A 55,504-nucleotide genomic window follows, 5' to 3' on the forward strand; every position below is an offset into this window, starting at 1 on the left:
CATCCGGCGGCACAGGTCCAGTCCTTCGTGGTGCAGGCGCAGCGTGCGCGCCACCGCGTCGTGCCTGAGTTCAGTCAGCGGGATCTGCGAGGCCAGCATGGCCTGCTGCGTGGCCGCGTGCCACCAGAGCGTGAGGCTGGCTTCGGGCGCCAGGTCCCGCGTCGAGATGGACCAGCCCGGGTCGCGCCAGTGGGGCATGGTGTCGAGCTCGGCCGGTGAGGGCGACACCAGGGTCAGGGTCTCGACGGCCTCCAGATCGTTCAGGCGGCGCCAGGCCATGGGGTGCTCGTGCCCGAGCGCGCCGCTGACCACCTGGCCCTCGATTTCGAGCTGGCCGAACAGCTCGGGCTCGGCCTGCAGCAGGCGGGCGAGCTCGATCGCGAAGGTGCCAGGGTTGTGGTTCATGGTGTGAGGCCGGTGGAGCGGAACACGCCCGAGGGGAGGCCGGTGCCCGATGGGCACCGCGTCAGAGCTTCAGGGCGTCGAAACGCCTGCGCGTTTCGCTCGGGTCGGTGGGCTGGCGGTAGCGCTGGCCCACGGCCTTGAACACGTCGTAGAGCCCCGGGGGGAGCGGGCGCTGGGTGTGGGCGGACAGGTGCATGGTCGAGTGGGTCCGGCGGGCCAGCGTCGCGGCCTTGGCCGCATCGCCGGCGTGATAGGCCAGCGCCGCCGAGGCGCAGCGGCGGAACAGCTCGATCAGGCGCGGGTTGTCGTCGCGGGACGGGGTGGTGAACACCCCATCCAGGGGCGGGGGGGCCGGGTCGCTGTGTGCGTCGATGAGTGCGCGCACGGCGCCGCACAGCGCCGCCAGCGCCACGGGGAAGGCTGTCTCCGCGGGCCATTGCGCGTTGAGCATCCGCGTGGCCTGCGCGTCCAGCGCCTGCAGCCAGTTCAGGCGCCGCTCGGGTGGCAGGTGCTCCACGGTGTCGCTCAGCAGCTCGGCCAGTCGCGGGACCCAGTCGTGTGGCCGGGAGGGGTCGGGCTGGGCGAGTGTCTGGATGAGGGGGACGAGCCGGTTCTCATCGGCAGGGCCCTGCAGGTTCGCGATGTCGCGCAGCCAGGCGCTGGCCACGGCACGCCAGACCGTCCAGTCGGCGTTGGTGGCGGGCGCCTGGGTCCGCTCCACGCACCAATCGAACAGGGCCGCCCGGAGCGGGGACGCGTCGCCGGCGCGGGCGGTGGCCTGGTGGCAGCGGTTCTGGTCGTCGTGCAGCTGCCGGGTTCTGGGCTCATCGATGCCCGCCGGTTCGCGTGTGCGGTGGCGCTCGTCGATCAGCGTGTAGCGCAGGTCCTCTGGGAGTTCGGTCGATCGGGACAGCACCGTGCTCAGCCAGGCCTTGTGCTGCAGCGGCGCCGTGGCGAGGGGCGGCAGCCACGACAGCAGGTGGCTCAGGAGCGCGTACCGGGCCAGGGGGGCCACGCCAGGGTGTTGGATGGTGGCCAGGGTCCGGGCCAGTTGGGGGGCGTCGAGGCGGAATCCGGCGGGATCGGCTTCAAGGAAGTGCAAGAGGTGGTGGGTGGCGTCGACGCCGCGCGCCAGGTCCCTGTGCACCAGGGTCAGCGTCAGCTGCAGCTCGAAGCCCAGTGGGACCCAGTCGCGCGATGGGGGGGCGCCGGCCACGGCGCGCACCACCATGTTCAGTTGTTCGCAAGGCAGTCCTTGGGGGCTTTGGGCCTGTCGCATCAGCCAGTCGCGAAACGTGTGCCGCGCGCTGTCCAATGCGGACGGCTCCAGCTGGGCCAGGGTTTCGGGGTTGACGTTCACCGCGGTCAAGCCACGGGGCGTGACGAGGTCGGTGGGGACCGCGATGTCCAGCTGCAGCCAGTCGGCCATGCGCTGGGTGAGTTGGCGCAACCGCTGGGCTTCGTGGTCGGCCTGGAGTTGGCGGGCCCTGTCGCGCAGGCTCGGGCAGAGCGCGGCCAGGCCCAGGGCACAGTCGACGGCCGCGTCGTGCCATTCCGCCTCCAGGTCTGGCCGCTGGAGCAGGTCTTCCATGCGCTGGAGGTGCTTGCGGGCCTGGCGTTCGCCCAAGGGCTGGCCGGCTTGCACGCGCTGCCTGGCCGTGATGAGGCACAGGCGCATCCACTGGGTGGGGTCGGCGCGTTGCACCAGCTTGTCGAGCGCGTCGCGCGACGCGGCGTTCAGGTGCACCGACGGGTCCGCGCGGTTCGTCCAGCCGCGCTCGGCCAGGCACAGGATGGCCGGCACCAGATGCTGCGTCGCATCGGGCTCGAAGCCGGTCATGAGGATCTGGGGGGCCTTGGGTGCACGGCACAGCAGTTGGTGCAGCAGCGCGGCGTCCTGGGGCCGGTCCTTGAACACGGCACAGACCAGCCGGGAGGCGGCCATGGGGTTGCCGGCTTCGAGCCAGGCATGGCACACGGCAAGCAGCGCCTGGGTGTCGCTTTCGTTCAGGGTGGGCGTGCGCGGGGCGAAGGGCGGCGGGCCGATCAGGGTGCCGAACACCAGCGCGTGCAGGCGGGGGTAGTCGGCCGTCTTGGCGATGGCCGTGGCCTCCCGCGCGTCGTGCCCCCATGCCATGAGTTGGCGGTGGGCCTGTTCGTACTGGCCGCCTTTGTTGAAGGTGGTGTTGAGTTCGATGCCCAGCCGCTGGAAGTGCGTGGAAATGCTGGATCGCAACCCGGTTCGCTGAGGGGGGGCGGGGCGGCGCTCGGGTGAGGCGGTTTCGGTCTCGGCGCGGGTCCGGGACGGCGGCGTGGTCCTGGGCGTGGTAGGGGGTGAGTAGCGTTCCATGGTCGGGCGGTGAGGCAGCGGCCGCGGGCCGCGATCGCTGAACGCCGGTTGAGTGGTCGGGCCGGACAGGCCCGTTCCTGATGGAGCGCTTAAGGCGCAGAGCCGGCCCAGGCCTGGGACCAGTCCTTCAGCGCCGAGGCGACGCTCCCCGTGCGCGGGCCCAAGCCCAGCGCGCGCGCCGCCGCGTTCAGGGCCGCGAGTGGGTCGCTCAGGTCCAGCGCCTGAGCGCCGTTCTGCTTGCTCAGCTTCTCGCCGTTGTCGCCCCGCACCAGCGGGGTGTGCAGGTACCGCGGCGTGGGCAGGCCCAGCGCGCGTTGCAGCAGGATCTGGCGCGGCGTGTTGTCGGCCAGGTCCTCGCCGCGCACCACGTGGGTGATGCCTTGCGCGGCGTCGTCCACCACCACGGCGAGCTGGTAGGCCCACAGGCCGTCGGCGCGGCGCAGGATGAAGTCGCCCACCGTGGCGGCCACGTCCTGCGACTGCGGGCCGAGGCGGCGGTCGTGCCAGTGCACCACCGCGCCGTCCGGCACCCGAAAGCGCCAGGCGCGCGGCGCGCGGCCCCGCAGGCCGCCGCTCTCGGGCCGACAGGTGCCGGGGTACACGGCGGCCTGGTGGCGCTCGCGCGGCGTGCCGCTGGCCAGCAGGGCGCGCTCGATGTCCTGGCGCGAGCAGGCGCAGGGAAACACATCGCCCTGCGCGATGAGCCGGTCCAGCGCGGCCTGGTAGCGTGCGCCGCGCGCCGATTGCCACACCACGGCTTCGTCGCTCTCCAGGCCGCAGGCGGCGAGCTGTTGCAGGATGAGCCGGTCGGCCCCGGGGATGCAGCGCGGCGTGTCCACGTCCTCGATGCGAACGAGCCAGGCACCGCCGTGGGCGCGCGCGTCCAGCCAGCTGGCCAGCGCGGCCACCAGTGAGCCCGCGTGTAGCGGGCCGGTGGGCGAGGGCGCGAAGCGTCCGCGGTAGCTCACCGGGTCATGGGGCTTTCAGGCCACGGCCAACGCGAGCTCCAGGCCAGACACGAAGGCGTCTTCCACCCGGTGGCCCAGGCACCAGTCGCCGCACAGGCCAATGCCCAGCGCGGTGTCGAGCAGGTGGCTGCGGCCCAGCGGGGTCTGGGTTTGCGCGTAGCGCCAGCGCTGCACCTCGGCGAAGGGCGGCGTGGCGCGGATACCGGTGATTTCGGCGAAGCCCTTGAGCAGCTTGGCCTTCACGCGCTCGCCGTCGTCTTCCAGGTGCTTGGTCGACCACGCGGGGCTGGCCTGCACCGTCCAGCGCTCGATGGGGTCGCGCGCCGGCTTGCTCGACTCGCGCGCCAGCCAGCTGATGCGGTGGTGCGTGCTGCGCGCCGCGCTCCACTGCGGGCCCAGGTGGTACAGGCCCGGTTGCATGGCCTGGGGGAAGGCGACCATCAGCGTCCAGCAGGGCGCCACGTGCACCGGCGCCAGCGCGGCGCGCAACTCGGGCGCCAGGCCCGAGGCCAGGAGCAGCGCGTGCGCCTGCGGGTGGGGAATGGCCAGCAGCACGCGATCAAAGCCGCCCAGCACGCGCTGGCCGCCGTCGCCGTCGTCGGTGCGCAGTTGCCATTGCCGGGGGTGCAGGGCGTCGGCTTCGATCCGCGCGACCCGCGTGTCCAGCAGCGCCAGGGCCGAGGCCTGGCCGTGGGCCTCGGGTTGGAGCAGCGGCTGCGCCCAGAGCGCGACCAGGGCGTTCATGCCCGGCGCGGCCACGAAGTGCGGCTCGGTGGGCGGCGGGGCGCTGGCCAGCACGTGGCCGACGGCGTCGAGCACGCGCACGGTGCTGGCGCTCCAGGCGCGCACGGCGCGGGTGGCGGTGGCGCGCAGCGCGAGCTCGAAGCGCGCATCGCGCACGGTGAAGTACTGCACGCCGGGGTCGAAGCCGCCGAACTCGGTGCGCCGGGTGGCCATGCGCCCGCCGACGGCGGACGCGGCCTCGATCAGCGTGACGCGGTGGCCGGCCTGCAGCAGGGTGCGCGCGGCGGTGACGCCCGCCATGCCCGCGCCCACCACGGCGACGTGCAAGGGGGCGCGCGGAATCGAGGTAGGGCGTGAAGTCATTGGGCGAATGTAGCAGCGGCGGTGCTCAACTCTGGTGGTGGTTGTTCAGCAAGGCCTCGCGCGTGCCGGCGTGCTTGAGGTGGTCCAGCCACCAGCGCAGCGCGCGGGCTCCGTCGGCGGCGTGGCGCGTCTGTCGCCAGGCGTAGGCCACGCGGAAGCTGCGCTCGCCCTGCTGCACCGGCTTGACCACCAGCCGCCCGGCGTTGATGAAAGGCTGGGCCAGCGCCGTGGGCAGGAAGCCCGCGCCCAGGCCGCGCAGCTGCGCCTCCAGCTTGTGCTGCATGGTGGGCACGGTGAGCACGTCCTGGCCGGGCAGCAGGTTGTGGCTGACGCCGCGGCCGCGCTGGGTGCTGTCGGCCACGGCCACGGCGCGGTGCTGGCGCATGTGCTCCTCGGTCAGCGTGGCCTCCAGGCGCGCCAGCGGGTGGTGTGGCGCCACGGCATAGACGAAGCCTGCCGTGCCCAGCGGCGCGGCCTGCAGGCCCGGGCCCACGGAATCGGCCGCCACGCCCAGGGCGATGTCGGCCAGCCCGTTCTGCAGGGCCTCCAGCGTGCCCGAGAGGGTTTCGGCGCGCAGCCGCAGCCGCGTGGGCGCGCCGGTGGCGTAGAAGGACTCGCACAGCTCGAACAGGGTGGCGCGCGAGATCAGCGCGTCGGCCGCGATGGTGAACTGCGGCTCCCAGCCCGTGGCCACGCGCTTGACGCGGCGCGCCACGGCGTCGAACTCGTTGAGCAGGAATTCGCCCGCGCGCAGCAGTTCCTCGCCGGCCGGGGTGAGCATGGCGCGGCGCGCGCTGCGGTCGAACAGCAGCACGTCCAGCGCGTCTTCGATCTGGCGGATGCGGTAGGTGAGGGCGCTGGGCACCATGCCCAGGTCGCGCGCGGCGGCGGCCATGCTGCCGAGCCGGGAGACGGCCTCCACCAGGGCCAGGTTCTCGGCGGACAGGGCGCTGCGGGCGCTGATGGGAGCGGGCATCTGGGGGTGTTTCTGTTCAAAGATTTTGAATGATGCCATCAAAAGCCTGCGGCCCCGGTCGGGGGGCCGGCGCCCAGAATTCAGCCCATGCCAGCCCGCTGGCCCCCCCGAAAGAAAGGACCCCACCATGATGCAGATCCGCCGCTCCGACGCCCGTGGCTATGCCGATCACGGCTGGCTCAAGAGCTACCACTCCTTCTCCTTCGCCGACTACTTCGACCCCGCCTGGATGGGCTGGGGCAACCTGCGCGTCATCAACGAGGACCGCATCGCCCCGGGTACTGGCTTCGGCACGCACGGCCACCGCGACATGGAGATCATCAGCTACGTGTTGCAGGGCAACCTGGCGCACAAGGACAGCATGGGCAACGTCAAGGGCATCCCGCCCGGCGACGTGCAGCGCATGAGCGCCGGCAGCGGCGTGCGCCACAGCGAGTTCAACCATGCGCCGAACGACACCACGCACTTCCTGCAGATCTGGATCGAGCCGAACCAGCGCGGCATCGAGCCGAGCTACGAGCAGAAGGGCTTTGCCGAGGCCGACAAGCGCGGCCAACTGCGCCTGGTGGCCTCGCCCGACGGCCGGGACGGCTCGGTGACCATTCACGCCGACGCCGCCATGTACGCGGGCCTGTTCGACGGCGCGGAGGCCGCGCAGATCGCGCTGGACCCGAAGCGCAAGGCCTATGTGCACCTGGTGCGCGGCGAACTCGAGGTCAATGGCCAGCGCCTGGCCGGCGGCGACGCGGCCGTGCTGGACGGCGAGACTTCGCTTACCCTGGGCAAGGGCAAAGACGCCGAGGTGCTGGTGTTCGACCTCGCCCACTGATTCCCCCAACCGCTTTTCAACCCTGGAGAACCTCCCATGAACGCCCTGCAAAATCCCTTCGCCCTGCTGGCCCGCCTGCTGATGGCGGTGTTGTTCTTGCCCGCCGGCATTTCCAAGATCTCGGGCTTCGCGGGCACGGCCGGCTACATCGGCTCGGTCGGCCTGCCCATGCCTGAAGTGGGAGCGGCGCTCGCGATCCTGGTCGAGGTCGGCGCGTCCATCCTGCTGGTCATCGGCCTGTGCACCCGCCCCGCCGCACTGGTGCTGGGGGTGTTCACGTTGGTTGCCTCGTTCTTCTTCCACAATTTCTGGGCGATGCCGGCCGATGCGCAGATGATGCAATCGCTGATGTTCTTCAAGAACATCGCCATCGTGGGCGGCCTGCTCGCCATCGCCGCCTTCGGCGCCGGCGGCTGGAGCCTGGACGCCAAGCGCGGCGCCTGAGCGGACCCGGAGCGCACACGCATGACCAAAGTGGTTGTCGTCTACCACTCCGGCTATGGCCACACGCAGCGCATGGCGCAGTCGGTGGCCGATGGCGCGGGGGCCGAGCTCATCGCCATCGACGCCGATGGCAACCTGCCCACGGGCGGCTGGGAGGCGCTGGACGCGGCGGACGCCATCGTCTTCGGCTCGCCCACCTACATGGGCAGCGTGAGCTGGCAGTTCAAGAAGTTCGCCGACGCCTCCAGCAAGCCCTGGTTCGCGCAGAAGTGGAAGGACAAGATCGCCGCCGGCTTCACCAACAGCGCGGGCATGAACGGCGACAAGCTGGCCACGCTGAACACCCTGTTCACCCTGGCCATGCAGCACGGCATGATCTGGGTGAGCCAGGGACTGATGCCCGCCAACACCAAGGCGGCCCAGCGCGACGACGTGAACTACCTCGTGTCGTACAGCGGCGCCATCGCGCAGTCGCCGTCCGACGCGGGCGCCCAAGACATGCTGGCGGGCGACCTGGAAACGGCGCGCCTGTTCGGCGAGCGGGTGGCGGCGATCGCGGCACGGTTCAAACCCTGATCTGAGCCGCTCCGTGGAGGCGTAGCATGCTGTCTCCATGAAGATCTTCAGCATCCTCCCCTGGGCAGACTGGCTTGCGCTGGTCTGCTTTTTTTCGCTCTGGATCGGCTACGCGACCGTTGCCAAGCCCTGGGCCCGGCGCAGGCCCTCGCTGCTGGCCACCACCAACCGCTACCGGCGCTACTGGATGGAACAGGCCATCGATCGCGACCCGCGCATGCTCGACGGCCTGATCACGCAGAACCTGTCGAGCACGCCGTCCTTCTTCTCGTCCACGTCCATCCTGATCATCGGCGGCCTGTTCGCGCTGCTGGGCACCACGGACAAGGCCACCGAGCTGATGAGCGAGATCCCCTTCGCGCAGGCGACCACGCTGATCGTCTTCGAGTTCAAGATCCTGGTGCTGATCGCGATCTTCGTGTACTCGTTCTTCCGCTTCTCCTGGTCCATGCGGCAGTACACCTTCGTGGCGCTGGTGATCGGCTCCATGCCCCCGCCCGAAGATTTCGCCGCGGGCAAGTTCGACCGGCGGGCCTACGCCGACCGCGCGGGTGCCCTGGTGGCCTCGGCCGCCGAAACCATGAACGACGGCCTGCGCGCGTACTACTTTTCGTTCGCGCTGCTGGGCTGGTTCGTCTCGCCCCTGGCCATGGTGATGGCCACGGCCGTGGTGACGGCCATCCTGTACAGCCGGGAATTCCGCTCCGAGGTGCTGCACATCCTGCGCGACTGAATCGGGGACAGAGGGGCGCCTTCTAAAATCGGGTGATGTTTGTTCACCTGCGCCTGCACACCGAGTTTTCCGTCGTCGACGGCACCAACCGCATCGATGAGGTGATGGCCGCCGCCGCGGCCGACGGCCAGCCCGCGCTGGCCATCACCGACCTCAGCAACCTCTTCGGCGCCGTCAAGTTCTACCGCGCCGGGCGCGACGCCGGCGTCAAGCCCGTCATCGGCGCCGAGGTGCTGCTGCAAGGCTTCACCGAGGAAACCCCGAACGCCATGCCCGGCGCCCACCAGCCGCCGCTGCCGCGCGTGCTGCTGCTGGTGCAGGACAAGCAGGGCTACCTGAACCTGAGCGAGCTGCTGGCGCGCGCCTGGACGCGCAACGTGGTGCGCGACCAGGCCGTGATCAAGCGCGAATGGCTCGAAGAGCTCAACGCGGGCCTGATCCTGCTGTCGGGCGCGCAGGCCGGCCCGGTGGGGCAGGCGCTGATGGCCGGCGATCCGCAGCGCGCGAGCGACGCCGCCCTGAACCTGGCCACCCTGTTCCCGCACCGCTTCTACATCGAGGTGCAGCGCGCCGGGCGCGCCGACGACGAACGCCACGTGGTCGCGGCCGCGCAGCTGGCCGCGCGGCTGCGCCTGCCAGTGGTGGCCACGCACCCGGTGCAGTTCCTGCGGCCCGACGACTACGAGTCGCACGAGGCGCGCGTGTGCATCGCCGAGGGCGAGATCCTGGCCAACAACCGGCGCGTGCGCCGTTTCACGCGCGAGCAGTGGTTCAAGCCCGCCGCCGACATGAGCGCGCTGTTCGCCGACCTGCCATCGGCCGTGGCCAACACGGCCGAGATCGCCAAGCGCTGCAACCTCACGCTGGTGCTGGGCAAGCCGCAGCTGCCCAACTTCCCCACGCCGCTGATCGATGGCGTGCCCATGCCCATGGAGGACTTCTTCCGCCAGTCCTCCTTCGAGGGCCTGGAGGAGCGCCTGGCGCACCTGTACCCCGACGAAGCCGAGCGCGAGAAGCAGCGCCCGCGCTACGTGGAGCGCCTGGAGTTCGAGATCGGCACCATCCTCAAGATGGGCTTCCCGGGCTACTTCCTCATCGTGGGCGACTTCATCAACTGGGCCAAGAACAACGGCTGCCCGGTGGGGCCGGGCCGCGGCTCGGGCGCGGGCTCGCTGGTGGCCTACGCGCTCAAGATCACCGACCTCGACCCGCTGCAATACAACCTGCTGTTCGAGCGCTTCCTCAACCCGGAGCGGGTGTCCATGCCCGACTTCGACATCGACTTCTGCCAGGGCAACCGCGACCGCGTCATCGAGTACGTGAAGCAGAAATACGGCAAGGACGCGGTGAGCCAGATCGCCACCTTCGGCACCATGGCCGCGCGCGCGGCCATCCGCGACGTGGGCCGCGTGCTCGACCTGTCCTACGGTTTCTGCGACGGCATCTCCAAGCTGGTGCCCAACAAGCCCGGCATGAGCGTGACCCTGCAGTACCCGCCCGTGCCCAAGAAAGAGGGCGACAAGAACAACTACGCGCTCGAGATGGAGCCGCTGCTGGCCGAGCGCGTGCGCCAGGAAGAAGACGTCAAGACCCTGATCGAGCTGGCACAGAAGCTCGAGGGCATGACCCGCAACGTGGGCATGCACGCGGGCGGCGTGCTGATCGCGCCCGGCAAGCTCACCGACTTCTGCCCGCTGTACGCGCAGCCCGGCAGCGACTCGGCCGTGAGCCAGTACGACAAGGACGACGTCGAGGCGATCGGTCTGGTGAAGTTCGACTTCCTGGGCCTGGCCACGCTCACCATCCTGGAAATCGCGCGCGAGTTCATCATGAAGCGCCACAAGGGGCAGGAGAACTTCCGCTTCGAGGACGTGCGGCTTGACGATCCCAAGGTCTATGCCCTGTTCTCGCGTGGCCAGACCGAAGCCGTGTTCCAGTTTGAAAGCCGCGGCATGCAGGGCATGCTGCGCGACGCCAAGCCCACGCGCCTGGAGGACCTGATCGCGCTCAACGCGCTGTACCGGCCGGGCCCGATGGACCTGATCCCCAGCTTCGTGGCGCGCAAGCACGGGCGCGAGGCGGTGGAGTACCCGCACCCGGCCGTGGCCGACATGCTCAGCGAGACCTACGGGATCATGGTCTACCAGGAGCAGGTGATGCAGACGGCGCAGATCCTGGGCGGCTACTCGCTCGGCGGCGCCGACCTGCTGCGCCGCGCCATGGGCAAGAAGAAGGCCGAGGAGATGGCCGAGCACCGCGAGAAATTCCGCGCCGGTGCGCTCAAGACCCACGGCATCCCGCAGGACAAGGCCGACGAGGTCTTCGACCTGATGGAGAAGTTCGCGGGCTACGGCTTCAACAAGTCGCACGCGGCCGCGTACTCGCTGCTGGCCTACCACACGGGCTGGCTCAAGGTGCACTACACGGCGGAGTTCTACTGCGCCAACATGACCGTGGAAATGGACGACACCGACAAGCTCAAGGTGTTGTTCGAGGACGCGCAGAAGATGGGCATGGCCTTCGAGCCGCCCGACGTGAACCGCGGCGTCTACCGCTTCGAGCCGGTGACCGACAAGCTCATCCGCTACGGTCTGGGCGCCATCAAGGGCACGGGCCAGCAGGCCATCGAGGCCATCGTGGCCGCGCGCGAGGGCCGTGGCGAAGGCCCCAACGGCGGCGAGAGCGGTCCGTTCAAGAGCCTGTTCGACTTCTGCCTGCGCGTGGACCGCACGCGCCTGAACAAGCGCACGGTGGAAGCCCTCATCAAGGCCGGCGCCTTCGACGCCCTGCACCTGAACCGCGCCGAGCTGCTGGCCACGCTGGACATCGCCTTCGAGTACGCGGCCACCACGCAGGCCAACGCGCACCAGGGCGGGCTGTTCGACATGCTGGGCGGCGACGACCATGGCTCCAGCACGCAGGAGCCCGACCTGGTCGCGGCCATGCCCTGGGGCGTGAAGGAAAAGCTCACGCACGAGAAGAGCGCCATCGGCTTCTACTTCTCGGGCCACCTGTTCGACGAGGTGGAGCGCGAGGTGCGCCGCTTCGCGCGCACGCGCCTGGTGGACGTGGTGGACAGCCGCGACCCGGTGATCCTCGCGGGCATCGTGACGGACTTCCGCGTCATCAATGGCCAGCGCGGCAAGCTCGCGCTGTTCAAGATCGACGACAAGACCGGCGTGCTGGAAACCAGCGCCGACGAGAACCTCATCAACACGCACCGCGCGCTGCTCAAAGACGACGAGCTGATCGTGGTGCAGGCGGTGGCGCAGCCGGACCGCTTCTCGGGCGGCCTGCGCCTGAAGATCCAGCAGGTCTGGGACCTGGCCAGCGCGCGCTGCCGCTTCGGCAAGTACCTGCGCGTGGCGGTGAACGGGCACGCGCCGTCCGTGGCGCAGCTGGTGCGCGACTTCCCGCCCAAGCGCGAGATGAGCGACCAGGGCGAGTTCGTGCGCGGCCTGCCGGTGCGCCTGGCCTTGCAGCGTGACGGCGCGCGCTGCGAGCTGCAGCTGGACGATCGCGCGCTGTTTTTCCCGACGGACGCGGCGCTGGCGAGCTGGATGGCCCAGGCGCACGAGCAGCGCGCGGAGATCGTGTTCGATTGACCGGGCGCCGCGGACACCGCGCGGTCGGCTGAGGCGCCGGGCCATGCGCGATGGGCCGGCGCCCCAGGTGCCGGCTTCAGGTGCCGGTTTCAGGGACCGGCCTTGGGCTTCGGCTTGAAGGCGTGCACGGTTTCGCCGCGGGCGAGCATGTCCACCAGCTGCGCGATGCGCTTCGCGCGCGTCGCTGGCCTGACGGCCGTCTGGATGCGCCAGAGCACGGCGTAGCGGTTGCTCGCGTTGAGGGTGGCGAAGAAGGCCTTGGCCGGCGGGTTGGCGTCCAGCGCGGCGACCAGGTCCTCGGGCGCGGTGGACGTCCTCGCACCGTCGTAGGCCTGGGCCCAGCGGCCGTCGGCCCGGGCCGCCTCCACCTGCGCCAGGCCCGGCGGCTGCAGGCGGCCCGCCCCGATCAGCCTGGCCACCTTGTCGACGTTGGTCTTCGACCAGAGGCTGCGCGCGCGCCGCGGCGTGAAGCGCTGCAGGAAGTGCCGATCGTCCAGGCCCTTCTTCTGGCCGTCGATCCAGCCCCAGCACAGCGCAATCTCCACCGCCTCGGGGTAGGTGACGCTGGGCTCGGTGGCACCGCGCTTGGCGATCTTGAGCCACAGCCCGTCGGACGTCGCGTGGTGCTTCTTCAGCCAGGCCTCGAAGGCCTTGGCGTTCTTGAACAGCGTCGGGGCGGCGGGTGGGTCGGCGGGCATGTCCGCAGTGTGCCGCGGACCTTAGTCCTGCGGCCGCAGGCCGATCAGCATGGGTGAGTACACGCGACCGTCGGTGTCGCGGGGCAGGTTGCCGGTGCGGTCGATGGCGCGCAGTGCGGCCTCGTCCCAGGCGGGGTGTCCGCTGCTCTTGACCAGCCGGCGGCCGGTGATGGTGCCGTCGGGCGCCACGCGCACCTCGACCTCGGCCCGCGGGTTGCCCGGCGCGATGTCGGTGAACACGATGTTGGGCCGGATGGCTGCGATCACCTTGCCCAGGTAGCTGCCTGACGGCCCGCTGGACTGCTGGGCCGTGCCCGTGCTCTGCGGCGGGCCGCTGGCGCCGGCCTGGCCCATCATGCGGGCCATCTGTTCCTTGCGCAGTTGCTCTTGCACCTGCGCCTGGCGCTTCTCCTGCTCGGCCTTGCGCTGGGCCTCGCGTTTTTCCTCGGCGAGCTTTTGCTGGCGCTCGGCCTCGGCGCGTTTTTTCTCGGCGGCCAGTTTCTCCGCGGCGGCTTTTTCGGCCGCGGCTTTCTTCTCGGCCGCGGCCTTTTCCGCCGCCTGCTTTTCCTCGGCTTTCTTCTGCGCCGCGAGGCGCTCGGCGCGTTCGCGTTCCGCCTTCTCCTTTTCCTTGGCCTTCTGCGTGGCGATGTCGGCCTGCTGCTGCGCCGGGGCGGGCGGTGGTGGTGGCGCCGGGCGCGGCGCGGGGGCCGGCGCAGGCGGCGGGGGCGGCGTGGGGGCCGGCGTGGGGGCCGGCGCGGGTGGCGGTGGCGGGGCGGTGGCGCGCGGTGCGGCCTGCTGCGGCAGGCGCGACCACAGCTCGGCCTCCACGGCCGGCGTGTCGGCGTCGCGGCGCCAGTTCACTCCCCAGGTGAGCGCGAGGATCAGCAGGGCGTGGACGCCGATGGCCTTGCCCAGCGCGCCGCCCCAACGGCCCTGTGGCGGCGGGGCAAGGTCGAGGTGGTCGGCGGTGGAGCGCATGGCGATCGGGGCTGGCAAGCTCAGCGGGTGGTCTGCACCGACAGGCCCACGCGCTGCACGCCGGCGCGCTGCAGGGTGTCCATGGTGCGCACCACGGTCTCGTAGCGGATGGTCTTGTCGGCGCTGATGATCACGGGCACGCTGGCCTGATCGGCCTGGCCCGTGCCCTGCAGCTCGAGCACGCGCGCGGCCAGCAGGTTGAGGGGCACGAGCGCGCCCTCGCCACTGCTGCTGCCTTCGCGCACCCGCAATTGTTCTTCCTTGTCGATGGTCACCTGCACGAAGCGGTCGGGCTGGCGCTGGGCCTGGCCCACGGTGGGCAGGGCGATCTGGCTGGGCGTGATGAGCGGGGCCGTGACCATGAAGATGATCAGCAGCACCAGCATGACGTCGATGAACGGGACCATGTTGATCTCGTTCATCGTGCGGCGGCCGCGGCCGCGGGCGGCGAGCTTGGCCATGTTCGGTGCCTCAGAAGGTGGATGCCGACGCCGTGGCGTGCTGGGGCGGGTGCGAGCCCAGGTTGCGCTGCAGGATGTTGGAGAACTCCTCCATGAAGGTCTCCAGTCCGTTGGCGACGCGGTCGATGTCGTGCGCGAAACGGTTGTAGGCCACCACCGCCGGAATGGCGGCGAACAGGCCGATGGCCGTGGCCACTAGGGCTTCGGCGATGCCAGGCGCCACCGTGGCCAGCGTGACCTGGGCCAGCGAGGCCAGGCCGGTGAAGGCGTGCATGATGCCCCAGACCGTGCCGAACAGGCCCACGTAGGGGGCCACAGAAGCCACCGTGCCGAGGAAGGAGAGGTTGGACTCCATCACGTCGAGTTCGCGCTGGAAGCTGGCGCGCATGGCGCGGCGCGCGCCATCGAGCAGGGCGCCGCTGTCGGTGATGCGGCGCTCGCGCAGCTTGCTGAATTCGCGCATGCCGCTGGCGAAGATGCGTTCCATGGGGCCGGCATTGCGGGCGTTCTGCGCGGCGGCGGCGTACAGCTCGTTCAGGTTGGTGCCCGACCAGAACTCGCGCTCGAAGGCGTCGTTGCGGGCGCGCACGCGCTTGAGTGTGCCAAGCTTGCGGAAGATGGCCGCCCAGCTGATGAGCGACATCAGCACGAGCAGCGCTACCACGGCCTGGACCACCCAGGTTGCGTGGAGCATGAGCTGGACGATGGAGAGTTCTGGGGTCATGGGTGCAGAGATCGGAACGGGTGGAAAAGGTTTCGGTCTGTCACCGGGCGCGGTTCAGGCCAGGCCCAGGGCCTGGAGCAGCGAGGCCGGCATGCGCCGGGGCGCCAGGGTGCGGGCGTCGACCCAGCCGATGCGGATGCTGCCTTCGCACAGGCATTCCCCCGCCGGGGTGTCCCGGCGCGCCGACTGGGCGATTGTCAGCGAGGCGCGGCCCGCTTCCGTGACCTCGGCGGTAACGAGAAGCAAATCATCGAGGCGCGCCGGGCGCAGGTAGCGCAGGTCGGTGGCGCTCACCACGAACATGGCGCCCTCGGCCTCGCGCAGGCGCTGCTGTTCCACGCCGCGCGCGCGCAGCCATTCGGTGCGGGCGCGTTCGAAGAACTTGAGGTAGTTGGCGTAGAACACGATGCCGCCCGCGTCGGTGTCTTCCCAGTAGACGCGCACGCGCCACTCGAAAGGCGCCATGAGCGGCGGGGGCGCATTCACCAGGCCGCCTCCAGCCGCGCCACGGCTTCCTGCAGCTGCTCCATCGAGTTGGCGGTGGAGAAGCGCAGGTAGCGCCCGGCCTCGGCCTGCGCGAAGTCGCGCCCCGGCGTGGCCGCGAGCTGGCAGCGGCGCATGAGCTCGAAGGCCAGGGGCCAGCTGCCGCCGGTCTCGGGGCTGTCGCCGGGCGGTGCCATGCCCCAGCGCTCGCACAGGGCGCCCACCTCGGCCCAGGCGTAGAAGGCGCCGTCGGGCATCACGGGCACGGTGAGGCCCAGGCGGTTGAGCTCGGGAATGAAGTAGTCGCGCCGGGCCTTGAAGGTGGCGCGGCGGCGCTCGTACTCGGCCAGGCTGTCGGGCTCGAAGCAGGCCAGCGCGGCGTGTTGCGAGATGGCGCTGGGGCAGATGAACAGGTGCTGCGCCAGGCGCTCGACCGCGGGCACCAGGGCGGGCGGCAGCACCAGCCAGCCCAGGCGCCAGCCCGTCATGTTGAAGTACTTGCTGAAGCTGTTGACGCTGATGACGGTCTCGCCCAGGCCGTCGGGCAGGGTGAGCGCGGTCTGGCCGAAGGCGGCGTCGTGGCTCAGGCCGAGGTAGATCTCGTCGAGCAGCGTGATGCCCTGGCGTTCGCGCACGGCGGCGGCGATGCGCTGCAGTTCGTCGCGCGCGATCGAGGTGCCCGTGGGATTGGACGGCGAGGCCAGCAGCACGCCGCGCGTGCGCTCGCCCCAGTGCGCCTGCACCTGCTCCGCGCTGAGCTGAAAACGCTGGCCGGGCCCGCAGGGGACCATGCGTGCCACGCCCTCGGCCGCCTGCACGAACTGGCGGTTGCAGGGGTAGCTGGGGTCGGGCATGAGGATCTCGTCGCCCGCGTCGATCAGCGCCAGGCAGGCCAGCTGCAGCGCGGCCGAGGCACCGGCCGTGACGACGATGCGCGAGGCGTCGACCGTGGCGCCGAAGTGCGTGGCGTACCAGCCGGCGATGGCCTCGCGCAGCGCGGGCAGGCCCAGGGCCTGGGTGTACTGGCTGCGGCCGTCGCGGATGGCGCGCTCGGCGGCCTGCTGCACCAGCGGCGGGGCGGTGAAGTCGGGCTCGCCGATGTTGAGGTAGATCATCGGGCGCTGGCCGGCGCCGCCCTCGGCCGCGAGGCGGGTGGCGGCCTTGGCCAGCTCCATCACGTAGAAAGGCTCGACGCGCTCGGCCCGGCGCGAGACCCTCATCGGCGGGCCCCGGCGCGGGGCGACGCCGCCACCTCGGCGGGGCGCAACTGCTCGGCCAGGGGGTGCAGCACGCCGTTGACGAACTTGTGGCCGTCGGTGCCGCCGAAGGACTTGGCGAGCTCGATGCACTCGTTGAGCACCACGCGCCAGGGCACGTCCAGGCAGTGGCGCAGCTCGTAGGCGCCGATCCAGAGCACCCCGTGCTCGATGGGCGAGGTCTCGGCGAGCGGGCGGTCCAGGCGCGGGGCGATGAGCGCGTCGAGTTCGGCGGCCTGTTCGATGCAGCCGCGCACCAGGGCGTCGAAGTGCAGGCTGTCGCACTTGTGGAAACCGGTGAGGTCGCGCGTGAAGACGTCGATGTCGTCGACCGGGTTGCGGCCCACCAGGTGCTGGTACAGCGCCTGCAGGGCGAACTCGCGGGCGCGGGTGCGGGCCGACTTGTCGGTGGCCTTGCGCGGCTTGGCGTGGCTGGGGTCGGAAGCGGGGGCGGTGCTCATGGGATCAGCCGATGCGGTCGAGCACCAGCGCCATTTCGACGGCCACGCGCGCGGCGTCGCGGCCTTTGTCGATCTGGCGCGCCAGGGCCTGGGCCTCGTTCTCGGTGGTGAGGATGGCGTTGGCGATGGGGATCTGGTGGTCGAGCGCGACGCGGGTGACGCCCGCGCCGGATTCGTTGGCCACCAGCTCGAAGTGGTAGGTTTCGCCGCGGATGATGCAGCCCAGGGCGATCAGGGCGTCGTACTCGTCGAGTTCGGCCATGGCCTGCAGGGCCAGGGGCACTTCCAGCGCGCCGGGCACCTTGACGTGGGCGATGTTCTTCTCGTGCACGCCCAGGGCGAGCAGCTCGGCCTGGCAGGCGCTGAACAGCGCGTCGGTGATGGCTTCGTTGAAGCGTGCCTGCACGATGCCGATGTGCAGGCGTTTGCCGTCGAGCAGGTCGGCCGTGCCTTTGTCTGCGCCAAACATGGAGGGGCTTTCGTTGTCGTGGGGGGTCAGTGGGGGTGGCCGATGAAGCCGGTGATCTCGAGGCCATAGCCCTGCATGCTGGGCATGCGGCGCGGCGTGCCCAGGAGCTCCATGCGGCTCACGCCGCACTCGCGCAGGATTTGCGCGCCCACGCCATAGGTGCGCAGGTCCATGCGGCCGCGCTCGGGCGCCTGGGCGGAGCGGGCGGTGCCCTCGAACTGGGCGAGCAACTGCTCGGCCGCCTCGCCACAGTTGAGCAGCACGGCGACGCCGCGCCCGGCCTGGGCCAGGTGGCGCAGGCTGGCGTCCAGGCCCCAGCTGTGCATGGAGCGGTCGATCTCGAGCGCGTCGAGCACGGACAGCGGCTCGTGCACGCGCACCGGCACGCTCTCATGGGCTTGCCACTCGCCCATCACCAGGGCCAGGTGCAGCGCGCCGCTGGGCTGGTCGCGGAAGGCGTGGGCGGTGAAGGTGCCGAAAGCCGTCTTGAGCGGGCGGCTGCCCACCTTGCGCACCAGGCACTCGGTGCGGCTGCGGTATTCGATGAGGTCGGCGATGGTGCCGATCTTGATGCCGTGCTCGGCCGCGAACAGCTGCAGGTCGGGCAGGCGGGCCATGGTGCCGTCGTCCTTCATCACCTCGCAGATGACGGCGGCGGGCGAGCAACCGGCCATGGCGGCGAGGTCGCAGCCGGCTTCGGTGTGGCCGGCGCGCATGAGCACACCGCCCTCGACCGCCTGCAGCGGGAAGATGTGGCCGGGCTGGACCAGGTCGCTGGCCTTGGCGTTGGGGGCCACGGCGGCCTGCACGGTGCGCGCGCGGTCGGCGGCGGAGATGCCGGTGGTCACGCCCTCGGCGGCCTCGATGGAGGCGGTGAAGGCCGTGCCCATCTTGGTGCCGTTGCGCGGCACCATGGGCGGCAGGTTCAGCCTCTCGCAGCGCTCGCGCGTGAGCGTGAGGCAGATCAGGCCGCGCCCGAAGCGGGCCATGAAGTTGATGGCCTCGGGCGTGACGTGGTCGGCCGCCAGCACGAGGTCGCCCTCGTTCTCGCGGTCTTCCTCGTCCACGAGGATGACCATGCGGCCGGCGCGGATGTCGGCCACGATGGCTTCGACGGGGGAGATGGCCACGGGGGCCAGGGTTTCGGGGGCGTTCATGCGGGCTCCTTGGCCGGGCTGAGGCCCGCGCCGAGCATGCGCTCGACGTAGCGGGCCACGGTGTCGATCTCGAGGTTGACGGCGCTGCCGGCGACCAGGTCGCCCAGGGTGGTGTGCTGCACCGTGTGAGGGATGAGGTTGATGCTGAACTCGCAGCCGTCGGGCCGGTCGGCGACGCGGTTGACGGTGAGGCTCACGCCATTGACGGTGATGGAGCCCTTGTAGGCCAGGTACTTGCCCAGCTCCGACGGCGCGAGCACGGCGAGTTCGTGGCTTTCCCCGACGGGGGCGAATCGCAGCACGGTGCCGGTGCCGTCCACATGGCCGGAGACGATGTGGCCGCCGAGCCGGTCGTGGGCGCGCAGGGCCTTTTCGAGGTTCAGGCGGCCGCCGACGGCGTCCAGCCCGGCGGTGCGGGCGAGCGATTCGGCGGAAATGTCGATGGTGAAGCGGTTGCGGGCGGTGTCGAGCGTGGTGACGGTCATGCAGGCGCCGTTGAGGGCGATGCTGTCGCCCAGGCCGACGTCGGCCAGGTACCCGGCCGGGGCCTCGATGGTGAGGCGCCGCCCGTGCTGCAAAGAACCGCCCAGCGCATGGGAGTCGGCGATGCGCCCCACGCCGGTGATGATGCCGGTGAACATCCGGGCATTTTCGCAGGGTTTGAGGGACCGTCCGTCGCGGGCGCGTCGCCGGCCCCGCGACAGGCGGGGTCAGCCACCGTGGAAGCAGTCCGCCAGCACGGCGTTGGCGGCGGCGTTGCGCAGGGCACGGGCGCCGGTGTGGTCGAGTTCGAGGTCGCCGCAGCGGTCGGCGGCCATGCCGCCGGCCCGCACGGCGCGCAAGGTGTAGGTGTGGGCCTGGGTGGCCACGCCCACGGCCTGGCCGTTTTCGACCAGCGTGAGGGTGTAGGCCGGCGAGCCTTCGCGTGGGCTTTGGGTCAGGGCGGGGGGCAGTGTGGCGCCCACGTGGGTGTCCATGCTGCTGTAGCGCCGGCGCAGGAACTGGCTGGCCTCTTCGAGGGCGCGCTGGGCGTCCGCCCGCCGGCCCTGGCGCACGTATTCGGCGTAGCTGGGGTAGGCGATGGCCGCCAGCACGGCGACGATGGCGCAGGTGACCATCAGTTCGATGAGGGTGAAGCCCCGGGCGCCGCGCGCGTGGCGCCGGGTGGCCCAGGCGGGGTGCGGTGGGTGCGACGCGACACGAAGCTCATTCATAGCCTGTTCCATTGAAGTGCACGGGATCGGGCGAGATGACCGATTGCAGCCAGACCTCCGCCCCCCCCAGCAACTGGCCGTTGCCATTGAAGCTGGCGCCCGCCGACAGGCCGCGCGCCGTGACGAGGTAGCGGCCGCCGGTCAGGGGCTCGGCCAGGCAGCGCGGCGCGGGCGCGCCCTGCAGGGCGGCGCTGGCGTTCTGCCCGGCCACCGGCGCGGTGATCAGCACGGCGCTGGTGTCGGCCCAGTTGGCGAGCTTGGCCCAGGCCGCGTTCCGGTCGCTGGCGTCGGCGATCGCGGCCGTGCCCACGCGCTGCTTGATCACGGCGTCGAATCGGGTGCCACCCTCGACCGAGTCGATAACCACGGCCTCGCAGTAGCGCAGGCCGCTTTGGGCGGACAGCCAGGCGACCTGGTGGACCCGCGCGTTGTTGCTGATCTCTTCCACGGTGGCGCTGCGGCGCGCTGCGAGCAGGCCCGCGAAGGCCATCACCAGCAGCAGCACCAGCACCACGGGCAGCGCCAGGCCCCGGCCGCGCGCGGGGCGCCGCGCCGTCGCGGTGGGAGCGGGCAGGGGGCGGTTCCTCATGGGTTGGTGTTCAGGTCGCGGTAGGGATTGGCCACGGCGCCGGCACTGGCGTCATAGGGCTGGGGCAGGGTCGGGCGCACATTGGGCAGCGGGACCATGGCGCGGTAGGCCCGGCGCAGGCGGCCATCGGCGGCGGTGTGCACGGCGCCGTCGCAGCCGATGTGGCGGGTGGTGTCGTTCATGTTCAGGCCGTCCCGCGGCACGGCCCGCGCCGAGCGCACCACCAGGCACAGTTCCACCGCGGCCACGCGCGCCCACCCGTCGCCGGGTGGCAGGTCGCTGGCCGAGACGAGGGCCGTGACCTGGTGAGGGGGCACCTCTCCTGCGGTGGGGCGGCGGGTGATCGCGTACCGGAATTGGAGGCCTTCGACGTTCGGCACCAGCGCCGCCGCGGCGCTGAAGCTGCCGGGGCCGTCGCTGCCGCGGCAGTAGAGCGTGGGGACGTTGTCGTTCGTGGGGTCGGTGGCGATGTAGAAGCGGTTGTCGGCGAACGATGGCCCGACCTTGGGGGCGAGGGCCGTCCCGGCGATGCCGACGTTCGTGCAGTTGGCGGGCAGCGGTGTGTTGGTGCCGCTGGCGAGAACCATCTGGGTGTTGAAGGCGGTGGCCTGGAAGCGCAGGGCGATGGCGTCGTTGCCGCCGCCACCCTGGCAGGCGAGCGATTCGAGGGCGCCGGTCTCGGTGGCGCTGGTGAAGCCGCCGTCGCAGCCGCGCAGGGGCGATTCCTTCAGCAGGCGCAGGCCGTCGGCGCCCGTTTCGGAATAGCCCGCGAGGCGCAGCTGCGAGCGCAGCGTGTCCAGCGCCAGCGCGCCTTCCTCGTTCATCTGCGATTCGAGGGCACCGAAGCGCGTGCCGCTGGCCGCCTGCAGGTAGGTGAAGCCCACCACGCCCACGAGGAACAGGCCCAGGGCCAGGGCCACCATCAGCTCCACCAGGGTGAAGCCGCGCTGGCGCGCTGCAGGCCATGGGCGGGTGGATCGTTTCATAGGCCCACCCGGAAATGCATGCAACTGGCGCCCTGGCGGTCGCTGTCGCTCAGGCCCTGGGGGCACTGCCGCGTGGCGGCCGGGACCAGGCCTGGGGCGTCGCTGACCGGGGTGTCGCGCCAGAGCAGCCAGACATCAAGGTTGCGTGCCGTGGCGCTGGGCAGCGAGCGGGCCTGGGCGCGCCCTTCGGGCAGGGCACTGGCCACCGCCTGGAGGAATTCGCGCTGGTCCGCCTGCGCCACGGCCTGGGCCGCGACCAGGTCGGCGGCGTCGGGGTCCAGCGGGGCCGCGGCGGGCGCCGTGGCACCCAGGGCCAGGTCGTAGGCGCCCAGGTCGAAGCCATAGACGTTCAACCGGGCGCGTTCGGCGTACTGCTGAACCAGGGTCTGCCCCAGCAGCCGCAGCTGCGCCGATTTCTGGTGGCCGATGGCGGCGGCGCTCAGGCGCGCCATGGCGAGCAGGCCGACACACGTCACGAGCAGGGCGATGAGGACTTCGATCAGTGTCGAGCCCCGGGCCGCTTGTCGAGGGCTCATGGCTTGGCCTCGGGCGTACCCACGCGGGCGCGACCGAGCATGTTGATGGTGATGACCTGCGTCGGCCCGCTCGCGCCTTGGGGCTGGACGCTCACCGTGTCGCTTGTGCCGCTGAGCGTGCCGTTGCTGCGAAAACTCAGCTGGGCGGACGAGTTCTTGTCGCGCATGGCGGCGATGCCGGCCTGCGCGCCGCGCTGGGCGATCACCGGTTCGCCCGCGTCGCGCTCGCCATTGCCGTCGAGATCGGAGAACACCAGCCAGCCGCCGGCCCAGTCGGCGCCCGTGGAGCACCTGCCGGCGCTGCCGATCGCGCAGACCACGACGGGCCGGGAGGTGCGCGTGGCGGTGCTGCGCGCCAGGCGCACATCGCCGACGAAGGCGTCGACGGCGCTGTCCTGCCGCCACTGGCGGACCAGCGCGGCGAACGAGGGCATGCCGATGGCCAGCAGCACCGCCAGCACGGCGATGGCCACCATCAACTCGATCAGGGTGACGCCACGCGCTACCCGCTGGTGGGGAGGGCGTTCGCTCATTGCGGCAGCCGGGTGAGTTGGTACTGCTGGCGGCTCCAGGTCCTGGCGCATTCGGTGGCCGCCTGCAGGCCACCGTTGCCCGTGCCTGTGATGTTGGTGTTCCCGCCACGGCACCCGGTGTCGTCGTACGAGCTTTCGCCGTCCTGGGTGGCCACGTGCCGTTCGTACTGCTGCGCGGGGCTCATCCTGGCGTCGGGCGTGGTGTTGACCAGAGCATAGCCACGGGCGTAGCCACCGGCGGCGACAAAGACCATGGACACGTCGTTCGGCCGTCCGTCCTTGTCGGTATCGAAGGCCGGTTTGCCCGCGCCGTCGAGCGCGTTGAGCACGTAGATGGCGTTGCCCGGCGCATCGCTGCCCGTGCAGCTCTCGTCCTCGCTGTTGCCCCGGTTGATCACCACCGAGCTGATCAGCACGCTGGAGCCGGCGTTGGCCACCTGCTCGATCACCCGTTCGCCCGCTCGCGTCATTTGGTCCTTGTCGCCCCAGCCGCCGAGCTGCAGCTTCCAACCCTTGTGGAGCTGCCAGTCGATTCGGTTGCGGTTGATCGAGTAGTAGCTGTTGCTGCCCACGCTGGCCTTGAGCGCCTCGACCTTCTGCTCCAGCAGCTGACCGGGCGTCGCCTGCTGGAAGTTCGCCAGCTCCTTGCCATCGGTGCGCGAGGTCGGGTCCCAGATGCCGTAGATGGCCTCGCGCTGCGTGGTGTCGGTGGTGTCGCTGTCCTGGAGCAGGATGCCGGTGGCCAGCACCACGATCATTCCGCCCTTGGGGTGGGCCTGCCAGGCCGGTCCGGCGTAGATGGGGCGGTTGTTTTCGGTGGTGAACAGCGGTTGGCCGTACGAGACCTTCCAGTCGGCGGGTTGGCCGCGCAGATCGAAGCGCCACAGGTGCCCCATGGCATCGCCCGCGTAGGCGGCGACGATGCGCCTGCGCGCATCGCGCACCAGGGTGGCGCCACCCAGTCCACGGCCCGCGGAATAGGCCGCCGGCAGGGTGATCGTGCGCAGCACCTGGCCTGTCAGGGCGTTGAGCACCACCAGTCCGTGGCGGCTGCCGTCGGCCTGTCCGTTGTAGTGGCCGCTGTTGAGCACCACCACCCAATCGCCCGAATCGGTCTGGCCACTGCGCGCGGGGTTGGTCATGTGGCCGGTGGCAAAGGGCGTGTTGTCGCCGTCGTTGGCGGTGTCGATGGCGTCGGGGCCGGTTTCCCAGAGGAAGTCGTTCTGGTCCATCTGGGTCTCACCCCGCGCGCCGAGCCGGGGCCGCAGGGCATAGACCACCCGCTCTCCCCGACCGCCGCTGCCCACCACCAGCGAGTTCCATGAGCTGCCGTCAAACACGTCGTGCGTGCTGAGCGGGCCGTCCAGCACGTAGCGAAAGCCGCTGTCGGGCTGGGCCTGGTCCAGCAGGCGGCGCAGGCTGCGCCGGGGCATGTAGGCGGCGATCTCCCGGCCGTTGGCGGCGTCGAGGGCGTGCACCACGCCGGCGTTGGTGGCCACGAACAGGGTGTCGGGGGGCAGGGCGATTCGGTCGCGGTAGGCGGCGTAACTTGCCTTGCCGCTCACGGTGCTCTGGGCGTCTTCGTAGCCATAGTGCTGCGACGCGCCGAGCAGCACCGGGGCGCTGTTGACGATGGCGCCGAGGGGCGAGGCGCGCAGGCGGTACGGCTGGTCCCTGAGGTCGATGACCGGGTCTTTGCCGCGCAGGTAGTCGACGAAGCGCTCGTCGTCGGGGAGCTTGTCGGCGTGGGCGCCCGTGCGCAGGGCGCTGCGGATGCCGCTGGGCAGTCGGTCGAGGCGACCCTTCAGCTCGACGCCCAGCCCGTCGTCGCCAAGGCTGTAGAGCCGCCGGTCGGCGGGAGCGGGCATTTGTTGCTGGGCCGACCAGTAGGTCTCGCTGGGGGGCTTGAGCGCCTGGCCATTGGCGTCCTGGTCGAGCAATTGGGGGTTGCCGTTCTGATCAACCTGCTGGGCCGTGACGTTGCCGATGTTGTCGGTGGTGCGGTAGTCCACCTTGAACTTCAGGCGGCCGTCGAGCGAATCGGCCGCGGCCGGAGCGCTTCCCAGCGCGATGCCGGCGTCGTTGCCGCTGGCGTCGAGGATGTCCGAGAGGATGGCGTCGATGGTGGCGCGCACGCCGGCGGCGTCCTGCACGCTGAAACTGCGGCCGCCGCCGGTGTAGCCGGATTGGATGAAGTCGTCGATGCGGTCGGATTCCGGGCGGGCGAATTCCCAGAATTTGTAGCTGTTGTTCCACGCGGTGGTGCGCAGATCGGCGCCCTTGGAGGGCCAACGGGGGGACGTGGCGCCCTGGTACCCGTTCGCCAGGTACTGGTTGCGGTAGGTATTGATCTGCTGAAAGCTCAGGCCCGATGCGACGCCGTTGTCGCCCGAGGGGCGGATCAGGTAGCCGATGGCGTAGGTGGTGAGGTGCTGCCAGAACGCGGGCTGCAAGTCGCGGGTGGGGACGTTGTTCTCCAGTTGAGGCCGCAGGTCGGTATGCCAGTGGTACTGGGCGGCGAGATCGGCCAGCCCGCCCGTGGCGGGGCCGGGGTAGGGGACGTACCGTTGCCGGCCACTGCTGATGCCCTCGGGCTGGTAGGCAAAGGTCTCGGCGGGCGCGTTGCCGGCGGTGCTGCGCGTGAAGCCCGGGCCTTGGGTGGCGTCCTGGTTGGGGGTGTCGGGCGGCGTGCCCCGCAGGTCGTCGTCGCTCCAGCCGCCGTCGGACAGCACCACCTGGTAGGCGCGCCGGCAACCCAGCTCCGGGTTGGAGGCGTCGCTCACGCGGCTCGGGTCTCGGGCCCAGGGGTTTTCCTTGGCGCCGGTGCCCACACCGAAGTAGCTGGCCACGTCCTTGTAGGCCCGTTGGAGGGGGGTGCCGCCGTTGGCGTAGTTGCCATAGAGCCATTGGTAGAACTGATCGTTGGCCGGGCCTTTCGCCCAGGGGCGCACGCCCCGCAGCACCTGGGGCCTGCTGGTGCTCTTGCCCAACTGCGGCACGGCGCCTGACTCGGGCACCATGTTGATCGGTCGATAACCGATGCGCGCCAGGCCGTCGGTGAGTTTGTCGCTGTGCAGGGCCTGGCCCAGGGCGGTTTTGATCGCCTCGATGCGGGTGCGGTAGTAGCGGTACCAGTTGAGGATGTTGGTGACTTCTTCTTCGCGGGTGCAGCGCAGCTTCAGGGCCTGGGCGCAGTCGGTGCGCTGGTGGTCGGCCGGCAAGGCGATCGGGTCGGTGCCGTCGTGGCGGACGTCCACCGTGCGCAGTACCCGATTGCAGGTCGTGCCGAATGCCGTGCTCCTCAGCGCGCCGTTGGGCGCGGCCTTGTCGCAGAGGACGTAGGTGAACGGTGGCGTGTTGCTGTTGAGATCGGCGGCGCCATGGGGGCGGTTCACCGGGGCCCATTGACTCAGACTGAGGGAGTAGAGCGGCGTCTGGTTCTTTGGCTCCTGCACCGGCGGGTAGTTGGGAAACTGGGCGCTGATGATCAGAACCGGGCCGGCGCCGGCCGGGTCCATCGGATCGGCGAAGACCTTGTACGAAAACGCCGCGGAGCTGGCGTTGGAGATGAACTGGATGCCGTCGTTGGCTTGCAGCGGCTCACCCTTGGCATCCACCCGTGGCCGATAGGTGATCCGAGGGTTGTAGTACATGGGGTTGACGTCGGGTGAGCGCTGCGCCTCGAACATCGGCTGACCGTCGTCTCCGGTGGGCAGGCCGCGCCACCCTGGCCGGCTGACGTCGTACCCATCGGGATAGGGGATCGCCATCGACCCCGAGTTGTCCAGCGAGACCACGATGTTGGGTTTGGCGCCCGTGCTGCTGACCAGCAGCGGGCGCTGGCTGGGCTGGGCCTGGACCTCCACCGCGCCCAGCCCGGCGGCGGTGCCGATGGCGCACAGCAGCCAGCCCGGCAGATGCGCTGCCGGGCGTGGGGTGCGTGGCGGACGGGGGATGGGCGCCGGGCCAGGCGCGGGATGGGGCAGGGGACGGGAGCAGGGCGAGCGCGACATGGCCCGCGATGGTTCAGCCGCTTCGCCAGGCCCGCCGGGCATCAGCCGATGGACTGCATGGCCAAACGGATGCAGAACTAAGTGCTACTCACTTTGCGGTAGTTCGACCGCCAACGGTCGCGCCCGGGTGATCAGTGGTCCGTGAGAAATGCGTCTCGGCCCTCGAGCCGGGCGCGCAATCGCAGGTCGGTGCCCACCGGCAGGGTGTCCAGCCAGCGCAGGGCCACGCCGTCGGCCAAACGTTCCAGCGGGCCGAAGGGCGCCATGCCGGCTCCCTGGCCGAGCAGGCGGGGCGCCAGGTAGACCAGCAGCTCGTCCACCCAGCCCTCGCGCAGCAGGGACGCGTTGAGCTTGGCCCCGGCCTCGACGTGCAGCTCGTTCACCTCGCGCCGGCCCAGTTCTTGAAGCGCGGCGCCCAGGTCGACCTTGCCGTTCGCGCCGGGCGTCGGGAGGGTGTCGGCGCCGCGTTCCCGCAGCGCCGCGGCCCGGGGCTCGGCGGGGTCGGCATGGAAGAACCACCGCTGGCGCGGCAGGCCACCGTGCGGCGGCTCGAACAGCCGCGCCGTGGGCGGGGTGTCCAGGCGGCTGTCGATCACGGCCAGGTGCGGTTGGCGCAGCAGGCCCGGCAAGCGCGCGTCCAGGCGGGGGTTGTCTTCGAGCACGGTGCCCGCGCCCGTCAGCACGGCGCAGGCCCGGGCGCGCCATCGGTGGCCGTCTTCGCGGGCGGCTTCTCCGGTGATCCACTGGCTCTGTCCGTTGGGCAGGGCCGTGATGCCATCGAGCGAGGCGGCCATCTTCATGCGCACCCAGGGCCGGCCGCGCACCATGCGGCTGAAGAAGCCGATGTTGAGTTCGCGGCTGGCCCGGGCGATGGGGTGGTCGCCGGGCAGCAGTTCGACTGCGAGGCCGGCGGCGCGCAGCCGCTGCAGGCCTTGGCCGGCCACGCGGGGGTTGGGGTCGGTGGTGGCCACCACCACGCGCGCCACCCGGGCCGCGATCAGCGCGTCGCAGCAAGGCGGGGTGCGGCCGTGGTGCGAGCAGGGCTCCAGCGTGACATAGGCGGTGGCGCCGGCCGTGCTTTCGCCGCGCGCCTGGGCGTCGCGCAGGGCCATGACCTCGGCGTGCGGCCCGCCGGCCTGCTGGGTGTGGCCCGAGCCGATGACCCGGCCGTCCGACGCGACCAGCACACAGCCGACGCGGGGGTTGGGGTTCGACAGGCAGAGGGCCCGCTCGGCCAGTTCGAGCGCCGCCGCCAGGGGCCCGGTGCTCACCTTGCGGCTCCTGCGCGGGCGCGGGCCGCGCACCGGGGGGCCATCAGCGCTTCACCTCATCCACCAGCGCCCGGAACTCGTCGATGTCCTCGAAGCTGCGGTAAACGCTGGCGAAGCGGATGTAGGCGACCTTGTCGAGCTTTTTGAGCTCGCGCATCACCATCTCGCCGATGCGGTTGGCCGGTATTTCGCGCACGCCCAGGTTGAGCAGCTTTTCCTCGATGCGCTCGATCGCGGCATCGACCTGCTCGGTGCTCACCGGGCGCTTGCGCAGGGCCAGCGCAAAGGAGGCGCGCAGCTTGTCGGGCACGTACTCGACGCGGCGGCCGTCCTTCTTGACCACCATCGGGAAGCTGACGTCGGGCCGCTCGTAGGTGGTGAAGCGCTTCTCGCAGTGGCCGCAGCGGCGGCGGCGGCGGATGAAGTCGGCGTCTTCCGAGACCCGCGTCTCGACCACCTGGGTCTCGAGATGGCCGCAGAAGGGGCACCGCATCGCCGCCGCTCCGGGTTCAGCGGTAGACCGGGAAACGCGCGGTCAGCGCGTTGACCTTTTCGCGCACCGCGGCGATGTTGGCCGGGTCGCGGTTGTCGAGCACGTCGGCCACCAGGTTGGCGGTCAGGCGCGCTTCCTCGTCCTTGAAGCCGCGCGTGGTCATGGCCGGGGTGCCGATGCGCACGCCGCTGGTCACCATCGGCTTCTCGGGGTCGTTGGGGATGGCGTTCTTGTTGATCGTCATGTGCGCCTGGCCCAGCACCGCCTCGGCTTCCTTGCCGGTGATGCCCTTGGCGCGCAGGTCGACCAGCATCACGTGGCTTTCGGTGCGCCCGCTCACGATGCGCAGGCCGCGCTGGGTGAGCGTCTCGGCCACGATCTGGGCGTTTTTCACCACCTGCTGCTGGTAGGCCTTGAACTCGGGCGAGAGCGCTTCCTTGAAGGCCACGGCCTTGGCCGCGATCACGTGCATCAGCGGGCCGCCCTGCAGGCCAGGGAAGATGGCGCTGTTGATCGCCTTCTCGTGCTCGGCTTTCATGAGGATGAAGCCGCCGCGCGGGCCGCGCAGGCTCTTGTGGGTGGTGGAGGTCACCACGTCGGCGTGCGGCACCGGGTTGGGGTAGACGCCGGCGGCGATCAGGCCGGCGTAGTGCGCCATGTCGACCATGAAGAGCGCGCCCACGTCCTTGGCCACCTGGGCGAAGCGCGCGAAGTCGATGCGCAGGCTGTAGGCCGAGGCGCCGGCGATGATGAGCTTGGGCTTGGTCTCGTGGGCCTTGCGCTCCATGGCGTCGTAGTCGATCTCTTCCTTCTCGTTGAGACCGTAGGACACCACGTTGAACCACTTGCCGCTCATGTTGAGCGCCATGCCGTGGGTGAGGTGGCCGCCTTCGGCCAGGCTCATGCCCATGATGGTGTCGCCGGGCTTGAGGAAGGCCAGGAACACGCCTTCGTTGGCGGAAGCCCCGCAGTGCGGTTGCACGTTGGCGGCCTCGGCGCCGAACAGCTGCTTGATGCGGTCGATGGCCAGCTGCTCGGCCACGTCGACGTACTCGCAGCCGCCGTAGTAGCGGCGGCCGGGGTAGCCCTCGGCGTACTTGTTGGTGAGCTGGGTGCCCTGCGCGGCCATCACGGCCGGGCTGGCGTAGTTCTCGCTCGCGATGAGCTCGATGTGGTGTTCCTGGCGCGCGTTTTCGGCCTGGATGGCGGCAAACAGCTCGGGGTCGGTCTGTTCGATGAGGATGCGGCGGTCGTACATGGCAGTCCTGAATGACGAGGAACCTTGCGCGTGACAAGGGCTGCCCAGGCGAACGGCTGAACGCCCGGCCTGTCGGCGCGGGCGGTGCGCTTCCCAGTGGTTGTCCCGGTGGTCGCCCTGAACAGGGGGCCGGGTGTCCACGTCAGCGGCCGATCCCCGCAAGGGGTGGCCGCCTATCGCCAGTCGCGCACCGCGCTAGTTTAGCCCAGCGGGCTGCGGATCCCGCCGGCCGCGCGGGCGGGCCGCTTTCAGGACGGAATGGCCGTGGACGGGGGCGCCACCGTGGGCCGGACCTCGGCCTCGACCTCGTTGCTCGGCGCCGGGGCATTGACGGGGATGGCGCGCGCCGGCGGTGGCGCGTCGAAGTGCTTGAGCGGCTTGCCCTGGGCCACGCGCTGGATGCGCAGGTGCTCGGCCATCACGCGGTTGATGTACCAGCTGCCGTCGGTGGTGACCGCGCCCACGTAGAGGCGCAGGCCGCCCTCCAGGGAGCCGGCGCGCTTGACCGCGTCGCTCAGCACGCGAGCGCCCACGCGCAGGTTCGACAGCGGGTCGAAGGCCGCCAGTTCGCCGCCGAAGTCCTCGTACTTGTCGGTGTGCACGCGCGTGAGCACCTGCATCAGGCCCTGGGCGCCCACGGGGCTCTGGGCGAAGGGGTTGAAGCGCGACTCGATGGCCATCACGGCCAGCAGCAGCGTCGGGTCCAGGCGGCTGCGCTCGCCGATCAGGTAGGCCTCGGCCACCAGTGCGCCCACGGGTTCGGGTGCCACGCGGTATTTGCGGCTGAGCCACTGCGTGACTTTGGCCTGCTGCTCGGTCAGGTCGCGCAGGTTGGCCACGGTCACGCGGTCGATGGCGGTGGGTTCCACCTCGACGTCGCGCTCGACCATCTGCTGCGCTTCCTGGCGCTGCAGCAGCCAGCTCAGCAGCCGCTCCTCGGCGCTGGCACGCAGGTCGGCGCGCATGCCGAAGACGAGCAGGGCCACCGCGGCCACCGTGCCGAGCAGCGCCAGGCTGTTCTGCGTGGTGTGGATGAACCCCTGGTACACGTCGGAGGCGGCGTGGTTCAGGGACGATGCCAAGGCACGTGTCGTGCTCTTCTGCGGCGTCGGCGAGTGGGTCCTCATGGGTCGCTCCTTGCAGGTCGCCCGCGGCGTTCGTGAGAACGGCTCGGGCGGTCGTTGGGGGGGCTCTCGGTGGATGGCCGCGGGGGCCGGTTCCAGCGAGTGGGCCTGCCGTACAGGCCCGGGTTTACCCTCGCGTGGGCAAAAGTCGGCGGATGGTAGGGAGGCGTTAATAGCCAGTCAATGGCTTTGAACGCTGTTTGAAGAATAATTAGTAATATAAAATCGCCGGCCGACGTGCCAAATTGGACAAGTGCAGCGCCGCCGCCAATGGCCACGCGGGTTTGCGCGCGATGACAGGCGTATGACCGCTGGTCGGCCGATGCCCACCTTTCATGGGGCAAAACGGGGTTTTGGGGCGCCGGAATGGGCGGCCGGGCCGCGATTGAAAAGTTCCATGGTCGGGCGACGCGTGTGCCTTGATTCGACCGGTGGCCCGGCGTACGCTTCATCCGTCGGTCGCAGACCGGCACAGCCGACCCGGTGGAGTTCCACCGAACGGCCCCCTTGGGAGCAATCTCTTGCTCCCCGGCTGGCGGGACATCACCCTCCCACCACCCAACCGACGGCAAGCGCTTCATTGCCCGCCGTCAACCCCGGCGGGTTTTTCCCGCCGGGGTTTCTTGTTTTTGGGGCCGTCATGCGGCGTGGCCCTGGCTTGCGCGACACTCGCGCATGGCCGACACCGCAACGGATTCCCCCGTCCCCCTTCCGCCCGCTGCCACGCCGCGCTCGCGCCTCGCGCGGCGCCTGGCCTGGGTGGTCGCCGGCCTGCTGCTGCTGTGGGGCCTGACCTGGCTGGGCCTGCCGCCGCTGCTGAAGTGGCAGCTGCAAAAGCAGGGCAGCGAGCGGCTGGGCCGCGCGGTCACGGTGGAGCAGGTGCGCTTTCACCCCTGGTCGCTGGAGCTGTGGGTGGATGGCCTGCGGGTCGCCGGCGCCGAGGGCGCCGACGAGCTGCTGTCGGTGAAGCAGCTCTATATGAATGCGGAGCTGCAGTCCCTGGTGCGGCTCGCGCCGGTGATCGATGCCCTGAAGGTCGACACGCCGCGCCTGGCGCTGCGCCACCTGGGGCAAGGGCATTGGGACTTCGACGACGTGCTGCAGCGCCTGACGCCGCCGCCGCCCAGCGGGCCCCAGGACGACTCGCCCGCGCGCTTCGCCGTCTTCAATATAGAAGTGGTCAACGGCCAGGCCAGCGTGCGGGACGAGCCCGTGGGCGTGACCCACCACCTGGACGGTCTGCAGATCGCCGTGCCCTTCCTGAGCAACCTGGGGTCGCGCCGCGAGGTGGTGACCGAGCCGCGGCTGGCTTTCACGCTCAACGGCAGCGCCTTCGACAGCCGCGTGGCCACCACCCCATTCGCCGAGGACCACCAGACGCGCGCGCGCCTGCAGATACCCGAGCTGGACCTGGCGCCCTACCGGCCGTACTGGCCCAAGGCCTGGCCGGTGCAGCTCACCTCGGGGGCGCTGCACCTGGACCTGACGCTCGACTTCGAGCAGCACGCCGAGCCGACCCTGGTGGTGGCCGGCACCGCGGGCCTGTCGAACCTGCGCCTGGACGAAGCGGGTGGTGCGCCCCTGCTGCTGTCGCCGCGCCTGGACGTGGCGCTGCAGCGCGTGGAGCCCCTGCGCCGGCGCGTGGCGCTGGGCGCGGTGCGCTGGCAGGGACTCGAACTCGACTTGCGCCGCGACGCGCAGGGGCGGCTCAATCTCCAGCGGCTGTCGGCCAGCTGGCCCATGGCCCCGGCGGCCGAGGCCAAACCCGTCCCCGCCCCGGCGCCGGAAGCGGCCTGGCAGCTGGCCGTGCAGGGCTTCGAGCTCAGCGAGGCCCTGGTCCGCTGGCGCGACGCCTCGGTGCAGCCCCGGGCCGAGCAGGACCTGCGCATCGCCTCACTCACGCTTGCGCCGATCGCCTGGCCGGTGAAGGAACCCGCGCGCCTGCAGCTCGCCGCCGCCGTGGGCGAGGCCACGCTCAAGGCCGAGGGCGAGGTCGCGGGCGACCGCGCCCAGGTGCGCGCCGCGCTCGACAACTGGGGCCTGCGCCTGGCCGCGCCCTACCTGGCCAGCGTGCTGACGCCCGAACTCGACGGCCGCGCCCGCGCCAGTCTGGTGTTCGACTGGGTGCGCGGCGCCGAGGGCAAGCCCGACCAACTGGGCCTGCAGGGGTCGGAGCTGGTGCTGGAAAAGCTGCAATTGGGCCCGGCCAAGCGCCCGCTGGCCCGGCTGGACAGCCTGCGCCTGGCCGAACTGAAGATCGACCTGGCGAAACACCACGCCGAGCTGGGCCAGGTGGCGCTGGACAACCCCGTGTTCGACGCCCACCGCGACGCGCAGGGCCGCTGGATGGTGGAGCGCTGGCTCCAGCCCGCGCACGCCGCCCCGCCCGCCGGGCCGGCGGCCACGAAAGAAGCGGCCCAGGCCGCCCAGGCGGCCGAGCCCGCCGCGCCCTGGACCTGGCGCCTGGCCGACGCCCGCCTGCGCGGCGGGCGCGTGCGCTTCATCGACGACAGCAAGGCCAACCCGGTGCGGCTGGACCTCGACCGCTTCGACGTCCGCCTGCAGGACCTGCAGCCCCCCGGCGAGCGCGCCCCCGAGGCGCCGCTGAACCTCAAGCTGCGCGTGGCCGGCGGCGGGCCCACCGCCGGCACCGTGGCCGCCGACGGCCGCCTGCGCCTGCCCGGTCCGGCCGGCGCCGGCCCCGACCTGCACTGGCGCGGCCGCGTGCAGGTGGAGCGATTTCCCGTGCACGCGCTGGAGCCCTACCTGGCCGACTACCTCAACCTGGAGCTGCTGCGCGCCGACACCAGCGTGCGCGGCGACATCGACCTGACCCTGCCGGCCAATGGCCCGCGCGTGCAGGCCGCGGTGGACCTGGCGGTGGAGGACTTCCGCGCCAACACCGGCTCGCCCGGCGAGGAACTGCTGCAGTGGCAGTCGCTGCAGGTGCGTGGCCTGCGGGTGCGCCAGGCGCCGGGGCAACCCCTGTCGGTACAGGTGGCCGAGACCGTGCTGAGCGACTACTACGCGCGCATCGCCATCGACCCCAACGGGCGCTTCAACCTGCAGGACCTGGTCAAGCCCGCGCCGGGCGAGCCGGCCGCGCCCGCCGCCCCGGCGGCCACCGCCCCGGCACCCGGCGCGCCCGCGCCCAACGCCGCCACCACCACGGCCGCCGCGCCGCCGCCCGGCCCGGCGGCCGACATCCGCATCGGCCCGATCAGCCTGGTCAACGGCCGCATCCTGTTCTCGGACCACTTCGTGCGGCCCAACTACAGCGCCAACCTCAGCGAGGTCACGGGCTCGCTCAGCGCGTTCTCCAGCACCCCGGCCGCGCCCGGCCAGCCGCCCGAGATGGCCACGCTCTCGCTCAAGGGCCGCGCCGAGGGCACGGCCACGCTGGACATCAATGGCCGCATCAACCCGCTGGCCACGCCGCTGGCGTTGGACATCAAGGGCGTGGTGCGCGACCTGGAGCTGCCGCCGCTGTCGCCCTACAGCGTGAAGTACGCGGGCTACGGCATCGAACGCGGCAAGCTCAGCGTGGACGTGGCCTACCAGGTGGAGCCGAACGGCCAGCTCACCGCCAGCAACCAGATCGTGCTGAACCAGCTCGCCTTCGGCGAGCGCGTGCCCGACAGCCCGGCCAACCTGCCGGTGAAGCTGGCCGTGGCCCTGCTGGCCGACCGCAACGGCGTGATCGACATCAACCTGCCCATCAGCGGCTCGCTCAACGACCCGCAGTTCCGGCTTGGCCCGGTGATCGTGCGGGTCATCGTCAACCTGATCGGCAAGGCCATCACGGCGCCGTTCTCGCTCATCGCCAGCGCCTTCTCGGGCGGCGGCGCGGACGCCAGCCAGATCGGCTTCGATCCCGGCCGTGCCGAGCTGAGCGACGCCAAGCGCACGCAGCTCGAGTCGCTCGCCAAGGCGCTGGAGAACCGGCCGGCGCTGCGGGTCACCATCGTGGGCCACAGCAACCTGGAGGCCGAGCGCGCGGGCTGGCAGCGCGCCCGGCTGGACGGGCTGCTGCAGGCCGAGAAGCGCCGCCGCCTGGCGCGCGCCGGCGGCGAGGTGCCCGCGCGCGTGAGCGTGAGCGCGCAGGAGCGCCCCGAACTGCTGCGCGAGGCCTACCGCCGCGCCGACATTCCCAAGCCGCGCAACCTCATCGGCCTGGCCAAGGACATTCCGCTGGAAGAAATGGAGGCGCTGCTGCTGGCCGCCCAATCGCCCACCGAGGACACCATGCGCGAGCTGGCGGTGGCGCGCGCGGTGGCGGTGAAGGACTTCCTGGCCGGCCTGCGCTTGCCCGAGGACCGCCTGTTCCTGGGCGCGCCCAAGACCCAGGCCAGCGGCGACCAGTGGGTGCCGCGGGCCGAACTGCAACTCGCGCCGCGCTGAGCGGCGCGACCGCGGGTAAGCCGGCGCCGCGCTGAGCGGCGCGACCCGGGGAAAGCCGGCGCCGCGCTGAGCGGCGTGACCCGGGGAAAGCCGGCGCCGCGCCAAGCGGTGACAATACGCGTTTCTCCGCGCGGCCCGCCGCGCATCCGCTGCCCTTTTCACATGTCGCTGTTTTCTCCGCGCCAGACATCCGTCCCCGAGCCCGCCGTGAACACCCCCTCCAACCCCAAGTCCGCCAACGCCCATCCCCTGGACGCGCTCACCGGCGGCGTCTTCTCGGCCCCCACCGCCGGCGAGCGCGCCGCGCGCGTGCGCGATTGGCTCGCCACCGATCCCTCGGCCGAGCACATGAACGAGGTGTTCAAGGAGCTCAGCCAGCGCGACCGCGGCGCGGCCAAGGCGCTGAAGGAAAAGCTCGACGAGCTCAAGCGCCAGAAGTCGCAGGAGCAGGCGGCCAGCGAATGGTCGGCCAAGGCCGAGGCCCTGCTGGCCGCGTCGCGCCTGAACCTGGCCGATGCCCTGGCCTGGCAGCGCGACGCCGCGCGCGCCGGCGCGCCGCTGTCGCGCGAGCCCCTGGCCACGCTGCGCCAGCGCCTGGCCGAGCGCATCAAGTCCATCGAGGACCTGCAGCACGCGGTGCAGGTGGAGCGGGAGGCCGCCGTGCTGATCGCCCAGCGCATCGAGGTGCTGTCCACCAAGCCCTGGCAGGAGGCCCGCCAGGCCGCCGACGCGCTGCGCGGCGACGTGGCCCAGTGGCAGCAGCAGATCGACGGTCTGACACAGGACCCGCAATGGGCCAGCGTGGAGGCCAAGTTCCCGCCCATGCTCGAGGCCTCGCGCCAGCAGCTGCAGCTGGTTTGGGACGCCTTCGATGCCGCGCTGGCCCAGGCCACGGCGGCCGCCGCCGACGCCAATGCCCCGCTGCCGGCCGTGCCCGTGTGGGCCGACGAGTTGCGCGCCGCGCGCGGCCTGGCACCCGCCGAGCAGCAGGCCGCCAACGAGCAGGCGCAACAGGCCCAGCAGGCGCGCCGCGAGCGCGCCGGCGCCGAGATCGAAAAGGCCGTGGCCGCGCTCGAGGCCGAGGTGGCCGAAGGCCATGGCAAGGCCACGCCCAAGGCCGCGGCCGAGCTGCGCCAGCTGCTCAAGCAGCACGGCCGCCTGATCGGCCAGGCGCTGGAAGCGCGCGCCCATGCCGTGCTGTCGCAAGCCGGTGAACTCGAAGGCTGGCAGCGCTGGCGCGCCGACCAGCTGCGCGAGGAGCTGGTGGCCAAGGCCGAGGCGCTGACGCAGGCACCCGAGGGCCAGCGGCCCACCGGACGCAAGCTGCAGGAAGCCATCCGCCAACTGCGCGAGCAGTGGAAGACCACCGACCAGGGCGGTGCGCCCAACCACGCGCTCTGGAAGCGCTTCGACGAAGCCTGCACCGAGGCGCACAAGGGCGTGGAGGCCTGGCTGTCGCAGGTGCGCCAGCAGGCCGAGGCCACGCGCGCCCAGCGCCAGGCCATCATCGACGAACTCAAGGCCTGGACCGCCGCGCACGCCGAGAGCAGCGACTGGAAAGCCCAGCTGCGCGAGCTGCACGCCTTCTCCGAGCGCTGGCGCCAGGCCGGCCACCTGAGCGAGAAGGCCTTCGCCGAGGTGCAGCCGCTGTGGAAGGACACCATGCACCAGGCGCACGCGCGCCTGGAGGCCGCGCAGGCCGAGAGCGTGGCGCGCCGCCGCGCCTTGATCGAGGAGGCCGCCGCGCTGTCGCAGGCGCAGCCGCTGCGCATCGACGCCGTGAAGGCCCTGCAGCAGCGCTGGCAGGCCGAGGCGCACGCCGTGCCGCTCGACCGCAAGCAGGAACAGAAGCTGTGGGAGGCCTTCCGTTCGCCCATCGACGCCGCCTTCGAGCGCAAGACCAGCGAGCGCCAGCAGCAGGCCGGCGCGCTCAGCGCCGTCGACCAGCGCGTGCTGGACGCCTCGCGCGAGCTCGAAGCCGCCACGCAGTCGGGCGACGCACAACGCATCCGCGCGGCCATGGCCGCGCTGGAGGCCGCCGGGCGCGCGGCACCACCGGCGGCCACGCCGGCCGCGGCGCCAGAGGCCGCCGCTGGCGGGGAGGCCGCACCGGCCGACGGCGCCGAGGCCGCGCCCGCGCCCACCGCGCCTCCGGCCGCGCCGCGCAAGCTGGTGGCCATGCGGGGCGACGACCGCCCCGGTGCCAGGAAAGCCGAACCCGCGCCCCGCGACCCGCGCCGCGATGGCCGCTCCGGCCGCCCCGACGCGCGCGGCGGCCGAGACGGTCGCGATGGCCGTGACCGCCGCGACTTCCGCGATTCGCGCGAGGACCGCGAACCGCGCGGCCCGCGCCTGGGCGACACCGCCTTCCGCGCGCAGCGCCAGGCCATGGAAGCCGCGCAAGCCAGCTTGCGCCGCCTGGCCGAGCAGGCGCACGGCGAGGTGCTCACCCAGGTGCTGGACGCCTGGCGCGCGCGCGACGCGCAGCAGCTGCCCGCCGCGCAGGCCCTGGGCGGGCGCGTGGCGCCGGCTCAGCGTTCGGCCTGGGTCTCCGCGCTCGGCCAGCCCGCGAATGCCTTGCCCGCCGAGGCCCTGCTGCGCCTGGAGATCGCCGCCGAGGCGCCGACCCCGGCCGAGCACCTGAGCGAGCGCCGCCTGCTGCAGCTGCAGTTGCTCACGCGCCGCAACGCGCCATCGCCCACGGAAACCTGGGCGCAGGACGTGGCCCAGGTGCTGGGCGGGGCGCACGACGAGAAGTCGGCGCGGCGGCTGCAGGCCGCGCTGAAGGCGCTGCTCAAGCGCTGAGCGGGCGCGCGCTGAGGAAGAAGGCGTCGTAGAGCGCCAGCAGGGCGGGGAACTCCTGCCCGAAGCGCTCGCGGTTCACGAAGTAGGCCTCGCAGGTCACGGCGAAGAACTCGGCCGGGTCCTTCGCGGCGTAGCCGTCCAGCCAGGGCGGCTCGCCGCCGAAACGCTCGGCCATGGACACGGCCTCGCGGAAGCCGTCGAAATGCGCCGCCATCACGCGCTGCCAGCGCGCGCGGGCCTCGCGCGGATCGCGCGTGCCCAGGAAGCCCTGGGGCAGGGTGGGCGCGCCCTGCGGGTGCTCACCGGCCTGCAGCTCGCGCATGTCCATCTTGTGCACGAACTCGTGGATCACCACGTTGTGGCCGATGGCGGCGCGCTCGCCCGCGCTGGCCACGTCCTCCCAGCTCAGCATCAGCGGGCCGCCGTCCATGGCCTCGCCGGCCAGGGCCTCGGTGTACTCGTGCACCACGCCAGCGGCGTCGTGCACCTTGCGGCGCGCCAGCACGGCGCCGGGCTGCAGCACGATGCCCACGAAGTCGTCGTACCAGTCGAGCAGGTCGGGCGCGCGGCGCAGGGCGCGCCCATCGGGGCCGTGCAGGTGCAGCAGCGGGCGGCAGGCCTGCGCCGCGATGGACAGCGCCATGGCGTCGGTGACCACCAGGCCGTTGGCGCCGCTGAATTCCTTCTCGACCAGGAAGTGCTGGCACAGCAGGCGCAGGCGCGCGCGGTCCCCACCGTTCAGCGCGGCGAGGAAGGGCAGGGCCGCGAGCGTGTCGCGCCACAGGGCCTCGGGAATGGGGGCGGGGCGGCGCCAGCGGCGCCGCAGCGAGGCCAGCCAGCTCACGCGGCGCTCACCCGCTGCGCGCCGCGCTCGCTCAGGCGCAGCGCATCGGCGCGCGGCGGCTGGGCGAGCGCGTCCCAGTCGCTGAGCACGAGGCGCCGGCGCCCCGGGGCCAGCGCGTGCTCGGCCGGGCGGTGCGTGTGGCCGTGGATCAGCGTGGCGGCGCCGGCATGTTCCAGCCAGGCGGTGGCCGCGTGGGCGTCCACGTCCGCCCACAGTCCGGGGTCGGGGCCCAGGCTGCGCTTGCGCGCCTCGCTGCGCGAGCGCAGATCGCGCGCGATGGCCTGGCGTTCGACCAGGGGGCGGGCAAGGAAGTCGCGCTGCCAATCGGCGCCGCGCACCTGGGCGCGAAAGCCCTGGTAGTCGGTGTCGGCCAGGCACAGCGCGTCGCCGTGGCTGAGCAGCCAGCGCTGACCGGCGAACACCAGCACGGTGGGGTCGTGCAGGGCCGTCATGCCGCAGGCGGCCAGGCCCTCGGGGCCGAGCAGGAAATCGCGGTTGCCGGCGATGAAGAAGGTGGGGGTGTGGCGGGCGAAGCCGCTCAGGGCCTGGGCGCAGCCGCGCCAGAAGCGGCGGTCGGCGTCGTCGTGGGCCTCGTCGGGCGCGAGCAGGTCGTCGCCGACCCAGACCTCGAACAGGTCACCCAGGATGAAGAGCGCGTCGGGCCGGGGCGCGCGCGCGAGGTAGGCGAGCCAGGCGGCGTGTGTGGCCGGATCGCCCGCGTGCAGGTGCAGATCGGAGATCAGCTCGACGGATCGCCACGACGCGGGCGCCACCAGCTCGGGGAAGCGCTCGGTCATGGGCGTGGGCCGGTCGCTCAGACGGCGACCGCTTTCTCGATCACGACGTCGGTCTTCGGCACATCGTCGTGGAAGCCGCGGCGGCCCGTGGGCGCGCCCTCGATCTGCTTGACGATCTCGCTGCCCGCGACCACCTTGCCGAACACGGCGTAGCCCCAGCCCTGCGCGCTGGGCGCGGTGTGGTTGAGGAAGCCGTTGTTGGTGACGTTGATGAAGAACTGCGCGGTGGCCGAGTGTGGGTCGCTGGTGCGCGCCATGGCCACGGTGTAGACGTCGTTCTTGAGGCCGTTGTTGGCCTCGTTCTGGATCGGCTTGTCGGTGGGCTTCTGGTTCATGCCAGGTTCGAAGCCGCCGCCCTGGATCATGAAGCCGGGGATGACGCGGTGGAACACGGTGTTGTCGTAGTGGCCCTTGTTCACATAGGCCAGGAAGTTGGCGGTGGACTGCGGCGCCTTCTCGGCATCGAGTTCGAGCGTGATGACGCCCATGCCGGCGATGTGCAGTTCGACTTTCGGATTGGCCATGTTCATTTCTCCAGGCTGGCTTTGACGATGGTGACGGGGGTCTGCGGAACGTTCTGGTGCATGCCGCGGTTGCCGGTGGGCACCGCGCGAATCTTGTCGACCACGTCCATGCCGGCGACCACCTTGCCGAACACGGTGTAGCCGTGGCCGTCGGGCGAGGGCGCGTTGAGGCCCGGGTTGTTCACGACGTTGATGAAGAACTGCGAGGTGGCCGAGTCGGGGTTGCCGGTGCGCGCCATGGCGATGGCGCCGCGGTCGTTCTTCAGGCCGTTGCCGGCCTCGAGCGGCACGGGCGCGCGCGTGGGCTTTTGCTGCATGTCGGCCGTGAAGCCGCCGCCCTGGATCATGAAGTTGCCCATCACGCGGTGGAACACCGTGCCGTCGTAGTGCTTGTCCTTGACGTACTGCAGGAAGTTCTCGACCGTCTTCGGCGCCTTGGCGGGGTCGAGCTCGACGACGATGTCGCCGAGCGAGGTGGACAGGCGCACGCGCGGTGCCTTGCTGTCCTGGGCCCGGGCGGTGAAGGCCAGCGCGAGCGCCAGACTGGTGGTCAGGGCGGTGGCCAGGCGGGCGAAGCCGCGTCGGTGCAATGTCATGGGCGAAATCCTCAGCGGGGGGTGGTGGCCAGCAGGCTCTGCACGGCTTTGAGTTTGGGTGCCAGGCGCGGGTTCTGCGCGTCGACGTCGCGCGCGCGCTGCCAGGCGCGCTCGGCCAGCCGCGCATACACGTCGCCCAGGTTCTCCAGCGCCACGGCGTAGCGCGGGTTGGCGCGGATCGCGGCCTCGAGCGCGACGCGGGCTTCGTCGTAGCGGCCGGCCGCGGCGTGCAGCACGGCCAGGTTGTTGTGCGGCTCGGGCAGCTCGGGGTTGTCCTGCGTGAGGTTGGTGAAAGTCTCGAGCGCGGCCGCGCTGTCGCCCTTCTGGTTCTGCGCCACGCCCAGCAGGAAGCGCATCTGCGGATCACGCGGGTTGCCGCGCAGGTAGTCCTGCGCGCGGCTCAGGGCCTGGTCCAGCTGCTGGGCGCGCATGAGGCGCGAGACCTCGTCATAGGCCGAGGGCGCGGGGATGCTGGGCGACTGGGCCTGCGCCAGCCAGGGCAGGGCGGCGGCCAGGCCGACCAGCAGCGCTCGGGTGACACCACGGAAACAAGCGAGGACGGCGCGGTCCAGCGGTGAAGCTCGGTGAGACATGGAACCTCATGGGATGCGCCGGGCGAAGCGGATGCCCGACCAGTGGCGCCCATCGGTGCGTGCGTGCGCGGGATGGGCGTCGATATACTGACGCATTGTATCTGAGGGGTACCGGCGAGCCGGTCGTTTCAGACCGTGCCTGCGGGGCGCCGGACCCGTGAGGCGCCGCGCTGGCGAGCGTGGTTGGAAGCGGTCGGCACCGCGCCTGCCCTGCGCCTTGCGATGACCCTGCATATCCACAACACCCTCACGCGCCGGCTCGAGCCTTTCGCGCCCATCGAGCCCGGCCACGTGCGCATGTACGTTTGCGGCATCACGGTCTACGACCTGTGCCACGTGGGCCACGCCCGCTCCAACATCGCCTTCGACGTGGCTCGCCGCTGGCTCGAGGCCAGCGGCTACCGCGTCACCTTCGTGCGCAACATCACCGACATCGACGACAAGATCATCCGCCGCGCGGTGCAGAACGGCGAGACGGTGCGCGGCCTCACCGACCGCATGATCGCCGCCATGTACCAGGACTTCGATGCCCTGGGCATCGCGCGCCCCACGCACGACCCGCGCGCCACCGACTACGTGCCGCAGATGCTCGACATCGTGCGCACGCTCGAAGACAAGCAACTGGCCTACCGCGCGGCCGACGGCGACGTGAACTACGCGGTGCGCCGCTTCCCTGGCTACGGCAAGCTCTCCGGCAAGACGCTCGACGAACTCCAGGCGGGCGAGCGCGTGGCCGTGGCCCAGGGCAAGGGCGACCCGCTGGACTTCGTTCTCTGGAAGGCGGCCAAGCCCGACGAACCCGCCGACGCGCAGTGGGACTCGCCCTATGGCCGCGGCCGTCCGGGCTGGCACATCGAGTGCTCGGCCATGGCCTGCGCGCTGCTCGGCAAGACCTTCGACATCCATGGCGGCGGCGCCGACCTGCAGTTCCCGCACCACGAAAACGAGATCGCGCAGAGCGAGGGCGCCAACGGCGTGCCGCTGGCCGCGGTGTGGATGCACAACGGCTTTGTCAACGTCGACAACGAGAAGATGTCCAAGAGCCTGGGCAACTTCTTCACCATCCGCGAGGTGCTGCAGAAGTACGACGCCGAGACGGTGCGCTTTTTCATGCTGCGGGCCCACTACCGCAGTCCGCTCAACCACAGCGACGCCCATCTGGACGACGCGCGCGCCGCGCTCAAGCGCCTGTACACCGCGCTGTCGGTGGTGAACGCGGCGGACGTTTCCATCGACTGGAGCGAGCCCTTCGCCGCGCGCTTCAAGGCCGCGATGGACGACGACTTCAATACGCCGGTGGCCTTGAGCGTGCTGTTCGAGCTCGCGAGCGAGGTCAACCGCGGCAAGGACCCGCGCCACGCGGGCCTGCTGCGCGCGCTGGGCGGTGTGCTGGGGTTGTTGCAGGCCGATCCGGTGGCATGGTTGCAGGGCGGGCCATCTAGGCATCATGAAGCGTTTGGCGCCCTTGTTGGTCAGGGCGCCTACGTCTCTGGCAATGCCCATGTGACATCGGGCTTGGACGAGCTCGCGATCGCCGCGCGCATCGCCGCGCGCGCCGCCGCCAAGAAAGCCCGCGACTTCGCCGAAGCCGACCGCATCCGCAACGAGCTGCTCGGCCAGGGCATCGTGCTGAAAGACAGCGCCGCGGGCACCACCTGGGAGCGCGCCTGATGAGCGCCGTGCTGACCGTGCCCGAGCCCGCGTATTGGCAGGACGCCTGCAAGCACCTGATGAAGCGCGACCGCGTGATGAAGAAGCTCATCCCGCGCCACCCCGACGTGTGCCTGCAGTCGCGCGGCGACGCCTTCGTCACGCTGGCGCGCAGCATCGTGGGCCAGCAGATTTCGGTGAAGGCCGCCCAGTCGGTATGGGACCGCTTCGAATCGCTCACCCGCAAGATGACGCCCGCGCAGGTGCTCAAGCTCAAGGTGGACGACATGCGCGCCGCCGGCCTGTCGGTGCGCAAGGTCGAGTACCTGGTGGATCTGGCGCTGCATTTCTCGGACAAGCGCGTGCGCGTGAACGAGTGGCCGCACATGGACGACGAGGCCATCATCGCGGAGCTGGTGGCCATCCGCGGCATCGGCCGCTGGACGGCCGAGATGTTCCTCATCTTCCACCTCATGAGGCCCAACGTGCTACCGCTGGACGACATCGGCTTGCAGAACGGTATCAGTCAGGCCTATTTTTCGGGTGAGCCCGTCAGCCGCAGCGAGATCCGCGAGGTGGCCGGCTCCTGGGCCCCGTTCTGCAGCGTGGCCACTTGGTATATTTGGCGGTCGCTCGATCCGCTCCCCGTGAGCTATTGAGCCGCCTGAGCAAAGGAGCCTATCTTGGCCAAAAAGAACTTTCTCGACTTCGAGCAACCGATCGCGGAACTCGAATCCAAGATCGAGGAACTGCGCTACGTCCAGACCGAATCGGCGGTCGACATCTCCGAAGAGATCGACAAGCTGGCGTCCAAGAGCCTGCAGCTCACCAAGGACATCTACAGCAACCTCTCACCCTGGCAGATCACCAAGATCGCGCGCCACGCCGACCGGCCCTACACGCTGGACTACGTGCGCGAAATCTTCACGCACTTCGTCGAGCTGCACGGCGACCGCCACTTCTCCGACGACCTGTCCATCGTCGGCGGCATGGCGCGCTTCAATGGCCAGCCCTGCGTGGTCATCGGCCACCAGAAAGGCCGTGACACGAAGGAGCGCGGCCTGCGCAACTTCGGCATGACCAAGCCCGAGGGCTACCGCAAGGCCCTGCGGCTCATGAAGCTGGCCGAGAAGTTCAAGCTGCCGGTGTTCACCTTCGTCGACACGCCGGGCGCCTATCCGGGCATCGACGCCGAAGAGCGTGGCCAGTCCGAGGCCATCGGTCGCAACATCTTCGAGATGGCGCAGCTCGAGGTGCCCATCATCTCCACCATCATTGGCGAGGGCGGCTCCGGCGGCGCGCTGGCCATCGCCGTGGCCGATCAGGTGCTGATGCTGCAGTACTCGGTGTATTCGGTGATCAGCCCCGAGGGCTGCGCCTCCATCCTCTGGAAGACCAGCGAGCGCGCGAGCGACGCGGCCGAGGCCCTGGGCATCACGGCGCACCGCCTCAAGGCCCTGGGCCTGGTGGACAAGATCGTCAACGAGCCCGTGGGCGGCGCGCACCGCGACCACAAGCAGATGGCCGCCTTCCTCAAGCGCGCCCTGGGCGATGCCTACCGCCAGGTGGCCGACCTCAAGGTGAAGGAACTGCTGGAGCGCCGCCATGCGCGCCTCGATGGCTATGGCCGCTTCACCGACACCAAGGCCGAGGCCAAAGACCGCCGCTGAGGCGGACGCTTTCCCCGGTGCCGCCGAGCTGCAGCGCTGGGCGGCGCGCCATTCCCTCGATCAGGACACCACGCCGATCGGCATCGCCTGCAGCGGCGGCGCCGACTCGGTGGCCCTGCTGCTGGCCGCGCACGCGCGCTGGCCGGGGCGCTGCGTGGCACTGCACGTGCACCATGGCCTGCAGGCCGCGGCCGACGGCTTCGAGGCCTGCGTGCGTGAGGTCGCGGCGTCCCTGGGCCTGCCCGTGCACGTGGCCCGCGTCGACGCCCGGCACGCACCGGGCCAAAGCCCCGAGGACGCGGCCCGTCTCGCGCGCTACGCCGCGCTGGCGGGCCTGGCGCGGGACCGGGGCATCGGCTGGGTGCTGCTCGCGCAGCACGGCGACGACCAGGCCGAGACCGTGTTGCTCGCGCTCTCGCGGGGCGCGGGCCTGCCCGGCCTGTCCGCCATGCCCGAGGCCTTCGAGCGCCATGGCCAGCGTTTTGGCCGGCCCTGGCTCGGCGTGCCCGCGCACACGCTGCGTGAAGCGCTGATCGCGCGCGACCAGCGCTTCGTTGACGACCCCAGCAACGGCGACGAGCGCTACACGCGCAACCGCATCCGCGCGCAGTTGATGCCGGCCTGGGCGCGCGCCTTTCCGGGCTACCGCGCGGCGCTCGCGCGCAGCGCGGCGCACGCGGCGCAGGCGCAGCGCCTGCTGGACGAACTGGCGGCGCTGGACCTGGCGGCCACCGGCGAGCCGCCGCGCATCGTGGCGCTGCAGGGCCTGTCGCGCGACCGCCAGGCCAACACCCTGCGGCACTGGCTGCGCCGCGCGCACGGCGTGGCGCCGAGCGCCGCGCAGCTCGACGAACTGCTCGACCAGGTCGGTGCCTGCCGCACGCGCGGCCACGCGATCCGGCTCAAGGTGGCCGAGGGTTTCGTGGTGCGCGACGGCGCGTGCCTGGCCTATACCCCCTAGGTATAATCCCGCGGTTCTGCCCGGCCCCAGTGGCTGTGCGGCGCGCGCCCCGACGAAGCCCTGAAGGACGCGCCGCGCCGCGTCCTTCCTCCCTTCCAATGGCCCTCATCGTTCACAAGTACGGCGGCACCTCCATGGGGTCGACCGAACGCATCCGCAACGTCGCGCGTCGCGTCGCCAAATGGCACAAGGCCGGCCACCAGATGGTGGTGGTGCCCAGCGCCATGAGCGGCGAAACCAACCGCCTGCTGGCGCTCGCCAAGGAAGTCGCGCCCGCCAAACCGGGCAAGTCCTATGGCCGTGAACTCGACATGCTGGCGGCCACCGGCGAGCAGGCCTCGTCCGCGCTGCTGGCCATCGCGCTGCAGGCCGAAGGCCTGGAGGCGGTGAGCTACGCGGGCTGGCAGGTGCCGATCAAGACCAACGACGCCTACACCAAGGCCCGCATCGAATCCATCGACGACGCGCGCGTGCGCGCCGACCTGGACGCGGGCAAGGTGGTCATCGTCACCGGCTTCCAGGGCATCGACGACGGCGGCAACATCACCACGCTGGGCCGCGGCGGCAGCGACACCTCGGCCGTGGCCGTGGCCGCGGCGCTCAAGGCCGCCGAGTGCCTGATCTACACCGACGTCGATGGCGTCTACACCACCGACCCGCGCGTGGTGCCCGAGGCGCGCCGCCTGTTGCGCGTGAGCTTCGAGGAAATGCTGGAGATGGCCAGCATGGGCTCCAAGGTGCTGCAGATCCGCTCGGTGGAGTTCGCGGGCAAGTACCACGTGCCGCTGCGCGTGCTCTCCAGCTTCACGCCCTGGGACATCGACCTGGCCGAAGAAGCGGCCTCCGGCACCCTGATCACTTTTGAGGAAGACGAAGACATGGAACAAGCCGTCGTTTCCGGCATTGCCTTCAACCGCGACGAGGCCAAGGTCTCGGTGCTCGGCGTGCCCGACAAGCCCGGCATCGCCGCGCAGATCCTGGGCGCGGTGGCCGACGCTAACATCGAGGTCGACGTCATCATCCAGAACCTGAGCAAGGACGGCAAAACCGACTTCAGCTTCACGGTGCACCGCAACGAATACCAGAAGACGCTGGACCTGCTCAAGTCGCAGGTCGTGCCCGGGCTGGGCGCCGCCGACGTGGTGGGCGACAACCGCATCTGCAAGGTCAGCATCGTGGGCATCGGCATGCGCAGCCACGTGGGCGTGGCCAGCCGCATGTTCCGCTGCCTCAGCACCGAAGGCATCAACATCCAGATGATCTCCACTTCGGAGATCAAGACCTCGGTGGTCATCGACGAGAAGTACATGGAGCTGGCCGTGCGCGCGCTGCACCGCGAGTTCGATCTCGACCAGGCCGCCGACACGATCAGCGCCTGAGAGGGCCTGGCCCGCTTGTGCTTTGGGGCATAATGCGGGCTTCGCGGAGTGATGACCGAGTGGCCGAAGGTGCTCCCCTGCTAAGGGAGTATGGGGTGTAGAGCCTCATCGAGGGTTCGAATCCCTCTCACTCCGCCAGATGTTCACATCGACAAGGCGCCCTGCGGGGCGCCTTTGTTTTTTGCCCTCCTGCTGTTGTTGCCGCCGGACCCGCCATGTCTCAGAGCCTGTCGCGCACCGCGTTCGCCACCCTGTTGCTCATCGCCTTCATGATGGGTGCCAACCACGTGGCCGCGCGCCTGGCCTTCGACCACGGCGTGACCGTGGCCACGGCCGTGACCTTCCGCAGTGGCATCACCGCGCTGGTGGTGGCCGGCATTCTGTTTTTCTACCGCGTGCCCCTGGCGCTCACCGCGCGGCACCGCAAGGCGCTGCCCGCCATCGGACTGCTGGTGGGCGTGCAGAGCCTGTGCCTGTACGCGGCGGTGGCGCGCCTGCCGGTGGCGCTGGCGCTGCTGGCCTTCAACACCTACCCGCTGTGGACGGCGCTGTGGTCGCGCATCGTCTACGGCCAGAAGCCGGCACCGCACCTGCTCAAGGCCATGCCGCTGATGCTGCTGGGCCTGGCGCTGGCGCTGGACGTGTCGGGCGCGGCCTCGGGCCTGGGCGCGGGTGGGCACTGGGCGCGCATCGGTGTGGGCGTGGGCTTCGCGCTGGCGGCCGCCGCGAGCTTCGGGTTGGCGCTGGTGTTCACGCAGCACGAGGCGGGCGATCTCGACGGCCGCCTGCGCACCGCCACCACCATGGGCATCGTCGCGGTGATCGCGCTGGCCGCGAGCGCCACGCAGGGCGGGCTGCATTTCCCGAACGCCCTGCCGGGCTGGTGGGGGCTGCTGGGCCTGACCTTCCTCTATGGCACGGCCTTCACCATCATGTTCACGGTGCTGCCGCGCCTGGGGGTGGTGGGCAACTCGGCCATCATGAACATCGAGCCCATCTTCGCGCTGGTGCTGGCCTGGGTGTTCCTGGGGCAATCGATCGCGGCCATTCAGGTGGCCGGCGGCCTGATCGTCGTGGCCACGGTCATGTGGCTGGGCCTGCGCAAGGGCTGAGGCCGGCGCGCGGGGCCAGGTTCATTCGCTGCCGTCGTCGTCGAGCGACGCGCTCCAGCGGTCTCCCCAGTCCTTGAGCGAGCGCCGGTCGCGCTTGGTGGGGCGTCCCATGGGTTGGCTCAATGCCGGTTCGGGCGCCAGGCGCCGCTGCTCGGCCGCGGCCAGCCGGCGCGCCACCGACTCGGGCGTTTCCTCGTAGAGCTGCTGCGCCACGGGTGCCGGTCCGCGCACCGCGCTCAGGCCCCGCACGATCACCACGCGCGCCTCGCTGCCCTGGCGGAACTCGATGGTGTCGCCCACGCGCGGCTCGCGCGAGGCCTTGGCCGCCTGGCCGTTGACGCTCACGCGGCCCTTGTCGATCGCCTCGGCGCTGAGCGCGCGGGTCTTGAAGAAGCGCGCGGCCCAGAGCCATTTGTCCAGGCGCACGCGCGCGGGTTCGGTTGGGGTTGTCATGCGGTCGCGGGTGTCAGGGGCAGGCGCACCGTGGCGTCGAGTCCGCGCACGCTGCCGCCGTCGGTGCGGTTGTCCAGCTCGATCTGGCCACCGAGCGATTGCACGATCTCCCGGCAAATGGCGAGCCCGAGGCCCGAGCCCGAGAGGCTGGGGCCCGCGCGGTGGTCGGTGGCGAATGGCTGGAACAGGCGCTCGCGCAGCGCCGGCGCGATGCCGGGGCCGCTGTCGCGCACGATCAGTGCCGCCGTGCGCTCGTCGCTCAGCAGGCCCACGCGCAGCGCGCCACCCGGCGGCGAGTGCTTGATGGCGTTGTGCAGCAGGTTGCGTGTGAGCTCGCGCAGCGCCCATTCGTGCGCGCGCACCGGCGCGGCCTCGCCGACGTCGAGCGCGAAGTCGAGCGACCGGTCGGCGATCAGCGCCGACAGGTCCAGCGCCACCGCGCGCACCACGGCGGCCCAGTCGCTCACCGGCACGTCACGGTCCTGGCGCAGCTGCTCCACCTTGGCCAGGGCCAGCATCTGGTTGGCCAGTTCGGTGGCGCGGTCCACGGTGTGCGCGATCTCGTCCAGCGCCTGGCGCGGCTCCACGTCGCCGCGCCGCGCCGATTGCACCTGCGTCTTCAGCACCGCCAGTGGCGTGCGCAGCTGGTGCGAGGTGTCGCGCACGAAGCGCTTCTGGTGTTCCAGCAACTGCGACAGTCGCTGCATGTGCTGGTTGGTGGCGTCCAGCAGCGGCAGCAGTTCGCGCGGCGCGTCCTGGCCGGGCAGGGGCGACAGGTCGTTCTCGCTGCGCGAGGCCAGGGCGCGGCTGATGTCGCGCACCGGCCGCGTGGCGCGCTGCACCACCAGCACCACCACGAAGGCGATCACGGCCAGCAGCGCGGCCTGGCGCCACAGCGTGTCCACCAGGATCTGGCGCGCCAGCGTCTCGCGCAGCTCCAGGGTCTCGGCCACCTGGATGGTGGCCATGCCCTGGCCCTGCACGCCGGCCACCGGCTGCAGCAGTACAGCCATGCGCACCGGCATGTCGCGGTAGTGGTCGTCGTAGAAGCTCACGAGCGCCGCGTAGATGTTGTCCGAGGGCGCGTGGCGCCGCGGCGCGGGCATGTCGGCGAAGCCCGAGACCATCTCGCCCTGGAAGCCGCTCACGCGGTAGAAGAGGCGGCTGCGGTTGTCGGCCTCGAAGGCCTCCAGCGCGGAGTACAGCACCGTGGCCTGCACGTGGACCTCGCCGCCCTGCGACGTGACCTGCAGCTGCTCGCCCAGCGACTTGGCGGTGGCCAGCAGCGTGCGGTCGTAGGCGGTGTCGGCGGCCGCCAGGGCCTGGCGGTACAGCACCACGGTGTTGAACACCACGTAGCCGAACACCGGCAGCAGGATGCCCAGCAGCAGGGTGCGGCGCAGCGAGGTCGCGCGCGGCTTCATGGCTGGGCCTTGATGAGGTAGCCCAGGCCGCGCAGGGTGACGAGTTGCGCGCCGGTGTGCGCGATCTTCTTGCGCAGCCGGTAGGCCACGACCTCGATCGCTTCCGGCTGCACGTCGGGTTCGCCGGGGAAGACGAGTTCGAACAGGCGCTCCTTGGCGATGGCGTGGCCCGGGCGCGCGAGCACGGCGCGCAGCAGGGCGAGCTCGCGCGGCGGCAGCTCCAGCGGCTGGCCCAGGTGGTACACGGCGCCGCTCTCGCGGTCCACGGCCATGCCGCACCAGGCGGCGGGCGCGGCGTCGGCGTCGCCCGCGCGGCGCACCAGGGCGCGCACGCGGGCCTCCAGCTCGTCCAGGTCGAAGGGCTTGGGCAGGTAGTCGTCGGCGCCGGTGTTCAGGCCCAGGATGCGATCGCCCACGGTGCCGCGCGCGGTGAGGATGATCACGGGCGTCTTCAGGCCGCTGCCGCGCGCCTGGGCCAGCACCTCCAGGCCGTCTCTGCCGGGCAGCGACAGGTCCAGCAGCACGGCGTCGGGCTGGGTGTCGCGCCACACCGCCAGCGCGCGCTCGCCGTCGTCGCAGGTCACCACCTGGATGCCGCGCCGCTCGAAGGCGCGGCTCAGCGTGGCCTGCATGGTGGTGTTGTCTTCGACGAGCAGGAGTTTCATGGGGGGACCGATTATGGGGACGCGCGCGCCTCAGGGTTTATCCCAGGGCGCCCGACAGCCAACTGACAGCCCGCCACCCGACCATTCGCGGCGTCGTTCCCATCAACCACGGAGACAAGCCATGCGCCGCGATACCTTCCTCAAATCCCTGGCCGCCCTGGCCGCCGCTGGCGCCCTGCCGAACGCGGCCTGGGCCAGCGCCAACATCAAGATGATGATCCCCGCCAACCCCGGCGGCGGCTGGGACGGCACCGGCCGTGCGCTGGGCGACGCCCTGCGCGACGCCGGCGTGGCCTCCTCGGTGACCTTCGAGAACAAGGGCGGCGCGGCCGGCGCCATCGGCCTGGCCCAGTTCTTCAACGCCAGCAAGGGCGACCCGAACGCGCTCATGGTGATGGGCGCCGTCATGCTGGGCGGCATCATCACCGGCAAGCCGCCGGTGTCCATCACCCAGGTCACGCCTGTGGCGCGCCTCACCACCGAGTACAACGTCTTCGTGCTGCCGGCCGAGTCGCCGCTCAAGACCATGAAGGACGTGGTCGAGCAGCTCAAGAAGGACCCGGGCAGCGTCAAATGGGGCGGTGGTTCGCGTGGCTCCACCGAGCACATCGCGGCGGCGCAGATCGCGCAGGCCGTGGGCGTGCCGGCCGCCAAGATCAACTACGTGCCCTTCCGTGGGGGCGGTGAGGCGGTGGCGGCCATCCTGGGCGGCAACGTCACCGTGGGCGGCAGCGGTTACAGCGAGTTCCAGCCCTACATCGAGAGCGGCAAGATGCGCGCCATTGCCGTCACCTCGGGCAAGCGCCTGGACGGCATCAACGTGCCCACGCTGAAAGAGCAGGGCATCGACGTGGAGATCGGCAACTGGCGCGGCGTGTACGGTGCGGCCGGCATCACCCCCGCGCAGCGCGACGCGCTGGTGGCCATGGTGGTGAAGGCCACGCAGAGCAAGTCCTGGGCGGAAGCGGTGAAGAAGAACAACTGGACGCCCGCGCTGCTGACCGGCAAGGCCTTCGAGGAGTTCGTGGACCGCGACTTCTCCTCCCTGCGCGCGACCATGGTGCGCGCCGGCATGGTCTGACCCAGGCCTGGTCATGAGCGAGCAGATGCAGCAGCCCGCGTCCACGGACGCGGGGCAGGTGGCCATCGGCCTGGGCGCGCTGGGCGTGGCCGTGGTGCTGGCGGTCGGTGCCTGGCAGATTCCCTCGGCCGCGGGTTACGCGGGCGTGGGCCCCGACTTCCTGCCCTGGGTGATGTGCGCGGCCATGGCCGTGTGCGGCGCGCTGCTGGTGTGGCAGGCGCTGCGCGGCGGCTGGCGCCATGTGGAAGCGCCCTCGGGCGCCGAGCGCGGCGACTGGCGCGCGCTGGCCTGGGTGGCTGGCGGCGTGGTCGCCAACGCCTCGCTCATCACCACCATCGGCTTCGTGCTGAGCTGCACGCTGTGCTATGCCCTGGCCGTGCGCGGCCTGCGCTTGAGCGAAGGCCGCGCGGCCGGCGGCGCGCGCACCACCTTCATCGACCTCGTCACCGGCGTGCTGATTTCGGCGCCGGTGTTCTGGGTGTTCACCAAGGTGCTGGCGGTGAACCTGCCCGGCATCAGTCCCAGCGGCTGGATCTGAACATGACCCCCCACGCTCATCACCTTGTGTATTCGCTGCCCCCCGAGGGGGCGCAGACCGCCCTTGGGGCGGCCCGGCGGGCGGTCTGACATGGGCGACATCCTTGCTCAACTCATGGGTGGCTTTGCCACCGCGGGCACGCCCATCAACCTGCTGTGGGCGCTGGCCGGCTGCGCGCTGGGCACGGCCATCGGCGTGCTGCCGGGCCTGGGCCCGGCCGTCACGGTGGCCATGCTGCTGCCCATCACGGGCCAGGTGGAACCCACCGCCTCGATGATCTTCTTCGCGGGCATCTACTACGGCGCGATGTACGGCGGCTCCACCACCTCCATCCTGCTCAACACGCCGGGCGAGACCGGCACCATGGTGACCGCGCTCGAAGGCTTCAAGATGGCCAAGCACGGCCGCGCGGGCGCCGCGCTGGCCACGGCGGCCATCGGCTCCTTCGTGGCCGGCACCATCGCCACCATCCTGGTCACACTGTTCGCGCCCTTCCTGGCCGACTTCGCCGTGCGCCTGGGCCCGCCCGAGTACTTCTGCCTGATGCTGCTGGCCTTCACGACCGTGAGCTCGGTGCTGGGGCAAAGCGCGCTGCGCGGCCTGGCCGCGCTGTTCCTGGGCATCTCGCTGGGGCTGGTGGGCATCGACCAGATCACGGGCCAGGTGCGCTACACGGCCGGCATCCTGGAGTTCATGGACGGCGTGGAGGTGGTGCTGGTGGCCGTGGGCCTGTTCGCGGTGACGGAGGCGCTCTACAACGCGCTGTACGAAGGCCGCATGCAGACCACGATGAACCACCTCAACAAGGTGCACATGACGCGCGGCGAGTGGCGGCGGTCCTGGCCGGCCTGGCTGCGTGGCACAGCGATCGGCTTTCCCTTCGGCACCATTCCCGCGGGCGGCACCGAGATCCCTACCTTCCTGAGCTACGCCACCGAGCGCAAGCTGGCCGACCCCGAGGCGAGGCAGCAGTTCGGCACCACGGGCGCGATCGAAGGCGTGGCCGGCCCCGAGGCGGCGAACAACGCGGCCGTGACGGGCACGCTGGTCCCGCTGCTGACGCTGGGCATCCCAACCTCGGTGACGGCGGCGATCCTGCTGTCTGCCTTGCAGAACTACGGCATCAACGCCGGGCCGCAGCTGTTCCAGACGTCTTCCGCCCTGGTGTGGGCGCTGATCGCTTCGCTCTACATCGGCAACGTGATGCTGCTGGTGCTGAACCTGCCGTTGGTGGGCCTGTGGGTGAAGCTGCTGAAGATCCCGCGCCCGCAGCTGTACGCGGGCATCATGATCTTCGCGACGGTGGGCGTCTACGGCATGCGCCAGAGCGCCTTCGACCTGTACCTCATGCTGGGCATCGGCCTGCTGGGCGTGCTGATGCGCCGCTTCGATTTTCCGGCGGCGCCGGTGATCGTGGGCCTGATCCTCGGGCCGCTGGCCGAAGCGCAGATGCGCAACGCGCTGTCGATCGGCGAAGGCAACTGGCTGATCTTCGTGCAGCGCCCGATGTCGCTTGTGCTGCTGCTCGTGGTGGTGGGGGTGCTGGTGGTGCCGAGGGTGCTGGCGCGAAGGCAGCATGTCGAGTTGACCGCCTGAAGCGTGGTCCTCATGAACGCCTGATGCCGCCCAAGCGGCAGGGTGTTGATTAGTTCGTTTTTCTTATATTCGTTGTCGGTTTGACTTTGGATCGCAGGCGGTATTCGCAGTGATCCGAAGCCATCGATTCAACGGACAAGGCACATCCGGCGTGAGCCGGGGCCGGTGCCAGACAGGGAGCGAACTCCATGCGTGTTCTTCAAGTGCCGCCAAGCGCCGGCGGCCTATCGGTCATGCGGCAACGCTGACCTTGCCTGACCTTAGGGCGAAGCTGATCGAACTGGCGGCGCAGCGCTTCGGGATCGACCCTGCCGCCTTGCTTGCGGGTCGACCGTTCACCGAGCTGTACGAATCCTTCGATTCGCTGGCACTGCTTGACCTGCAGTTGTCGCTTGAGAAAGCACTCGGCATCGAGTGGGACATGCTCCAACCACCCTGGCCCACCGATGTGGACACGCTCGCGCGGGCCCTCTTTGCGCAATTGGAGCGTGGTCGGCAGGTGGCGGGAGGCTGCGTATGACTGCGGAGAAACGCGGGTTGACCGAATGGCCCGTGTGGGTGCTGTCTTACGTCCTGGCCCATCTGATCGTTTTCGGGGGAACGGCGCTCACCCTCTACCTGTGGGCGGCACCGCCCGACGATTGGGGCGCCACCTTGGGCAGGCTGTTTTGGCGGTCATTTGCTCACGCAATGCCGTTGGGAATGATTCTGGGGACTGTGTGGCGCAACCGGGGGAACGGGAGTTGGAAATGAATGCTTCGTTGTTGATAGGCGTGGCGCTGGGATTGTCTGTCTCTGTGCTTGTTGCGCGACCTGGTGCGTTGCACCAGATACTGCTCCTGGGGACAAGTGCCGCACTTTTTGTTGCGGCGTCTTTGCTAGAGCAGAAATGGGTGCTTCTTGTATGGCAGCTAGTCGGAATTTTTTTTGTTCTTTTGATCGTGAGATTGGCAAGCCGGTCGTTGAAAAAAGGAGTGGATCGTGAGAATCATTGAAAGATGTGAAATGGAACAGGTGGGCGCTGGCAATGCGACCGCGGACTGCCTAGGGTTTGCTGCTAACGTAGGCGCGGTCGGACTTACGGCGCCTGGTACGCCTGCCAATGCGGTTGCAGGGGTTGCGGCTGTGGCGTCCGCAATGAGTTGCATGGAAAACGTGGCGACGGGACCGGCTCCAGCCTCTGTCGACAGTTGCGCCGTATCCGAGAGTCCAGAAGGTGGATCGGTATGTACCACCGCGTCGGACAGCGACGGAGGTGGCGGTAGCGGAAGCAAGGTCATCTGCACCGAGTTGTGTCGTGCGGGCGAGATCGACCATGAGGTTTGGCTGGCTGACATTCGCTACAGCCGCCAGAACTTCTCAGCGCGAACCATGCGCGGCTATCACCTGTGGGGTGTTCCGTACGTGCGCTGGATGCGCAGGTATCCGGTGCTTGCGAGCCTGGCAAAACACCCCACACGCTGGTTTGCCGAAGACATCGCCTTCCAAGTGGGTGTGCGCCAGCGCAGAAACCTGAAAGGCTGGGTGCTGCGCGAGATGCTGTTTCGCCCGCTGTGCTCCTTCTTGGGGGTGTTTGCCAAAGCCCGCGATTGGCGAGCACTGTGGTCCGGCGGCGATGGCCGACTTGACGCAGTGCAGTGAGTTGGACGGTTCAGCTCCGCATGGCGGGGCTGCTGCTTGCGAGCCTGTTGCACACGGCCGCGCCGGCGCAAGCCTTG

The 55,504-nt window shown here is 70.7% G+C and carries 52 protein-coding genes, 1 tRNA gene, 1 pseudogene and 1 riboswitch (2 of these 55 running past the window's edge); of the genes and pseudogenes, 21 read left to right on the forward strand and 33 right to left on the reverse strand.

What is annotated here, in order from left to right; translation table 11 throughout:
- The 5 genes from JNX00_RS08735 to JNX00_RS08755 all read right to left on the reverse strand — a co-directional run.
- Positions 1 to 405, reverse strand: the 5' portion of a protein-coding gene (locus JNX00_RS08735; protein ID WP_204744712.1) for a hypothetical protein. The gene continues 84 nt to the left of window position 1, outside the view; 405 of the gene's 489 nt are visible here — the first part of the coding sequence; the start codon lies at positions 403 to 405; its stop codon lies off the left edge, out of view.
- Between the two features lie 61 nt (positions 406 to 466).
- A complete protein-coding gene (locus tag JNX00_RS08740) occupies positions 467 to 2,641 on the reverse strand; it encodes a hypothetical protein (RefSeq protein ID WP_204744713.1) in 2,175 nt (724 codons plus the stop codon).
- 203 nt (positions 2,642 to 2,844) lie between these two features.
- Positions 2,845 to 3,723, reverse strand: a complete 879-nt coding sequence (gluQRS, locus tag JNX00_RS08745; RefSeq protein ID WP_070398105.1) for a tRNA glutamyl-Q(34) synthetase GluQRS — start codon at positions 3,721 to 3,723, stop codon at positions 2,845 to 2,847.
- A gap of 15 nt (positions 3,724 to 3,738) precedes the next feature.
- Entirely contained in the window at positions 3,739 to 4,830 is a 1,092-nt protein-coding gene (locus JNX00_RS08750) for an FAD-dependent oxidoreductase (protein ID WP_204744714.1), read from the reverse strand.
- Between the two features lie 25 nt (positions 4,831 to 4,855).
- Positions 4,856 to 5,806 (reverse strand): LysR substrate-binding domain-containing protein, encoded by a 951-nt coding sequence (locus JNX00_RS08755; RefSeq protein WP_070398103.1) that lies wholly within the window; start codon positions 5,804 to 5,806, stop codon positions 4,856 to 4,858.
- Between the two features lie 127 nt (positions 5,807 to 5,933).
- Here JNX00_RS08755 and JNX00_RS08760 point away from each other — a divergent pair, with 127 nt between their 5' ends.
- From JNX00_RS08760 to dnaE, 5 genes are read left to right on the forward strand one after another with little or no spacing between them, the layout of a single operon-like run.
- Positions 5,934 to 6,635, forward strand: coding sequence for a pirin family protein (locus tag JNX00_RS08760; protein WP_070398102.1), 702 nt, complete (start codon positions 5,934 to 5,936; stop codon positions 6,633 to 6,635).
- Between the two features lie 36 nt (positions 6,636 to 6,671).
- Positions 6,672 to 7,079, forward strand: coding sequence for a DoxX family protein (locus tag JNX00_RS08765; RefSeq protein WP_070398101.1), 408 nt, complete (start codon positions 6,672 to 6,674; stop codon positions 7,077 to 7,079).
- A 21-nt stretch (positions 7,080 to 7,100) separates the two neighbouring features.
- A complete protein-coding gene (locus JNX00_RS08770; RefSeq protein ID WP_070398100.1) occupies positions 7,101 to 7,655 on the forward strand; it encodes a flavodoxin family protein in 555 nt (184 codons plus the stop codon).
- 37 nt (positions 7,656 to 7,692) lie between these two features.
- The gene (locus JNX00_RS08775) at positions 7,693 to 8,388 is read left to right on the forward strand and encodes a DUF599 domain-containing protein (RefSeq protein ID WP_204744715.1); all 696 of its coding nucleotides are present in this window, start codon (positions 7,693 to 7,695) and stop codon (positions 8,386 to 8,388) included.
- A 35-nt stretch (positions 8,389 to 8,423) separates the two neighbouring features.
- A complete protein-coding gene (gene dnaE / locus JNX00_RS08780) occupies positions 8,424 to 11,993 on the forward strand; it encodes a DNA polymerase III subunit alpha (RefSeq protein WP_204744716.1) in 3,570 nt (1,189 codons plus the stop codon).
- An 89-nt stretch (positions 11,994 to 12,082) separates the two neighbouring features.
- Here the strand turns inward: dnaE and JNX00_RS08785 are convergent, their stop codons facing one another.
- From JNX00_RS08785 to JNX00_RS08880, 20 genes and pseudogenes are all read right to left on the reverse strand, one after another.
- Complete coding sequence (locus tag JNX00_RS08785; RefSeq protein WP_204744717.1) at positions 12,083 to 12,691, reverse strand: YdeI/OmpD-associated family protein; 609 nt, start codon at positions 12,689 to 12,691, stop codon at positions 12,083 to 12,085.
- Between the two features lie 21 nt (positions 12,692 to 12,712).
- Positions 12,713 to 13,687 (reverse strand): cell envelope integrity protein TolA, encoded by a 975-nt coding sequence (tolA, locus tag JNX00_RS08790; protein ID WP_345774101.1) that lies wholly within the window; start codon positions 13,685 to 13,687, stop codon positions 12,713 to 12,715.
- 2 nt (positions 13,688 to 13,689) lie between these two features.
- The gene (locus tag JNX00_RS08795; protein WP_070398095.1) at positions 13,690 to 14,130 is read right to left on the reverse strand and encodes a biopolymer transporter ExbD; all 441 of its coding nucleotides are present in this window, start codon (positions 14,128 to 14,130) and stop codon (positions 13,690 to 13,692) included.
- A gap of 10 nt (positions 14,131 to 14,140) precedes the next feature.
- A complete protein-coding gene (gene tolQ / locus JNX00_RS08800) occupies positions 14,141 to 14,854 on the reverse strand; it encodes a protein TolQ (RefSeq protein WP_070398094.1) in 714 nt (237 codons plus the stop codon).
- Positions 14,855 to 14,908: 54 nt separating this feature from the next.
- Positions 14,909 to 15,319, reverse strand: coding sequence for a tol-pal system-associated acyl-CoA thioesterase (gene ybgC / locus JNX00_RS08805; protein ID WP_070398093.1), 411 nt, complete (start codon positions 15,317 to 15,319; stop codon positions 14,909 to 14,911).
- A 17-nt stretch (positions 15,320 to 15,336) separates the two neighbouring features.
- On the reverse strand, positions 15,337 to 16,557 hold the full coding sequence (locus JNX00_RS08810) for a pyridoxal phosphate-dependent aminotransferase (protein ID WP_070398092.1): 1,221 nt from the start codon (positions 16,555 to 16,557) through the stop codon (positions 15,337 to 15,339).
- Positions 16,554 to 17,012, reverse strand: a pseudogene (gene nusB / locus JNX00_RS08815) (transcription antitermination factor NusB); the annotation flags it as partial. The gene JNX00_RS08810 and the pseudogene nusB, both read right to left, overlap by 4 nt.
- Before the next feature lie 46 nt (positions 17,013 to 17,058).
- Entirely contained in the window at positions 17,059 to 17,523 is a 465-nt protein-coding gene (gene ribH, locus JNX00_RS08820) for a 6,7-dimethyl-8-ribityllumazine synthase (protein ID WP_070398090.1), read from the reverse strand.
- Positions 17,524 to 17,549: 26 nt separating this feature from the next.
- Positions 17,550 to 18,680 (reverse strand): bifunctional 3,4-dihydroxy-2-butanone-4-phosphate synthase/GTP cyclohydrolase II, encoded by a 1,131-nt coding sequence (gene ribBA, locus JNX00_RS08825; protein ID WP_070398089.1) that lies wholly within the window; start codon positions 18,678 to 18,680, stop codon positions 17,550 to 17,552.
- On the reverse strand, positions 18,677 to 19,321 hold the full coding sequence (locus JNX00_RS08830) for a riboflavin synthase (RefSeq protein ID WP_204744718.1): 645 nt from the start codon (positions 19,319 to 19,321) through the stop codon (positions 18,677 to 18,679). Before JNX00_RS08830 ends, ribBA begins: the two co-directional genes overlap by 4 nt.
- 69 nt (positions 19,322 to 19,390) lie before the next feature.
- On the reverse strand, positions 19,391 to 19,894 hold the full coding sequence (locus tag JNX00_RS08835) for a type IV pilin protein (RefSeq protein ID WP_204744719.1): 504 nt from the start codon (positions 19,892 to 19,894) through the stop codon (positions 19,391 to 19,393).
- Positions 19,887 to 20,483, reverse strand: coding sequence for a hypothetical protein (locus tag JNX00_RS08840; RefSeq protein ID WP_204744720.1), 597 nt, complete (start codon positions 20,481 to 20,483; stop codon positions 19,887 to 19,889). The genes JNX00_RS08835 and JNX00_RS08840 overlap by 8 nt, the downstream gene beginning before the upstream one ends.
- Entirely contained in the window at positions 20,480 to 21,469 is a 990-nt protein-coding gene (locus JNX00_RS08845; protein WP_204745029.1) for a PilW family protein, read from the reverse strand. Before JNX00_RS08845 ends, JNX00_RS08840 begins: the two co-directional genes overlap by 4 nt.
- On the reverse strand, positions 21,466 to 22,005 hold the full coding sequence (pilV, locus tag JNX00_RS08850) for a type IV pilus modification protein PilV (protein ID WP_204744721.1): 540 nt from the start codon (positions 22,003 to 22,005) through the stop codon (positions 21,466 to 21,468). The genes JNX00_RS08845 and pilV overlap by 4 nt, the downstream gene beginning before the upstream one ends.
- Positions 22,002 to 22,538 carry a GspH/FimT family pseudopilin gene (locus tag JNX00_RS08855; protein WP_204745030.1) on the reverse strand — a complete coding sequence of 179 codons (537 nt, stop codon included), beginning with the start codon at positions 22,536 to 22,538 and terminating at the stop codon, positions 22,002 to 22,004. The genes pilV and JNX00_RS08855 overlap by 4 nt, the downstream gene beginning before the upstream one ends.
- On the reverse strand, positions 22,535 to 26,551 hold the full coding sequence (locus JNX00_RS08860; protein WP_204744722.1) for a PilC/PilY family type IV pilus protein: 4,017 nt from the start codon (positions 26,549 to 26,551) through the stop codon (positions 22,535 to 22,537). Before JNX00_RS08860 ends, JNX00_RS08855 begins: the two co-directional genes overlap by 4 nt.
- Positions 26,552 to 26,682: 131 nt before the next feature.
- Positions 26,683 to 27,822: a bifunctional diaminohydroxyphosphoribosylaminopyrimidine deaminase/5-amino-6-(5-phosphoribosylamino)uracil reductase RibD gene (gene ribD / locus JNX00_RS08865; RefSeq protein ID WP_204744723.1), complete on the reverse strand. Its 1,140-nt coding sequence runs from the start codon at positions 27,820 to 27,822 to the stop codon at positions 26,683 to 26,685.
- A 43-nt stretch (positions 27,823 to 27,865) separates the two neighbouring features.
- Positions 27,866 to 28,315, reverse strand: coding sequence for a transcriptional regulator NrdR (nrdR, locus tag JNX00_RS08870; protein WP_070398081.1), 450 nt, complete (start codon positions 28,313 to 28,315; stop codon positions 27,866 to 27,868).
- Positions 28,316 to 28,331: 16 nt separating this feature from the next.
- A complete protein-coding gene (glyA, locus tag JNX00_RS08875; protein WP_204744724.1) occupies positions 28,332 to 29,573 on the reverse strand; it encodes a serine hydroxymethyltransferase in 1,242 nt (413 codons plus the stop codon).
- Positions 29,574 to 29,608: 35 nt separating this feature from the next.
- Positions 29,609 to 29,770, reverse strand: a riboswitch (ZMP/ZTP riboswitch).
- 51 nt (positions 29,771 to 29,821) lie between these two features.
- A complete protein-coding gene (locus JNX00_RS08880) occupies positions 29,822 to 30,700 on the reverse strand; it encodes a lytic transglycosylase domain-containing protein (protein WP_116957687.1) in 879 nt (292 codons plus the stop codon).
- Positions 30,701 to 31,372: 672 nt separating this feature from the next.
- Here JNX00_RS08880 and JNX00_RS08885 point away from each other — a divergent pair.
- Complete coding sequence (locus tag JNX00_RS08885; RefSeq protein WP_204744725.1) at positions 31,373 to 35,098, forward strand: DUF748 domain-containing protein; 3,726 nt, start codon at positions 31,373 to 31,375, stop codon at positions 35,096 to 35,098.
- A gap of 162 nt (positions 35,099 to 35,260) precedes the next feature.
- A complete protein-coding gene (locus JNX00_RS08890; protein WP_204744726.1) occupies positions 35,261 to 37,903 on the forward strand; it encodes a DUF349 domain-containing protein in 2,643 nt (880 codons plus the stop codon).
- Here the strand turns inward: JNX00_RS08890 and JNX00_RS08895 are convergent.
- From JNX00_RS08895 to JNX00_RS08915, 5 genes are read right to left on the reverse strand one after another with little or no spacing between them, the layout of a single operon-like run.
- Entirely contained in the window at positions 37,893 to 38,747 is an 855-nt protein-coding gene (locus JNX00_RS08895) for a M90 family metallopeptidase (RefSeq protein ID WP_204744727.1), read from the reverse strand. The genes JNX00_RS08890 and JNX00_RS08895 overlap by 11 nt on opposite strands.
- Positions 38,744 to 39,544, reverse strand: a complete 801-nt coding sequence (locus JNX00_RS08900; RefSeq protein WP_204744728.1) for a UDP-2,3-diacylglucosamine diphosphatase — start codon at positions 39,542 to 39,544, stop codon at positions 38,744 to 38,746. Before JNX00_RS08900 ends, JNX00_RS08895 begins: the two co-directional genes overlap by 4 nt.
- A 17-nt stretch (positions 39,545 to 39,561) precedes the next feature.
- Positions 39,562 to 40,068 carry a peptidylprolyl isomerase gene (locus tag JNX00_RS08905; RefSeq protein WP_070398074.1) on the reverse strand — a complete coding sequence of 169 codons (507 nt, stop codon included), beginning with the start codon at positions 40,066 to 40,068 and terminating at the stop codon, positions 39,562 to 39,564.
- A 2-nt stretch (positions 40,069 to 40,070) separates the two neighbouring features.
- Positions 40,071 to 40,664: a peptidylprolyl isomerase gene (locus tag JNX00_RS08910; protein ID WP_070398073.1), complete on the reverse strand. Its 594-nt coding sequence runs from the start codon at positions 40,662 to 40,664 to the stop codon at positions 40,071 to 40,073.
- Between the two features lie 11 nt (positions 40,665 to 40,675).
- Positions 40,676 to 41,257, reverse strand: a complete 582-nt coding sequence (locus JNX00_RS08915; protein WP_204744729.1) for a tetratricopeptide repeat protein — start codon at positions 41,255 to 41,257, stop codon at positions 40,676 to 40,678.
- Positions 41,258 to 41,479: 222 nt separating this feature from the next.
- On the opposite strand from JNX00_RS08915, the gene cysS reads away from it, so the two are divergent.
- The 7 genes from cysS (at position 41,480) to JNX00_RS08950 (ending at position 48,029) form a co-directional block, all read left to right on the forward strand.
- Positions 41,480 to 42,928, forward strand: coding sequence for a cysteine--tRNA ligase (gene cysS / locus JNX00_RS08920; RefSeq protein ID WP_204744730.1), 1,449 nt, complete (start codon positions 41,480 to 41,482; stop codon positions 42,926 to 42,928).
- Positions 42,928 to 43,566, forward strand: a complete 639-nt coding sequence (locus JNX00_RS08925; protein WP_070398070.1) for a DNA-3-methyladenine glycosylase — start codon at positions 42,928 to 42,930, stop codon at positions 43,564 to 43,566. The genes cysS and JNX00_RS08925 overlap by 1 nt, the downstream gene beginning before the upstream one ends.
- A 24-nt stretch (positions 43,567 to 43,590) precedes the next feature.
- A complete protein-coding gene (locus JNX00_RS08930) occupies positions 43,591 to 44,577 on the forward strand; it encodes an acetyl-CoA carboxylase carboxyltransferase subunit alpha (RefSeq protein WP_070398069.1) in 987 nt (328 codons plus the stop codon).
- Positions 44,513 to 45,538 carry a tRNA lysidine(34) synthetase TilS gene (gene tilS, locus JNX00_RS08935; protein WP_239478289.1) on the forward strand — a complete coding sequence of 342 codons (1,026 nt, stop codon included), beginning with the start codon at positions 44,513 to 44,515 and terminating at the stop codon, positions 45,536 to 45,538. Before JNX00_RS08930 ends, tilS begins: the two co-directional genes overlap by 65 nt.
- A gap of 98 nt (positions 45,539 to 45,636) precedes the next feature.
- Complete coding sequence (locus tag JNX00_RS08940; protein ID WP_204744731.1) at positions 45,637 to 46,917, forward strand: aspartate kinase; 1,281 nt, start codon at positions 45,637 to 45,639, stop codon at positions 46,915 to 46,917.
- A gap of 45 nt (positions 46,918 to 46,962) precedes the next feature.
- Positions 46,963 to 47,055 (forward strand) — tRNA-Ser (locus JNX00_RS08945).
- 77 nt (positions 47,056 to 47,132) lie between these two features.
- Entirely contained in the window at positions 47,133 to 48,029 is an 897-nt protein-coding gene (locus JNX00_RS08950; protein ID WP_070398067.1) for a DMT family transporter, read from the forward strand.
- Between the two features lie 21 nt (positions 48,030 to 48,050).
- Here the strand turns inward: JNX00_RS08950 and JNX00_RS08955 are convergent, their stop codons facing one another.
- From JNX00_RS08955 to JNX00_RS08965, 3 genes are read right to left on the reverse strand one after another with little or no spacing between them, the layout of a single operon-like run.
- Positions 48,051 to 48,482 carry an RNA-binding S4 domain-containing protein gene (locus JNX00_RS08955; protein WP_204744732.1) on the reverse strand — a complete coding sequence of 144 codons (432 nt, stop codon included), beginning with the start codon at positions 48,480 to 48,482 and terminating at the stop codon, positions 48,051 to 48,053.
- Positions 48,479 to 49,906, reverse strand: a complete 1,428-nt coding sequence (locus JNX00_RS08960) for a sensor histidine kinase (RefSeq protein ID WP_204744733.1) — start codon at positions 49,904 to 49,906, stop codon at positions 48,479 to 48,481. Before JNX00_RS08960 ends, JNX00_RS08955 begins: the two co-directional genes overlap by 4 nt.
- Positions 49,903 to 50,571: a response regulator transcription factor gene (locus JNX00_RS08965; protein WP_070398064.1), complete on the reverse strand. Its 669-nt coding sequence runs from the start codon at positions 50,569 to 50,571 to the stop codon at positions 49,903 to 49,905. Before JNX00_RS08965 ends, JNX00_RS08960 begins: the two co-directional genes overlap by 4 nt.
- Positions 50,572 to 50,692: 121 nt before the next feature.
- Between JNX00_RS08965 and JNX00_RS08970 the strand changes: the two genes are divergently transcribed.
- The 7 genes from JNX00_RS08970 to JNX00_RS09000 form a co-directional block, all read left to right on the forward strand.
- The gene (locus JNX00_RS08970) at positions 50,693 to 51,652 is read left to right on the forward strand and encodes a tripartite tricarboxylate transporter substrate-binding protein (RefSeq protein ID WP_070398063.1); all 960 of its coding nucleotides are present in this window, start codon (positions 50,693 to 50,695) and stop codon (positions 51,650 to 51,652) included.
- 13 nt (positions 51,653 to 51,665) lie between these two features.
- Positions 51,666 to 52,190, forward strand: coding sequence for a tripartite tricarboxylate transporter TctB family protein (locus JNX00_RS08975; protein WP_204744734.1), 525 nt, complete (start codon positions 51,666 to 51,668; stop codon positions 52,188 to 52,190).
- A 90-nt stretch (positions 52,191 to 52,280) separates the two neighbouring features.
- Positions 52,281 to 53,786, forward strand: a complete 1,506-nt coding sequence (locus tag JNX00_RS08980) for a tripartite tricarboxylate transporter permease (RefSeq protein ID WP_204744735.1) — start codon at positions 52,281 to 52,283, stop codon at positions 53,784 to 53,786.
- 250 nt (positions 53,787 to 54,036) lie between these two features.
- Complete coding sequence (locus tag JNX00_RS08985; RefSeq protein WP_204744736.1) at positions 54,037 to 54,306, forward strand: phosphopantetheine-binding protein; 270 nt, start codon at positions 54,037 to 54,039, stop codon at positions 54,304 to 54,306.
- A 229-nt stretch (positions 54,307 to 54,535) separates the two neighbouring features.
- Positions 54,536 to 54,781, forward strand: a complete 246-nt coding sequence (locus JNX00_RS08990; RefSeq protein WP_204744737.1) for a hypothetical protein — start codon at positions 54,536 to 54,538, stop codon at positions 54,779 to 54,781.
- A gap of 151 nt (positions 54,782 to 54,932) precedes the next feature.
- Entirely contained in the window at positions 54,933 to 55,427 is a 495-nt protein-coding gene (locus JNX00_RS08995; protein ID WP_204744738.1) for a hypothetical protein, read from the forward strand.
- Between the two features lie 20 nt (positions 55,428 to 55,447).
- Positions 55,448 to 55,504, forward strand: partial view of a TraB/GumN family protein gene (locus JNX00_RS09000; RefSeq protein WP_204744739.1) — the 5' end (the start) only. The gene runs 801 nt beyond the window's last position; only the first 57 of its 858 coding nucleotides appear in the window; its start codon is at positions 55,448 to 55,450; its stop codon lies beyond the right edge, outside the window.

The sequence above is a fragment of the Hydrogenophaga sp. YM1 genome, from assembly GCF_016903055.1.
GTDB classification, from domain to species: Bacteria; Pseudomonadota; Gammaproteobacteria; order Burkholderiales; family Burkholderiaceae_C; genus Hydrogenophaga; species Hydrogenophaga borbori.

Coding starts and splice junctions, on each gene's coding strand:
- JNX00_RS08910 (WP_070398073.1), bottom strand. CDS start 40,664: ATGACATTGCACCGACGCGGCTTCGCCCGCCTGGCCACCGCCCTGACC.
- tolQ (WP_070398094.1), bottom strand. CDS start 14,854: ATGACCCCAGAACTCTCCATCGTCCAGCTCATGCTCCACGCAACCTGG.
- JNX00_RS08845 (WP_204745029.1), bottom strand. CDS start 21,469: ATGAAACGATCCACCCGCCCATGGCCTGCAGCGCGCCAGCGCGGCTTC.
- JNX00_RS08900 (WP_204744728.1), bottom strand. CDS start 39,544: ATGACCGAGCGCTTCCCCGAGCTGGTGGCGCCCGCGTCGTGGCGATCC.
- JNX00_RS08765 (WP_070398101.1), top strand. CDS start 6,672: ATGAACGCCCTGCAAAATCCCTTCGCCCTGCTGGCCCGCCTGCTGATG.
- JNX00_RS08970 (WP_070398063.1), top strand. CDS start 50,693: ATGCGCCGCGATACCTTCCTCAAATCCCTGGCCGCCCTGGCCGCCGCT.
- JNX00_RS08915 (WP_204744729.1), bottom strand. CDS start 41,257: ATGTCTCACCGAGCTTCACCGCTGGACCGCGCCGTCCTCGCTTGTTTC.
- JNX00_RS08755 (WP_070398103.1), bottom strand. CDS start 5,806: ATGCCCGCTCCCATCAGCGCCCGCAGCGCCCTGTCCGCCGAGAACCTG.
- glyA (WP_204744724.1), bottom strand. CDS start 29,573: ATGTACGACCGCCGCATCCTCATCGAACAGACCGACCCCGAGCTGTTT.
- JNX00_RS08860 (WP_204744722.1), bottom strand. CDS start 26,551: ATGTCGCGCTCGCCCTGCTCCCGTCCCCTGCCCCATCCCGCGCCTGGC.
- JNX00_RS08835 (WP_204744719.1), bottom strand. CDS start 19,894: ATGAATGAGCTTCGTGTCGCGTCGCACCCACCGCACCCCGCCTGGGCC.
- JNX00_RS08855 (WP_204745030.1), bottom strand. CDS start 22,538: ATGAGCGAACGCCCTCCCCACCAGCGGGTAGCGCGTGGCGTCACCCTG.
- nrdR (WP_070398081.1), bottom strand. CDS start 28,315: ATGCGGTGCCCCTTCTGCGGCCATCTCGAGACCCAGGTGGTCGAGACG.
- JNX00_RS08995 (WP_204744738.1), top strand. CDS start 54,933: ATGGAAAACGTGGCGACGGGACCGGCTCCAGCCTCTGTCGACAGTTGC.
- dnaE (WP_204744716.1), top strand. CDS start 8,424: ATGTTTGTTCACCTGCGCCTGCACACCGAGTTTTCCGTCGTCGACGGC.
- JNX00_RS08775 (WP_204744715.1), top strand. CDS start 7,693: ATGAAGATCTTCAGCATCCTCCCCTGGGCAGACTGGCTTGCGCTGGTC.
- JNX00_RS08840 (WP_204744720.1), bottom strand. CDS start 20,483: ATGAGGAACCGCCCCCTGCCCGCTCCCACCGCGACGGCGCGGCGCCCC.
- JNX00_RS08885 (WP_204744725.1), top strand. CDS start 31,373: ATGGCCGACACCGCAACGGATTCCCCCGTCCCCCTTCCGCCCGCTGCC.
- JNX00_RS08890 (WP_204744726.1), top strand. CDS start 35,261: ATGTCGCTGTTTTCTCCGCGCCAGACATCCGTCCCCGAGCCCGCCGTG.
- JNX00_RS08955 (WP_204744732.1), bottom strand. CDS start 48,482: ATGACAACCCCAACCGAACCCGCGCGCGTGCGCCTGGACAAATGGCTC.
- JNX00_RS08830 (WP_204744718.1), bottom strand. CDS start 19,321: ATGTTCACCGGCATCATCACCGGCGTGGGGCGCATCGCCGACTCCCAT.
- JNX00_RS08940 (WP_204744731.1), top strand. CDS start 45,637: ATGGCCCTCATCGTTCACAAGTACGGCGGCACCTCCATGGGGTCGACC.
- JNX00_RS08880 (WP_116957687.1), bottom strand. CDS start 30,700: ATGAGGACCCACTCGCCGACGCCGCAGAAGAGCACGACACGTGCCTTG.
- JNX00_RS08950 (WP_070398067.1), top strand. CDS start 47,133: ATGTCTCAGAGCCTGTCGCGCACCGCGTTCGCCACCCTGTTGCTCATC.
- JNX00_RS08760 (WP_070398102.1), top strand. CDS start 5,934: ATGATGCAGATCCGCCGCTCCGACGCCCGTGGCTATGCCGATCACGGC.
- JNX00_RS08925 (WP_070398070.1), top strand. CDS start 42,928: ATGAGCGCCGTGCTGACCGTGCCCGAGCCCGCGTATTGGCAGGACGCC.
- JNX00_RS08785 (WP_204744717.1), bottom strand. CDS start 12,691: ATGCCCGCCGACCCACCCGCCGCCCCGACGCTGTTCAAGAACGCCAAG.
- ybgC (WP_070398093.1), bottom strand. CDS start 15,319: ATGGCGCCTTTCGAGTGGCGCGTGCGCGTCTACTGGGAAGACACCGAC.
- pilV (WP_204744721.1), bottom strand. CDS start 22,005: ATGAGCCCTCGACAAGCGGCCCGGGGCTCGACACTGATCGAAGTCCTC.
- JNX00_RS08795 (WP_070398095.1), bottom strand. CDS start 14,130: ATGGCCAAGCTCGCCGCCCGCGGCCGCGGCCGCCGCACGATGAACGAG.
- JNX00_RS08960 (WP_204744733.1), bottom strand. CDS start 49,906: ATGAAGCCGCGCGCGACCTCGCTGCGCCGCACCCTGCTGCTGGGCATC.
- ribBA (WP_070398089.1), bottom strand. CDS start 18,680: ATGAACGCCCCCGAAACCCTGGCCCCCGTGGCCATCTCCCCCGTCGAA.
- JNX00_RS08980 (WP_204744735.1), top strand. CDS start 52,281: ATGGGCGACATCCTTGCTCAACTCATGGGTGGCTTTGCCACCGCGGGC.
- JNX00_RS08965 (WP_070398064.1), bottom strand. CDS start 50,571: ATGAAACTCCTGCTCGTCGAAGACAACACCACCATGCAGGCCACGCTG.
- JNX00_RS08750 (WP_204744714.1), bottom strand. CDS start 4,830: ATGACTTCACGCCCTACCTCGATTCCGCGCGCCCCCTTGCACGTCGCC.
- JNX00_RS08990 (WP_204744737.1), top strand. CDS start 54,536: ATGAATGCTTCGTTGTTGATAGGCGTGGCGCTGGGATTGTCTGTCTCT.
- JNX00_RS08810 (WP_070398092.1), bottom strand. CDS start 16,557: ATGAGGGTCTCGCGCCGGGCCGAGCGCGTCGAGCCTTTCTACGTGATG.
- JNX00_RS08975 (WP_204744734.1), top strand. CDS start 51,666: ATGAGCGAGCAGATGCAGCAGCCCGCGTCCACGGACGCGGGGCAGGTG.
- cysS (WP_204744730.1), top strand. CDS start 41,480: ATGACCCTGCATATCCACAACACCCTCACGCGCCGGCTCGAGCCTTTC.
- ribH (WP_070398090.1), bottom strand. CDS start 17,523: ATGTTTGGCGCAGACAAAGGCACGGCCGACCTGCTCGACGGCAAACGC.
- tilS (WP_239478289.1), top strand. CDS start 44,513: ATGCGCGCCTCGATGGCTATGGCCGCTTCACCGACACCAAGGCCGAGG.
- JNX00_RS08905 (WP_070398074.1), bottom strand. CDS start 40,068: ATGGCCAATCCGAAAGTCGAACTGCACATCGCCGGCATGGGCGTCATC.
- JNX00_RS08770 (WP_070398100.1), top strand. CDS start 7,101: ATGACCAAAGTGGTTGTCGTCTACCACTCCGGCTATGGCCACACGCAG.